At 51.3% G+C, this 52,888-nt stretch carries 46 protein-coding genes, 1 tRNA gene and 1 pseudogene; 35 read left to right on the top strand and 13 right to left on the bottom strand.

What is annotated here, in order from left to right; genetic code table 11:
* On the top strand, positions 1-172 hold a 172-nt coding region (locus ACJHVI_RS08315), incomplete at its 5' end, for a transposase (RefSeq protein WP_483184282.1).
* A gap of 26 nt (positions 173-198) precedes the next feature.
* Here ACJHVI_RS08315 and dusA read toward each other — a convergent pair.
* Genes dusA through argS form a run of 3 tightly spaced genes read right to left on the bottom strand, consistent with a single transcriptional unit; the run spans position 199 to position 3,522 of the window.
* Positions 199-1,182: a tRNA dihydrouridine(20/20a) synthase DusA gene (dusA, locus tag ACJHVI_RS08310; RefSeq protein WP_483184280.1), complete on the bottom strand. Its 984-nt coding sequence runs from the start codon at positions 1,180-1,182 to the stop codon at positions 199-201.
* Positions 1,172-1,747, bottom strand: coding sequence for an SPOR domain-containing protein (locus ACJHVI_RS08305; RefSeq protein ID WP_483184279.1), 576 nt, complete (start codon positions 1,745-1,747; stop codon positions 1,172-1,174). The genes dusA and ACJHVI_RS08305 overlap by 11 nt, the downstream gene beginning before the upstream one ends.
* Positions 1,744-3,522 (bottom strand): arginine--tRNA ligase, encoded by a 1,779-nt coding sequence (gene argS, locus ACJHVI_RS08300; protein WP_483184278.1) that lies wholly within the window; start codon positions 3,520-3,522, stop codon positions 1,744-1,746. The genes ACJHVI_RS08305 and argS overlap by 4 nt, the downstream gene beginning before the upstream one ends.
* Before the next feature lie 196 nt (positions 3,523-3,718).
* Between argS and ACJHVI_RS08295 the strand changes: the two genes are divergently transcribed.
* Positions 3,719-4,477 carry a glycosyltransferase family 2 protein gene (locus ACJHVI_RS08295; protein WP_483184277.1) on the top strand — a complete coding sequence of 253 codons (759 nt, stop codon included), beginning with the start codon at positions 3,719-3,721 and terminating at the stop codon, positions 4,475-4,477.
* A 15-nt stretch (positions 4,478-4,492) separates the two neighbouring features.
* Here ACJHVI_RS08295 and priA read toward each other — a convergent pair whose 3' ends face one another.
* Complete coding sequence (gene priA / locus ACJHVI_RS08290) at positions 4,493-6,676, bottom strand: replication restart helicase PriA (RefSeq protein WP_483184276.1); 2,184 nt, start codon at positions 6,674-6,676, stop codon at positions 4,493-4,495.
* Positions 6,677-6,719: 43 nt separating this feature from the next.
* On the opposite strand from priA, the gene ACJHVI_RS08285 reads away from it, so the two are divergent.
* The 17 genes and pseudogenes from ACJHVI_RS08285 (at position 6,720) to ACJHVI_RS08205 (ending at position 20,481) form a co-directional block, all read left to right on the top strand.
* Entirely contained in the window at positions 6,720-7,427 is a 708-nt protein-coding gene (locus tag ACJHVI_RS08285) for an ATP-binding cassette domain-containing protein (RefSeq protein ID WP_483184275.1), read from the top strand.
* The gene (locus ACJHVI_RS08280) at positions 7,424-8,287 is read left to right on the top strand and encodes a metal ABC transporter permease (protein WP_483184274.1); all 864 of its coding nucleotides are present in this window, start codon (positions 7,424-7,426) and stop codon (positions 8,285-8,287) included. Before ACJHVI_RS08285 ends, ACJHVI_RS08280 begins: the two co-directional genes overlap by 4 nt.
* A 55-nt stretch (positions 8,288-8,342) precedes the next feature.
* Positions 8,343-8,780 carry an RNA polymerase-binding protein DksA gene (gene dksA, locus ACJHVI_RS08275; RefSeq protein WP_483184273.1) on the top strand — a complete coding sequence of 146 codons (438 nt, stop codon included), beginning with the start codon at positions 8,343-8,345 and terminating at the stop codon, positions 8,778-8,780.
* Entirely contained in the window at positions 8,780-9,289 is a 510-nt protein-coding gene (locus tag ACJHVI_RS08270; RefSeq protein WP_483184272.1) for a YqiA/YcfP family alpha/beta fold hydrolase, read from the top strand. Before dksA ends, ACJHVI_RS08270 begins: the two co-directional genes overlap by 1 nt.
* A gap of 66 nt (positions 9,290-9,355) precedes the next feature.
* Complete coding sequence (locus tag ACJHVI_RS08265; protein WP_483184271.1) at positions 9,356-9,784, top strand: DUF2147 domain-containing protein; 429 nt, start codon at positions 9,356-9,358, stop codon at positions 9,782-9,784.
* Positions 9,785-9,868: 84 nt separating this feature from the next.
* Positions 9,869-10,738, top strand: coding sequence for a 5-bromo-4-chloroindolyl phosphate hydrolysis family protein (locus ACJHVI_RS08260; protein ID WP_483184270.1), 870 nt, complete (start codon positions 9,869-9,871; stop codon positions 10,736-10,738).
* A complete protein-coding gene (locus ACJHVI_RS08255; protein ID WP_483184269.1) occupies positions 10,719-11,795 on the top strand; it encodes a toxic anion resistance protein in 1,077 nt (358 codons plus the stop codon). The genes ACJHVI_RS08260 and ACJHVI_RS08255 overlap by 20 nt, the downstream gene beginning before the upstream one ends.
* Before the next feature lie 9 nt (positions 11,796-11,804).
* Positions 11,805-12,680 (top strand): DUF4339 domain-containing protein, encoded by an 876-nt coding sequence (locus ACJHVI_RS08250; protein WP_483184268.1) that lies wholly within the window; start codon positions 11,805-11,807, stop codon positions 12,678-12,680.
* Positions 12,673-14,199, top strand: a complete 1,527-nt coding sequence (locus tag ACJHVI_RS08245) for a lytic transglycosylase domain-containing protein (RefSeq protein ID WP_483184267.1) — start codon at positions 12,673-12,675, stop codon at positions 14,197-14,199. The genes ACJHVI_RS08250 and ACJHVI_RS08245 overlap by 8 nt, the downstream gene beginning before the upstream one ends.
* Positions 14,199-14,891, top strand: coding sequence for a lytic transglycosylase domain-containing protein (locus ACJHVI_RS08240; protein WP_483184266.1), 693 nt, complete (start codon positions 14,199-14,201; stop codon positions 14,889-14,891). The genes ACJHVI_RS08245 and ACJHVI_RS08240 overlap by 1 nt, the downstream gene beginning before the upstream one ends.
* A 15-nt stretch (positions 14,892-14,906) precedes the next feature.
* A complete protein-coding gene (locus tag ACJHVI_RS08235) occupies positions 14,907-16,775 on the top strand; it encodes a transglycosylase SLT domain-containing protein (protein WP_483184265.1) in 1,869 nt (622 codons plus the stop codon).
* A 9-nt stretch (positions 16,776-16,784) separates the two neighbouring features.
* A complete protein-coding gene (locus ACJHVI_RS08230; protein WP_483184264.1) occupies positions 16,785-17,177 on the top strand; it encodes an MliC family protein in 393 nt (130 codons plus the stop codon).
* Positions 17,174-17,764 carry an imidazoleglycerol-phosphate dehydratase HisB gene (hisB, locus tag ACJHVI_RS08225; RefSeq protein ID WP_483184263.1) on the top strand — a complete coding sequence of 197 codons (591 nt, stop codon included), beginning with the start codon at positions 17,174-17,176 and terminating at the stop codon, positions 17,762-17,764. The genes ACJHVI_RS08230 and hisB overlap by 4 nt, the downstream gene beginning before the upstream one ends.
* Positions 17,765-18,391, top strand: coding sequence for an imidazole glycerol phosphate synthase subunit HisH (hisH, locus tag ACJHVI_RS08220; RefSeq protein ID WP_483184262.1), 627 nt, complete (start codon positions 17,765-17,767; stop codon positions 18,389-18,391).
* Between the two features lie 22 nt (positions 18,392-18,413).
* Positions 18,414-19,301 (top strand): acetylglutamate kinase, encoded by an 888-nt coding sequence (argB, locus tag ACJHVI_RS08215; protein WP_483184261.1) that lies wholly within the window; start codon positions 18,414-18,416, stop codon positions 19,299-19,301.
* 10 nt (positions 19,302-19,311) lie between these two features.
* Positions 19,312-20,016 (top strand): annotated as a pseudogene (gene hisA, locus ACJHVI_RS08210) (1-(5-phosphoribosyl)-5-[(5-phosphoribosylamino)methylideneamino]imidazole-4-carboxamide isomerase); the annotation flags it as partial.
* Positions 20,005-20,481: a GNAT family N-acetyltransferase gene (locus tag ACJHVI_RS08205; protein ID WP_483184281.1), complete on the top strand. Its 477-nt coding sequence runs from the start codon at positions 20,005-20,007 to the stop codon at positions 20,479-20,481. The pseudogene hisA and the gene ACJHVI_RS08205, both read left to right, overlap by 12 nt.
* Positions 20,482-20,530: 49 nt before the next feature.
* Here ACJHVI_RS08205 and ACJHVI_RS08200 read toward each other — a convergent pair whose 3' ends face one another.
* Positions 20,531-21,322, bottom strand: coding sequence for a hypothetical protein (locus ACJHVI_RS08200; RefSeq protein ID WP_483184260.1), 792 nt, complete (start codon positions 21,320-21,322; stop codon positions 20,531-20,533).
* 96 nt (positions 21,323-21,418) lie between these two features.
* Here ACJHVI_RS08200 and ACJHVI_RS08195 point away from each other — a divergent pair, with 96 nt between their 5' ends.
* The 4 genes from ACJHVI_RS08195 to ACJHVI_RS08180 all read left to right on the top strand — a co-directional run bounded on the left by ACJHVI_RS08195 (position 21,419) and on the right by ACJHVI_RS08180 (position 28,079).
* Entirely contained in the window at positions 21,419-24,406 is a 2,988-nt protein-coding gene (locus ACJHVI_RS08195; RefSeq protein WP_483184259.1) for a mechanosensitive ion channel domain-containing protein, read from the top strand.
* 71 nt (positions 24,407-24,477) lie between these two features.
* Entirely contained in the window at positions 24,478-24,708 is a 231-nt protein-coding gene (locus tag ACJHVI_RS08190; RefSeq protein ID WP_483184258.1) for an HP1242/YdcH family protein, read from the top strand.
* An 81-nt stretch (positions 24,709-24,789) separates the two neighbouring features.
* Positions 24,790-26,925, top strand: a complete 2,136-nt coding sequence (gene ppk1, locus ACJHVI_RS08185) for a polyphosphate kinase 1 (protein ID WP_483184257.1) — start codon at positions 24,790-24,792, stop codon at positions 26,923-26,925.
* Positions 26,925-28,079 carry an anhydro-N-acetylmuramic acid kinase gene (locus ACJHVI_RS08180; RefSeq protein WP_483184256.1) on the top strand — a complete coding sequence of 385 codons (1,155 nt, stop codon included), beginning with the start codon at positions 26,925-26,927 and terminating at the stop codon, positions 28,077-28,079. Before ppk1 ends, ACJHVI_RS08180 begins: the two co-directional genes overlap by 1 nt.
* 70 nt (positions 28,080-28,149) lie before the next feature.
* Here the strand turns inward: ACJHVI_RS08180 and ACJHVI_RS08175 are convergent, their stop codons facing one another.
* Positions 28,150-30,666 (bottom strand): TonB-dependent receptor, encoded by a 2,517-nt coding sequence (locus ACJHVI_RS08175; RefSeq protein WP_483184255.1) that lies wholly within the window; start codon positions 30,664-30,666, stop codon positions 28,150-28,152.
* Positions 30,667-30,899: 233 nt separating this feature from the next.
* On the opposite strand from ACJHVI_RS08175, the gene ACJHVI_RS08170 reads away from it, so the two are divergent.
* The 5 genes from ACJHVI_RS08170 to ACJHVI_RS08150 are packed head-to-tail and all read left to right on the top strand — an operon-like array spanning position 30,900 to position 34,493.
* A complete protein-coding gene (locus tag ACJHVI_RS08170) occupies positions 30,900-32,228 on the top strand; it encodes a deoxyguanosinetriphosphate triphosphohydrolase (RefSeq protein WP_483184254.1) in 1,329 nt (442 codons plus the stop codon).
* Between the two features lie 2 nt (positions 32,229-32,230).
* Complete coding sequence (gene nadR, locus ACJHVI_RS08165) at positions 32,231-33,238, top strand: multifunctional transcriptional regulator/nicotinamide-nucleotide adenylyltransferase/ribosylnicotinamide kinase NadR (protein WP_483184253.1); 1,008 nt, start codon at positions 32,231-32,233, stop codon at positions 33,236-33,238.
* A 5-nt stretch (positions 33,239-33,243) separates the two neighbouring features.
* A complete protein-coding gene (locus ACJHVI_RS08160; protein ID WP_483184252.1) occupies positions 33,244-33,846 on the top strand; it encodes a nicotinamide riboside transporter PnuC in 603 nt (200 codons plus the stop codon).
* On the top strand, positions 33,843-34,016 hold the full coding sequence (locus tag ACJHVI_RS08155; RefSeq protein ID WP_483184251.1) for a hypothetical protein: 174 nt from the start codon (positions 33,843-33,845) through the stop codon (positions 34,014-34,016). Before ACJHVI_RS08160 ends, ACJHVI_RS08155 begins: the two co-directional genes overlap by 4 nt.
* An 18-nt stretch (positions 34,017-34,034) precedes the next feature.
* Positions 34,035-34,493 carry a DIP1984 family protein gene (locus ACJHVI_RS08150; RefSeq protein ID WP_483184250.1) on the top strand — a complete coding sequence of 153 codons (459 nt, stop codon included), beginning with the start codon at positions 34,035-34,037 and terminating at the stop codon, positions 34,491-34,493.
* A 222-nt stretch (positions 34,494-34,715) separates the two neighbouring features.
* Here the strand turns inward: ACJHVI_RS08150 and ACJHVI_RS08145 are convergent, their stop codons facing one another.
* Positions 34,716-35,738: an asparaginase gene (locus ACJHVI_RS08145; protein ID WP_483184249.1), complete on the bottom strand. Its 1,023-nt coding sequence runs from the start codon at positions 35,736-35,738 to the stop codon at positions 34,716-34,718.
* A 172-nt stretch (positions 35,739-35,910) separates the two neighbouring features.
* Between ACJHVI_RS08145 and ACJHVI_RS08140 the strand changes: the two genes are divergently transcribed.
* The 3 genes from ACJHVI_RS08140 (at position 35,911) to ACJHVI_RS08130 (ending at position 40,270) form a co-directional block, all read left to right on the top strand.
* Positions 35,911-35,987 (top strand) — tRNA-Ile (locus ACJHVI_RS08140).
* Positions 35,988-36,153: 166 nt separating this feature from the next.
* Entirely contained in the window at positions 36,154-39,603 is a 3,450-nt protein-coding gene (mfd, locus tag ACJHVI_RS08135; protein ID WP_483184248.1) for a transcription-repair coupling factor, read from the top strand.
* Complete coding sequence (locus ACJHVI_RS08130) at positions 39,587-40,270, top strand: energy-coupling factor ABC transporter permease (RefSeq protein WP_483184247.1); 684 nt, start codon at positions 39,587-39,589, stop codon at positions 40,268-40,270. Before mfd ends, ACJHVI_RS08130 begins: the two co-directional genes overlap by 17 nt.
* A 54-nt stretch (positions 40,271-40,324) precedes the next feature.
* Here the strand turns inward: ACJHVI_RS08130 and lpdA are convergent, their stop codons facing one another.
* From lpdA to dacB, 6 genes are all read right to left on the bottom strand, one after another.
* Positions 40,325-41,767: a dihydrolipoyl dehydrogenase gene (gene lpdA / locus ACJHVI_RS08125; RefSeq protein WP_483184246.1), complete on the bottom strand. Its 1,443-nt coding sequence runs from the start codon at positions 41,765-41,767 to the stop codon at positions 40,325-40,327.
* Positions 41,768-41,825: 58 nt separating this feature from the next.
* Complete coding sequence (odhB, locus tag ACJHVI_RS08120; protein ID WP_483184245.1) at positions 41,826-42,983, bottom strand: 2-oxoglutarate dehydrogenase complex dihydrolipoyllysine-residue succinyltransferase; 1,158 nt, start codon at positions 42,981-42,983, stop codon at positions 41,826-41,828.
* A 22-nt stretch (positions 42,984-43,005) separates the two neighbouring features.
* The gene (locus tag ACJHVI_RS08115) at positions 43,006-45,831 is read right to left on the bottom strand and encodes a 2-oxoglutarate dehydrogenase E1 component (RefSeq protein WP_483184244.1); all 2,826 of its coding nucleotides are present in this window, start codon (positions 45,829-45,831) and stop codon (positions 43,006-43,008) included.
* A gap of 267 nt (positions 45,832-46,098) precedes the next feature.
* A complete protein-coding gene (locus ACJHVI_RS08110) occupies positions 46,099-47,088 on the bottom strand; it encodes a TAXI family TRAP transporter solute-binding subunit (protein WP_483184243.1) in 990 nt (329 codons plus the stop codon).
* A 30-nt stretch (positions 47,089-47,118) separates the two neighbouring features.
* On the bottom strand, positions 47,119-47,901 hold the full coding sequence (locus ACJHVI_RS08105) for a L,D-transpeptidase family protein (RefSeq protein WP_483184242.1): 783 nt from the start codon (positions 47,899-47,901) through the stop codon (positions 47,119-47,121).
* Positions 47,898-49,313, bottom strand: a complete 1,416-nt coding sequence (dacB, locus tag ACJHVI_RS08100; protein WP_483184241.1) for a D-alanyl-D-alanine carboxypeptidase/D-alanyl-D-alanine endopeptidase — start codon at positions 49,311-49,313, stop codon at positions 47,898-47,900. Before dacB ends, ACJHVI_RS08105 begins: the two co-directional genes overlap by 4 nt.
* Before the next feature lie 69 nt (positions 49,314-49,382).
* Here dacB and yjgA point away from each other — a divergent pair, with 69 nt between their 5' ends.
* The 4 genes from yjgA (at position 49,383) to ACJHVI_RS08080 (ending at position 52,652) form a co-directional block, all read left to right on the top strand.
* On the top strand, positions 49,383-49,973 hold the full coding sequence (yjgA, locus tag ACJHVI_RS08095; RefSeq protein ID WP_483184240.1) for a ribosome biogenesis factor YjgA: 591 nt from the start codon (positions 49,383-49,385) through the stop codon (positions 49,971-49,973).
* Positions 49,973-51,118: a radical SAM family heme chaperone HemW gene (gene hemW, locus ACJHVI_RS08090; RefSeq protein WP_483184239.1), complete on the top strand. Its 1,146-nt coding sequence runs from the start codon at positions 49,973-49,975 to the stop codon at positions 51,116-51,118. Before yjgA ends, hemW begins: the two co-directional genes overlap by 1 nt.
* 89 nt (positions 51,119-51,207) lie before the next feature.
* A complete protein-coding gene (locus tag ACJHVI_RS08085) occupies positions 51,208-52,254 on the top strand; it encodes a bifunctional transcriptional activator/DNA repair enzyme AdaA (RefSeq protein WP_483184238.1) in 1,047 nt (348 codons plus the stop codon).
* A gap of 116 nt (positions 52,255-52,370) precedes the next feature.
* Positions 52,371-52,652 (top strand): serine aminopeptidase domain-containing protein, encoded by a 282-nt coding sequence (locus ACJHVI_RS08080; RefSeq protein ID WP_483184237.1) that lies wholly within the window; start codon positions 52,371-52,373, stop codon positions 52,650-52,652.
* Positions 52,653-52,888 lie beyond the last annotated feature (236 nt).

The following is a 52,888-nucleotide window of genomic DNA, read 5'->3' as shown; positions in this document are numbered from 1 at the left end:
GCATCTTAATGTCAATACAGATTGGTACCTGTATAAAATCAGGCATTTGGTAGAAAATGCCTTTGCACGTTTAAAGCACTTTCGTGCAGTTGCAACGCGATATGATAAATTAAAACGCAATTATGAAAGTACCGTTGCATTGGCTTGTGCTTTGATTTGGTTGAAATTATAGGTGAATTGTCATTAGCCCCTAGCTATTTAACAAAGCTTCTTTGAAAATACCGCCGCAAGGGCTTTGTGCCAAATCTCAATACCTGCCTCGGCGCTTCTGGCTTCTTCGCTTAAAATGCGGCGGAATTGCTTGGCGCCGACTTGTCCGTTAAACAGTCCGAGCAGATGCCGCGTATAATCGCTGAGGCGTTCGCCATTGCCCAAAGCCTTTATCAACAAAGCTTCCAAATCGGCTAAAACGCTCTCAAGGATCGGGATTTCGCACCCGAATAAATCGGCGGCTTCCAATAAGAGACGCGGTTCTTGGTAAGCGGCGCGTCCTAACATCACGCCGTCCACCGCCTGCAAATGCTGTTTGGCTTCGGCAATGCTGTTAATGCCGCCGTTGATGACAATATGCAGTTCGGGAAATCGCTGCTTGAGTTCATAAACCAATTCATAATTCAGCGGCGGAATATCGCGGTTATCCTTAGGACTTAAGCCTTGCAGCCATGCCTTGCGTGCATGCACGATAAACACGCGGCAATCGCTTTCATTCGCCAGACAATCGACAAAATCAATTACTTGCCGCTCGTCCTGCTCATCAATGCCCAAACGGTGCTTAACCGTTACCGGCACATCGCTTTCTTTCTGCATGGCTTTTAGACATTGGGCGACCAAACGCGGCTCTGCCATCAGGCAGGCGCCGATACGATTGTTTTGCACGCGGTCGCTGGGGCAACCGACATTCAGATTGATTTCCGCATAGGCGAATGTTTGAGCTATCGCGCTGGCTTTTGCCAATTCATCGGCTTTGCCGCCGCCCAATTGCAGGGCGCAGGGCATATCGCCGCTATGCTTGAGATAACGCGCGGCATCGCCGAAGATAATCGCCCCGGTAGTAACCATTTCGCTATACAGCAGTGCCTGCGGGCAAAGAATGCGGTGGATGCGCCGACATTGCGGCGTTGTCCAATCCAGCATCGGCGCTACGCTAAAACGCCGCGCAGCGGCTAAAGCATCAATTGACATAGGCTTTTAAAACGTGGTCTTTGATGCCTTCGCGCTGCAGGCGGTTTTGAATATTCACCGCCTCCTCGCGTTCCGCATAAGGCCCGATTTGCACTAAGAATAAAGTGCCGTCTTTGATAATCTGCACCGGATAATCGCGCAAAATCATTTTCGCTCTGAGGCGGTCGGCATGCGCTTCTTCGCTGAATGCTCCGATCTGAATGCGGTAATGCCGCCCTTTGATGCTGCTTTTATCCGCTTGGGCAATTTTGTGCTGCAATTCCTCTTTGACTTGCTCGTCGCGTTTGCGCAAAGATTCATAGAAACTATATTTCGGCGTTTGCGCCGCTTGAGCGGCTTGCCTGTTGTTTTGCTGCTCTGTTTGCGCAGGCGGTTTTTCCGCCACCGGACGCACATAGCCTTCTTTGTGTTCTTTGAAGAAATTCACGCCGATCAGCAATAAAATTCCCAAAATCAGGAACAGCAAAAACATACCCATGATGCGCTGCGCCCAAAAGGCCTTGCTATTGGGACGCGGCGCATTTTTATTACGCTTACGTTTGTTTGCGCTGGCTTTTTTACTCACATTCTCTCCTGCGCCTGCACGCCGACAACCGCCAAAGCATTACGTAATACCTGCCCCACGCAATCGGTCAGCAGCAAACGCGCCGCGCGAATCTCCGCATCTTCGTGCAGAACCTTATGCCCCGCATCATAGAATTGATGCCAAGCGGTCGCCAAATCGCGCAGATAACCGATGACCATATGCGGCGCCAATTGCTCGCCGGCGCTGATCAGCATATCGCGGTAACGTCCCAATTCGCGAATCAGGGCTTTTTCTTCCGCCTCATTCAACTGATTGCGCAATTTCAGGGCATCTTCCACCTGATATTCCACTCCTGCTTCTTTGGCGCGCTCCATCACGCGGCAAGTCCGCGCATGGGCATACTGCACATAGTAGTAAGGATTGTCTTTGCTGCTGGAAACCGCCAAATCCAAGTCGAAATCCAAATGCTGCTCGGGTTTACGCATCACATAGAAAAAGCGCGCCGCATCCGAGCCGACTTGCTCGCGCAATTCCCGCAGGGTAACGAATTCGCCGCTGCGCGTACTCATCTGTACTTTCTGCCCGTTTTGATACAAAACGGCAAACTGCACCAAAGCGATATGCAATTGGCTAGGATTTAAATTCAATGCCGCTAAAGAAGCGCGTACGCGTGCCATATAGCCGTGATGATCGGCGCCGAAAATATCGATCATCACATCATAGCCGCGTTCGTATTTATCCAAATGATAGGCAATATCGGAAGCAAAATAAGTAGTTACGCCGTTTTCCCGCTTAACCACGCGATCTTTCTCATCGCCGAATTCTTCCGCCTTAAACCACAAAGCGCCGTCTTTCTCATAAATAAAGCCGCCTTCCTGCAATTTGGCTAAGGTTTTTTCCACCATGCCGCTGCCAAACAAAGAGCGCTCCGAGAACCAACGCTCGAATTCCACGCCGAATTCCTGCAAATCCTGTTTGATATCTTCTACTTCCGCCTGCAATGCCGTTTGGAACACCGTCTCGTAGTTTTCAGCGCCTAATTTAGCTTTCAATGCCGCAATCGCGCCGTCAATCCATTGATCACGCGCACCTGCCGCCGCTTCCGCCTCGCTCCACTCCTTAGGCTCGGCATGCAACCATTGCTCAGGCTGATGCAATAAGACTTCGCCATGCGCCGCTTTCAGACTGTCGGCAATGCCAATCACATAATCGCCTTGATAAATCCCCTTAGGCAGCACTTTATCCACGCCGCATTGCTGCATATAACGCCAATACACCGACAAAGCCAAAATATCCATCTGGCGTCCGGCATCATTAACGTAATATTCCTTATCGACCTGATGACCGTTGACCTTAAGCAAATTCGCCAAGCTGTCGCCATACGCGGCGCCGCGCCCATGCCCGACATGCAAAGGTCCGGTGGGATTGGCAGAAACAAATTCCAGCAAAATTTTCTGCGTCGGCACCGCTTGCTGCCGACCGAAATGCTCGCGCTCGCGCACAATATCCGCCAACACGGCGGTAGCGCTGCCTTTTGCCAAGCGGATATTGATAAAGCCCGGTCCCGCCACTTCCATACCTGCCACGCTGTCCATCAAAGGCACGCTGACGATAATTTTATCCGCCAAATCGCGCGGCTTCATGGCGAAAATCTTGGCAAATTTCATCGCCACATTGCTGGCGAAATCGCCGTGCGCAGGGTCTTTGCAGCGCTCGATTTCAATCGCTTGATTGAGATTTTCGGTGGGGATATTGTGGGTTTTCGCTAATAATACTAAGGCACTCGCCAACCCATCTTGAATTTCGGCTTTCATCGTCTGCTCCGCAGCAAAAATTAAAACGCGCTATTTTACCGCGCTAAGGGCTTGCCGCCAAATGCTGAATAATAAAGCCGGCAAAGTGTCGATGCTATAGAAACAGGCGTAGAGATAAACGGTAATATTTGCTTGAGGCTGGTATAAATACGCCTATCTCTATTACAATACGCGCCTTTATTTTTCAGAAAGTTCCATGTCAAAACTCAGTGTGCTTATTTTGGCGCGTAATGAAGCGCATAATATCCGCGATTGCATAAACAGCTGTCGCTTCGCCGATGAAATTTTGCTGATTGATGATTACAGTCAGGATGATACCGCTCATATCGCTGCTGAATGCGGAGCGAAAATCATCCAACGCGCAATGAATGGCGATTGGGGAGCGCAGCAAAGCTTTGCCATTGGTCAAGCCGCTCATGAATGGATTTTCTTTATTGATGCCGATGAACGTTGCTCGCCCGAATTAGCTGAAGAAATTCAATCAGTTGTTGCTAAAAATGAAGCGGCTGCTTATTGGATTCAGCGGCATAACCGTTTTCAGCATCATCAAGCCCGACACGGCATTCTGCGTCCTGATTTTGTTTGCCGCCTGATGCCGGCCGAAGGCAGCCGCGTAGAAGGCTATGTACATCCCAAAATTATCCATCCTTACGAAAACCGCCGTTTGCAGCAGCCGATGTATCATTACACCTATGATAATTGGCAGCAATATTTCAATAAATTCAACCACTACACCACGCTGGCAGCGGAAAAATACCGAGCTGAAGGCAAATCCGTCGGTTTTATCAAAGATATTATCCTGCGTCCGTTCTGGGCATTTTTTAAAGTCTATTTCATCAATCGTGGTTTCTTAGACGGCAAATTAGGTTGGATTTTTGCCGTTAATCATTATTTCTACACCATGAATAAATACGTCAAACTCTATTATCTTTATCAATCCAAAGGCAAACTTTAGACGTTTGTCTTATCGCTAATCTATCCACAAAGGATCGACGTCTATCGCTACCCGCACCGCAAAGGCTTTGCCTTGCGCCAACAGCCATTGGTTGAGCGCTGGCAATTGCTGCTGCAAACTGGCACGATTATCCGATTGAATCAGGACTTGGTAGCGCTGCAATCCGTCTTTGCGCAGCATCAAAGCCGGTGCAGGCCCCAGCCATTGCCAGTCTTGTCCGATACCTGCCGCCTGCGCGCCTTCGCAGGTAAATTGCAGGGCTTGGGCGGCGCGTGCGCCGTCGCGATGGCGCGCCGTTAATAAGACTTGCGCACTGTAAGGCGGCAAATGGGCGCGTTTGCGTGCTGCCGCAAGCCTTTGCAAAGTCTCGCGGTAAGGCTGCTGAAAGAGGCGGAATACCGGCTGCGCCGCTTGGCGGGTCTGAATCCAAATATGCCCTGTCGATTCGCGTCCCGCACGTCCGCCGACCTGCATCAGGGTTTGCGCCAAATGTTCTTCGGCGCGAAAATCGCTGCTGTAAAAAGCGGCATCGGCATCCACCACCGCCACCAATTGCAGGGCGGGAAAATGATGCCCTTTGGACAGCCATTGCGTGCCTAAAATAATATCCGCCTCGCCGGCTTGTACCTGCACAATCGCCTGCTGAAATTGCGCCGCGCTGCGATAAGCATCTGAATCAATGCGCAAAATACGCGCTTGCGGAAATTGCAGACGCAGGCTTTGTTCTAATCGCTGCGTGCCATAACCCAATAATTTCAATTCCTTGCTGCCGCAAGCAGGACAATGGGTCGGAATATCGCGGCTGCGTCCGCAATGATGGCATTGCAAATTGCGGCTGCTCAAATGCGCCGTCATCGCGCAATCGCAGGCGCTGCATTGCAGGGCTTCGCCGCAGTCTTCGCAGCGCAGCAAGGGCGCATAGCCGCGCCGATTGAGAAACAGCATCACTTGATGCCCGTCGCGCAATTGGCGGTGAATTTCGCTAATCAGGCGGAAAGACAAGCCATCCACCTGCTCCGGCGTGTTCATGTCGTCAATGGTAATCCGCGCCTGCGCCTGCGCCAAAACCCTTGACTGCAAACGGATATCGCCCCACATGCCGCGCTCGACCTGCGCCCAGACTTCCAAAGGCGGCGTCGCGCTTCCCATTAACACGGGAATATTCAATGCTTTGGCACGCAAAACCGCCATATCGCGCGCATGATAATGAAAGCCTTCCTGCTGCTTATAAGCCTGATCATGACATTCATCAATCACAATGCCGCGCAAATCCGCAAAAGCGCCGAATAAAGCCGAACGCGTACCGATTAAGACCTGTACATCGCCGGCGCGCACATCCTGCCATACTGCCAAACGCGCCGCATCCGTCATCGCGCTGTGATGCTTGGCAAGCGCACAAGACAAACGCGGACGCAAACGCTGATACAGCATTTCCACCAAAGCGATTTCCGGCGCCAATACCAATACCTGTCCGCCACCGCTCAACAATTGCTCAATGCGGCGGATATAGACTTCCGTCTTGCCCGAACCCGTTACCCCGTCTAACACATCCACGACAAAACCGCTGCGCTTCGACAAATATACTAAGGCTGCCGCCTGTTCCGCGCTTAAATCAGGCGCGGAAATTTGCGCCGTCGCCTCATATTGAAACTGCTCTTCTTGCGCCAGCAAACCGCGTTCGCCCATATCGCGCAGCCAAGCGAGGCTTAAGCTGAATTGTTCACGCAAAGCCTGCTCCGACTGCCGCCCCGATTGCAAAGCAGTTAAGACCTCGCGCTGTTTGCTGCCTAATTTACCGCCTAATGCCGCAGCGCCTGCCGCCGTCAAGCGATAAAAACGCGCCAAGCGGCGGCGGTTCTCCGCCCCATGCAGCAAAGCATTGGGTAAGGCGCTGGCAATCACTTCCCCTAAGGGATGTTGATAATAACGTGCCGCCTGCTGCAAAAAGCCCAGCAATTCCGCATCCAAGACAGGTGCTTCGTCTAAAACGGCGGCAATGCTTTTTAATGCGCCCTCTTCCTCTACATAAGGCGCAGACGCCAACACAATCCCGATTTCTTCTTTTCTGCCAAAAGGCACGCGCACCCGCTGTCCCGCCATCAAAGGGCAGTGATGCAAATAGCTAAATGCGCTGAACAAAGGGCGCGGCACCGCTACGCTGATACAAAAGGGCGCGCCCGATTCTATCGGTTTACTCATCAAATCATGTTATCCTATAACGGAACTTTTACTCTGTGATTATATGTCTGATCCACTTATTTCCCTCGAACATATCAGTTACCGCATCGGCGGACGCAGCATTTTACATGACATTTGCCTGCCAATTGAAAGCGGAGAATTATTAACCATCGTCGGACCCAACGGCGCCGGCAAAAGCACATTGATGCGCCTGATTTTAGGACATTACCGCCCCAGCAGCGGCAGCATCACACGCCGCAAAGGACTGCGACTGGCCTATGTGCCGCAAAGTTTTCATACCCCTTCCGATTTACCCATCAGCATGCGCCGCTTTCTCAAAGGCTTGGATTATCAGCAATCGGACTCGCCGCTGGATTCCTTAAACATCCGCCATTTGCTTGACAGCCCCCTGCAAAATCTCTCGGGCGGCGAAACGCAGCGTCTTTTACTGGCACGCGCCATGCTCAATCGTCCCGAATTAATCGTTTTGGACGAACCAGCGGCGGGCATCGACCCTTCCGCCTTGGGCAATTACTACCACCACATCCGCGACTATCAGCTGAAAACCCGATGCGCGATTGTCTTAGTCTCGCATGATCTGCATCTCGTCATGGCGGCAAGCGATAAAGTGCTGTGCTTAAACGGACATATCTGCTGCATGGGCAAACCGCAGGAGATTGCCCGACACCCCGATTTCCTGCGCCTGCTCGGACAAGCCGAAGCCGCCGAACTCGGCATCTACCATCATCATCACAACCATCAACACCTATGAATTTCTTCTTACAATTTGTCTTGATTCCTTGGGCTTGCGCCGTTTTATCCGCCGCTGCCGCCGCGCCCTTGGGCAGCATCATCTCTTGGCGGCGCCTAATCTATTTCGGCGAAGCCCTTGCCCATAGCGCTTGGCTGGGCATTGCCTTGGCATTATATTTCCGCCTGCCCATCTATCTCGGCATTTGGGGCATTACCGCTCTATTAGTCATCCTGCTCTATGTCATCAAACGCCGCACCGGCGCAGACGGCAACAACATCCTCGGCACCCTCTCGCATTTCATGCTGGCATTAGGCGTGATTGCGCTGTCGAAAATGGAGAATATCCGCACCGACCTGTTTGGCTATTTATTCGGCGACATCTTAAACACCGGCGGCAGAGACTTGCTGCTCATTGCCATTGCCACCGTGCTCACGCTCCTACTCATTAAATGGCTGTGGCAACCCCTGATTCTGCTGACCATCAGCGAAGACATCGCCCGTACAGAAATCCCGAATGTGCATCGCTACGAAGGCATTTTCCTGCTCCTGCTCGGACTATTCACCGGCATTATGATTCAGTTTCTAGGGCTGATGCTGGTCATGGCATTTCTGATTATCCCCATTCAAACCACCAACCGCTTCGCACACACGCCGGAGCAATGCGTGCTGTGGGCGGCGATACTCTCGGCGATTGCCGCCACGCTCGGCGTCGGCATGGCATATTTATGGGATTTTCCGGTCGCTCCCGCGATTGTCAGCATCAGCGGCATCTGCTATTTCGCCGCCTTGTGTTACCAAAAATTATACGTTAAGGAAATGCCGCGTCCGACAACAAGCCGACCTTTAGCATCCTCTCAAAAAACAGAAGAAAAACTTTGACTTCCGAGCGGCGGCTGCGTAATATGCTGCGATTTTTCTAACCCCGCCATATTTTATGACGAAACAAAAGACCCAATCGATTGAAAACAATCAAAAATATACTCCAGCTGACGGCGAAGAATACATGTCTGCCAAACAATTGGAATATTTCACGCACCTGCTTCATCAATGGAAGCAGGAAATTATTGACGAAAGCGAACGTACCCGCGAATACCTCAAAGACGAAAACACCCATACGGCGGATTTAAACGACCGCGCCACCCAAGAAGAAGAATTCTCGCTGGAACTGCGCACGCGCGACCGCCAACGCAAACTCATGCACAAAATCGACAAAGCCCTTGAGCGCATTAATAGCGGTGATTTCGGCTACTGCGACCAATGCGGCGAAGAAATCGGCTTCCGCCGTTTGGAAGCCCGCCCGACCGCCGAATTATGCATCGATTGCAAGCAAATTGCGGAACGACGCGAAAAAGGCTTTTTTGAAGACCGCTGATGCACATTATTTGTTCGCACGGACGCGGCGGCAGCCCTGATGATGCGATTATGCAGCAGCTGGCAAAGACCGCAGGTCGCTTCTGCGACGCTGTCAGCAGCATCCACGATACCGACATCCAGCAAGACCCCGAAGCCCGCGCCGCACGCTTAATTCAAAACATTCAAAGCCTGCCTGCCCAAGAAACGGTCATTTTGGCGGGTTTTTCCATGGGCGGCTACACCTCTGTGCTCGCCGCCGAGCAATGCCGGCAAGTACGCGGACTCTTTCTTGTTGCCCCCGCCCTCTATCTGCCGCATTACGCCCAACATCGTTACAGCAACGATCTGATTAATGTTGAAATTGTGCACGGCTGGTCGGACGACGTCGTCATTTTCGAACATTCCCTGCGCTTTGCCCGCGAATGCAATGCGCCCCTGCATCTTCTGCCCGGCGGACACATGATGCTCTCGCAACTCTCTCGCATTGACGACTTATTCAGCCATTATTTGCAGCGTGTTATTAAATAATTCAAAGACGGTGTCTTAGCCCCGTTTTTGCGGTATGATTGCCCAAGTTTCTTCAAGGAGTTTATCGTGATTTCACTCAAAAAATTATGGCTTATCAGCTTGTTGATGCTATCCGGCTTTGCGCTTGCCGCCAACCCCGTCGGCTACTGGCAATTAAAAGACAAAACCGGCCGCCCCACCATGATTATCCGCGTCTTCCAAGACGGACAAGGACTGGCAGCCAAATTGATTGAATACGTACCTAACCGCAATGCGCGCTGCAGCAAATGCGAAGGCGAAAATGCCGACAAACCCATCCGCGGCATGGTGCTTATCACAGGCTTGCAGGCAGACGGCGACAATCAATGGAGCGGCGGCAAAATTCTCAATCCTCTGACCGGCAAAGTCAGCAAAGTACAGATGACGATTAATGCCGCCGGTACCGAGCTGAAAATCAACAGCTACGGATTCCTTTCTTGGTTCGGAAGCGCCGATGTCTGGACCAGAAGAAAATAAATCCGCCTATTCCCTGCGCTTTTTTTCATGGTGTCTGTTGATTTGGGTCAGCAGCATTCCTTCCTGCATGATGCTTCTGCGTTAATGAAAAAAAATTGGCTCACAAAGCTTAAAAGCAAAGCCCTGTTGCTGCGCGGTTCCAGCCTGCTGCTGCCTGTCCTGCCGCTCAGCCTGAGCGCGATTATCGGCTTGTTTCAAGCGCGCGCGCTTAAAGTCGGCATTAGTTTATTGGCCTGCGCCTGCTTTATCTATGCCGCCAAATGTACGCGCCATTACTACCGCCAATTAGCCCAAGCCCTGCAGGAAGACCAAGCGCTGGGCGAAATACGGGACAGCCGCGGACAGGGACTGGCAGCCTTTACCTTAGCCATACTTCTGTTATCCGTCTATCTCCTGCGTCATCCGCTGTGGATTTTGCTCGGCACATTGGCAGGCGCCGGCAGCTATTATTTTCATTACATGCAAGCGCAGCAACTGCCGCAGAGCGCGGATAATCCGCCGCCGCACAACAATACCCAACATTTATCCCCGACCCTGCAGGCGATGATTGCAGATGCGGAAAACCATAACGCCGCATTATGGCAATTAAGCGAAGCATATCGGCAGCATCCTTTAAACGCAGCGCATGTTTTAAGCGAAAAAATACGCATCAGCGCGCAGCGCGCCCAACGCCTAATCAGCCTATGTGCCCAAGAAGCGGACAACATCCGCCGCCTGCGTCCCTTTTTCATCGTGCAATTGCCCGAAATTGTGAGCATTTGCCAAGCCTGCCTGCAAGAAAATCCGGAACAAAGCGAGCATTTGGCACAATTAGACCGCTTATTAGACAGCGTCAACCACACCTTTGCCGAACAAAGCCGCGCCCTGCTTGCGCATGACAATATTCAGTTACACAGCAAAATGGACGTTTTGCGCCAACAATTAGAGAGTAGCCATGACAAACAACAGCACTAATCCTAGTAGCCAAACTTTTCTCGATAACGAGCAGCTTGACGAGCAGCGCGTGCGTAACCTGGCAAGCTCGCTAGACATCCACAGCAGTCACAGCGTGCTGAATTTCGGCTCCAAAGCACAGCAGGAATTAACCAGCGTCGCCGATGCCATGCTGAAAAACGTGCAAATCAAAGACAGCGGACAGGCGGGCGAATTGCTCACGCAAATGGTGCTGACCCTCAAAGGACTGCAAAACGCCCAAGAAGAATTGAAAAAGAAAAACGGCTTTTGGGCAAAACTCTTCGGCAAAACCCAAGAGCCGATTCTCGCCTTCATGCAGAAATTCACCACCGTCAGCGACCAAGTCGATGCCATCAGCAACCGCTTGGAAAGCCAAAAACAAAACCTCTTAATCGACATCAACAGCCTCGACCGCCTTTATGAAGTGACGCTGAACCATTACCGCGAACTGGCGCATTTCATTGCCGCCGGCGAGGCGGCAAAGCGCCATGCCGACGAAGTAACCCTGCCCGTTCTCAAAGAACGCGCGGAAAAAAACAATACGATGGAAAATGCGCAGGCGCTGCGCGATTATCAAAGCCAGCGCGATGAACTCGAACGCCGCCTGCAAGATTTGCTGCTCACGCGCCAAGTGGCGACGCAATCCCTGCCCAGCATCCGCCTGATTCAGGAAAACGACAAAGGATTGGTCAATAAAATCAATACCACGCTTGTCAACACCGTTCCTTTATGGCGGCAGCAATTGGCGCAATCTTTGGCGATTCACCGCAGCAGCGAAGCCGCGCAGGCGCTCAAAGCTAGCAGCGATTTGACCAATGAACTGCTCCTGAAAAATGCCGAGAATCTGCAAATGGCGAACCGCGAAACGCGCGAACAAATCGAGCGCGGCGTTTTCGACATCCAAGCGGTAGAAGAAGCCAACCGCCGCCTTATCGCCACCATTGAAGAAAGCATCGAGCTCAATAGCAATGCGCAAAAAGCGCGCGAAGAAATCAAACAGCGTCTGCAAGAAGCGGAAGCGCAGCTGAAAAGCACTTTAAAAAACGCTGCTAAATAAGGAATTTTTATGCTGAATCATCTATTTGCCCGTTTTATGCAGCAAAACAAGCAAACCAATGTCTTGCAATCCGCATCTGTCGGGGAATGTCTGCATATTCAATATATCGATACATTTTCTGAGCCCTGCTTATTGCGCGTCGCCGCCAAACAGCAAGTCTGCCTCGTGCAAAACGGCTGGCGCAGCCCGATTTATCAAGAAGGCGAGTACGCCCTCTCTTCAAGAGCACTCAGCGCCTTGAATCCCAATATGCCGCTGCAATTAATCTTCCTGCACATCGAGCACAGCCTGCAGCGCGACTGGCAGCATCAAGGCTTGCATCTGCAGGGGCAATACCAATTGCGCATTTTGAACAGCGAAGCCTTTTTAAGTCAGCTCTTAAGCCTGTCGCCGACGCCCGATTTGAGCGCATTCGATCAATGGCTAGTAACACAAATCGAGCATATCGTGCAGGAGCAGCAAATTTCCATGCAGGACCTGCAAGATTACCCGCAGCGCCTTGCCCTCTTTCTTAAAGACGTTCTCAATGCACGCCTATTAAATCCCCAAGACATGACGCTGGAGCGCTTTAGCGCCGATTATGAAATTCCTGCCGCCGCCGATGCCGCCGCGCAAGAAAGCGCCACAGAAAAGTCCTCGGCGCCAATCACAGCCGCCGTCCCGCTTTCTCTCACTGCCGAGCCGCAGGAAAACGAAATCGCGGAATTTTACTGCGCCATGAACGGCGGTCAACAAGGACCTTATCGGTGCCAAGACTTGCAAAAACTCATCAACAGCGGCGAGATTACCCCACACACCCTCGTATGGAAACCGGGTTTACACTCATGGCAAGCCATCAAACACATTCCTGAATTTCAACGGCATGACAATACAATCAATGACTAATTTTTCCCTGCACCTCGCCCTAATCGCCGCCTGCTGCGCCGCTTTACTATTCAGCCCCGAAAGTCAGGCGCAATCCGCCAATCAGCTCTATATCTGCGATAACGGCAGCGGCAGCACCAATATCGTCAGCGCCGCCCAGCGCAGCGGCAAATGCAAACCCTATCAAAAAGGCATGTTCGGCAATTACAATGCCGGCGCCACCGTCATGCCCTTAGACAAAGCCACCGAAAATTTCACCGACAAAGCCGAAAGCAGTAATCTGTTTGCCAACGTTATTGCCGCAGAAGAACAGCAGGCGGCATTAGCTGCAAATCCTGCTTCCGTACCTGCGGAAAACTTCAAAGAAACCGGTGCCATCCACATTTTCTATTGCCCCGATTACCGCACCGGACGCATGATTGAAGCCACCAGTCCGCCCGAACCGACCTGCCGTTCCATCGGTATCAAAGCCGAAGTACAAGACCCGCGCGGCATCGTGCCGACGCCCAAAAGCGCCGCCGAACCGCAGATTGCGCCGACCAAAGACGGCAGCGGTGCCATTGTCGCCACCGATTCGCCGCCGACCGACATTTACAAATGCTTTGATCAGGAAGGACTGCCAACCTTTGTCGCCAGCGACCAAACCGATAAATACCGCCGTTGCAGCTTCTTCCAACGCTCCTATGCCGGCGTGAAAGCCGATTTCACCCAACAGGCCCGACAGCCGCAAGCCCCTTCCTTAACCCAATTGGCGGCACAAGGCGTCGGCGCAGCGCCGACCCCTACCGCTTCAGCCGCCCTGCGCTGCGTCGGTGCGGGCAAAGTGGAATTTAACGGCAGCACCCGCGAATACAACTGCGCCACCCGCTCTTTCGACATGACCCCCGGCTCTTCCGGCGGACAAGTCATTCTCGGCGACCGCAGCGCCAATATCGCCGCACACCGCTTGGACTATTTCGGCTCGGAAGGCAGTTGCAGCGGCGTGGTTACTACGCCCGAAGGCCGCGTTCTGCATCTTGACCCGACTAAAGATTGTCCGGAAGCGCTGAAAATCGAGGCGCGCCGCATCGAAGCCGAATACGTCAAAACCATTTCGGTCAATGTCTCGGGTGCATTCTTAGAGCGTCAGCGCGGCTTATCGGCGCAAATCAATGAAATCGCCGCGCGCATCGGCGTCGATCCTTATTTGGTTCATGCCGTCATTTCCGCCGAATCCGCCTATAAAAGTCGCGCCGTCTCGCATGCCGGCGCCCAAGGTCTGATGCAGCTCATGCCGGCAACCGCCCGACGCTTCGGCGTGTCCGATTCTTTCCACACCGGCGAGAACATCCGCGGCGGTACCACCTACCTCAAATGGCTACTGAAGGAATTCAACGGCAATTACCAACTTGCCATCGCCGGCTACAATGCAGGCGAAGGCAATGTGAAGAAATACGGCTATAAAATACCGCCTTTTATCGAAACCCGCGCCTATGTACCGAAAGTCATGGAATATTACCGCAAATATAAGGCGAACCCCGCTTTGATTGGACTGCAATAATGAACAAAACCCTTCTCGTCCTTGCCTGTCTGTGGACAGGTGCCTTCCTTCCCGCGCAGGCAAAATCCTGCGGCAGTTATCTCAAAGACGGCAAAACCCACCAAATCCCCTGCTCGCTCGGCAAAGACTTGAAAAGCAGCGTCGCGGCAGGGCAGACCTGCAAAGCAGAAATCAAAGTCAACGGTTTAACGGTAAAATTGCGTCATCAATGCGTGATCAAACCCAGCGGCAAAACCGGCGCCCAAAGCGTTGTCGAGCCGCAGGGCAGTATGCGCGAACGCCTCAACCAACTTAAAGCCATCATCAATACTTTGGCGGCAAAACACGGCATCGAGCCGGCTTTGGCGCATGCCGTGATTACCGTGGAATCCGCCTATCGCAGCGACGTGGTTTCCAGCAAAGGCGCCATCGGACTGATGCAGTTGATGCCCAACACCGCCAGCCATCTCAATATTGCCGACCCCTTCGACAGCCGTCAAAACATTGACGGCGGCATCCGCTACTTAAAAGAATTGCTCGGGCGCTTTAACGGCAATACCACCCTTGCCATTGCCGCCTATAATGCCGGTCCGGGCGCGGTGAGCAAATACGGCAACCAAATCCCGCCCTATACCGAAACCCAGAATTACGTCAAACGCGTAACCGCTTACCGCGACAAATACCGCCAAGAATGGAAATTACATATCTACTAATCCACAGGACCTTTCATGCTCGTTAAATACCTCTCTTCCTTCATGCTGTTTCTTTTCAGCCTGCCCTCGCAGGCGGCAGAAAGCCTCCTGCAAGCCGAAACGGCGGTTCAAAACGGTGCACCGCTCAGCCAATACCAACATCTTGCCGCGCATCCGCTCTATCCCTATCTGCAATACCGCCATTACCGCAACCATCTGCAAACCCTGCCCAGCCAAGAAATCAGCGACTTTCTGCGTCTGCATCCGCGCGCACCCTTTTCCGGCTGGCTAGCCGAACATGCCTATCCGCTGTGGCTGGCACGCGGCGATTATGCCGCCATTCTCAATAGTTACTCCCCCGCTTTTGCCGATGAAAGCATCGAATGCGAATGGCGTTTGGCGAATCTGCGCAGCGGCAATCGCGCCCAAGCCCAGCAAGGACTGGAAGCATTATGGCTGTCGCCTAAAAGCATCGAAGCCGCCTGCGATCCGCTCTTTGCCCAATTGCCGCCGAGCGCCGCGCAAATCGAAGCGCGCTTCCGTCTGGCAATGCTGGAAGGCGAACTCAGTCTTGCCAATCATCTGCGTCCGCGTCTGCAAGGCAATGCCGCCTCCGCCGCCGACACATGGCTCGCCATCCGCCGCGGCAGCCTGCCGCTTAATAGCGCTTTAAGCATCAACGAGCCGCAATGGCGCGCCGCCGCGGTCAGCGACATCTTGCACCGCTATGCACGCGAACGCCTGCATGAAGTGGCGGCAATAGCGCAGCAAGGCATTCAAGCCGGCGTATTTTCCTTAGAGAAAGAAGCCGCCGCCAAAGGCTTATCGCGCGTTGCGGCACGACTGGCGCAAGAAGACAATCCGCTGGCAGAAAGCATCTTCGCCGGCATTCCGCAGGGCTTGCACGATAAAAACGCCGTCTTCGACCTCATCGCCTACGAATTGCGCCTGCAACGCTGGCAGCAGCTGATACCGCTGTTAAGCAATATGGGCGGCAAATCCGGCGCACAAGCGGAAGTGCAATATTGGCTCGGCAAAGCCTATGAAAAAACCGGACAGGCGGATAAAGCACGCCAACACTATCAAGCCGCCGCCGCGCAGCGCGATTTCTTCGGCTTCCTTGCCGCCGAAAAACTCGGACAAGCGCCGCAATTTAACGACAAACCGCTTTTGCGCGACAGCCATTACGCCCAAATCAGCACGCAACCGGCCGCCTACCGCTTGAAAACCTTCTTGCGCATGGGCGACATGCGCCGCGCCCAGCAAGAATACAATGGCTTAACCTATAAAATGCCGCCTGCCGAATTGCGCCAAGCCGCCCTGCTCGCCGCCGAGCAAGGCTGGGTCATTCAAAGCGTGGTCAGCTTAGTGAAAACCGAGGACTGGGACGCGCTCAATGTCCGCTTCCCTCTGCAATACGAGCAGAAAGTGCGGTATCTGGCGCAGCAAAACAGCATCAGCCCCGCCACCATTTTCGCCATCATCCGCAAAGAAAGCATTTTCCAACCGCAGATTAAATCCGGTGCCGGCGCTATCGGACTGATGCAAGTCATGCCCGCCACCGCGCGCCACGTCGCCAATCAAAGCGGCATCGCCTACAGCGGCAGCCAGCAGCTCACTGATATCGACACCAATCTGCAACTCGGCAGCCGCTATCTTGCCGACCGCTTAAGAGAATTCGGACACCTTGCCTATGCCGCCGCCGCTTACAATGCCGGACCTTCGCGCGTCAATACATGGCGCGCCAGACATCCCAATCTGCCGCTGGACGAATGGATAGCGCAAATTCCCTTTTATGAAACCCGCGATTACGTCAAACGCGTATTGGAATACGAGCGTATTTACGAATACCGCCTCGGCATCGCGCACAAACCTTATCGCCAACAAAGCCTCAGACCTTGGTAAGGAGAACCGATGAAAACCTTTATCTCTGCCTGTAGCTGCGCCCTATTGCTCAGCGCCTGCGCCAGCCAATCCGGCGACAGCATCGAAGCGCAAAATCCTGCGCAAGGGGCGGGCATTCCCCTGCCGCCGCAAGTCAAACTGCCGATTGGCGCCGACAAATGGACACTTTGGCAATGCGAAGACGGCAACCGCCTCGAAACGCGCTTAAGCGCCGACGGACGGCAATTACAGCTGCGCTATCAAGGACGCGAAGCGCAATTGCAGCAAGCCGCCTCCGCCCGTCCCGCGATTTTTGAAAATACCCACCTTGCTTTTTTTAGCGACGGCAAAACCGCCGCCGTCGGTCATCCGCACAGCCCGACGGTGCTGAGCAGCGGCTGCCGCTTAGGAGAACTGAAATGACACGTCAAGCCCGTATCGAACGCCACACCAATGAAACCAAAATCGACATCAGCCTTAATCTCGACGGCACAGGCAAAGCCCGCCTCAATACAGGACTGGGCTTTTTCGATCACATGCTTGAACAAATCGCGCGCCACGGACTCTTGGATATAGACCTGCGCGTCGAAGGCGATTTGCATGTCGATTGCCACCACAGCATTGAAGATACCGGCATTGCGCTCGGCGACGCCCTGCGTGAAGCCTTGGGCGACAAACGCGGCATTTACCGCTACGGACATGCCTATGTGCCGCTGGATGAAGCCTTATCGCGCGTGGTTATCGATTTTTCAGGCCGCCCCGGTCTGCATTTTCATGCCCAATTCAGCCGCGATAAAATCGGCGATATCGACACCGAAGCCTTTTTTGAATTTTTCCAAGGCTTTGCCAATCATGCCCGCGCTACCGTCCACATCGACAATCTGCGCGGCGTGAACAATCATCACATCATCGAAACCATCTTCAAGGCTTTCGGGCGTGCTCTGCGGATGGCGGCAGCAGAAGATCCGCGCGCCGCCGGCAGCATTCCCTCGACCAAAGGCTGCTTATAAATGCGCATCGCGATTATCGACTACGGCATGGGCAATCTGCACAGCGTACACAAGGCTTTGCAAAGCGTTGCCCCGACTGCCAAGCTCTGCCTTGCCACCGCCGCCGCAGACATCCGCCAAGCCGACCGCATCTTATTGCCTGGACAAGGCGCGATTGCCGCCTGCATGCGCGCTTTGCAAGATTTAGACCTGATTGACGCCCTGCAAACGGCGGCGCGCGAAAAACCCTTTTTAGGCATCTGCATCGGGCCGCAATTGATGATGCGGCGCAGCGAAGAAAACGGCGGTGTAGACGGCTTGGGCTTTTTTGAAGGCGAAGTCCGGCGTTTTCGCCCCGATTACCGCGACGGCGACGCGCCGATTAAAATTCCGCATATGGGCTGGAACCGCGTCCGACAAAGCCAAGCGCATCCGCTGTGGCAGAACATTGAAGATAATAGCTATTTCTACTATGTGCATAGCTACCATCTCTCGCCCAATCCGCATACCATCGGCAGCACGCAATACGGCATCGTCTTTCCTGCCGCCATTGCCCGCGACAACATCGCCGGACTGCAAGCCCATCCTGAAAAATCCGCTCAAGCCGGCTTGCAATTCCTTGCCAATTTCGTGAACTGGCAACCGTAAAACATCTATAAAGAGGAGAAACATGCACGCATCCGCCCCCGCACTTAAAGCCAGCGACAAAGCCGCCATTCTAAGCGAGGCTTTGCCCTATATCCGCCGCTTTGCCGGCTGTATTTTCGTGATTAAATACGGCGGCAATGCCATGACGGAAGAGAAACTCAAAGAAGGCTTTGCCAAAGACGTATCCCTGCTGAAATTGGTCGGTATTCATCCGGTGATTGTGCATGGCGGCGGGCCGCAAATAAACGCCATGCTGGAGAAAATCGGCAAGCAAGGCGAATTTGTGCAAGGCATGCGGGTAACAGACCCCGAAACCATGCAAATCGTAGAAATGGTCTTGGGCGCACAGGTCAATAAAGAAATCGTCTCGCTGATTAACCAGTATGGTGGCAAAGCGGTCGGCTTAACCGGACGCGACGCCCACTTTATCCGCGCGCGCAAACTCCTGCTCAATACGCCCGAACAAGGCTGTATTGATATCGGGCAAGTAGGCGAAATCGAGCGCATCGACTGCAGTCTGCTGCAAGAAATGGTAAAAGACGGCTATATTCCGGTCGTCGCGCCGATTGGCGCCGGTACAAACGGCGAAGCCTTCAATATCAATGCCGACGTGGTCGCAGGACGCCTCGCAGCGGAGCTGAATGCAGAAAAGCTGATTATGATGACCAATATCACGGGCGTGATGGACAAAGCCGGCAATCTGCTGACCAATCTCAGCCCGAAAAAAATCGAAACCCTGATTGCCGACGGCACGCTCTCCGGCGGCATGCTGCCGAAAATCGCCTCCGCCCTTGATGCCGCCGCAGAAGGCGTGAAAGCCGTGCATATTATTGACGGACGCGTGCTTAATGCCATGCTGCTCGAAATTTTCACCGACAGCGGCGTCGGCTCCATGATTTTAGCTGAATAAAAGGATGATGATGTTACCCATTCCTGCGATAGATCTCAAAGACGGACAATGCGTGCGCCTCAAACAAGGCCGCATGGAAGATGCTACCGTTTTTTCGAACGACCCCGTGCAAACCGCCGCCCATTGGATTGAGCAAGGCGCGACCCGCCTGCATTTGGTCGATTTGAACGGCGCCTTTGCCGGCAGCCCGCAAAATGCCGACGTCGTACGCGAAATTATGGCGGCATTTCCGCATATTCCCCTGCAAATCGGCGGCGGCATCCGCGATGAGGCAACCGCTTGTCATTATTGGGATTTAGGCGTGCAATATTGCATTATCGGCTCTAAAGCGGTCAGCCAGCCGCAGGCGGTCGCCGCCTTGGCCGCCAAATATCCGCAGCGCCTGATTCTCGGCATCGATGCCAAAGACGGCTATGTCGCCACCGACGGTTGGGCAAATATCTCCGCCGTCAAAGCCGCCGAACTGGCGACCGAATTCAATCCGGCACATTTTGCCGCGATTATTTATACCGACATCAGCAAAGACGGCATGATGGGCGGCGTGAATATCAAGCAAACCGCCGCCCTTGCCCGCGCCACCCGTATTCCCGTGATTGCCTCGGGCGGTGTATCCAGTCTTGCTGACATTCAGGTGCTTAAAAACAGCAGCACGCCGATTGCCGGTGCGATTATCGGACGCGCTCTGTATGACGGCGCATTCAGCCTGAACGAAGCCTATCAAACGGCAGGCATCTCGCCGCGTCCGATTCGCTTTAGCGACCGTATCGACAATACCGTTTACGCCCAAGCCATTGCCCTGCGCCGTGCAGTTTTTATTGAAGAACAAGGCGTCAGCGAAGCCGAAGAAATCGACAGCCCCGAACTCGAAGCCCGATGCCGTCATTTGGTCTTGCAAGACGCGCAAGGCAATCCGCTGGCGACAGCGCGCTTTTACCTCAAAGACGCCGAGCAAGCGAAAATCCAACGCGTTGCCGTGGCGAAAAGCGCGCGCGGCAGTGGTGCAGGTAAAGCGATTATGCTTGCCGCCGAAGCGCATGCACGCAAAATGGGCGCGAAAACTGCCGTTTTGGGCGCACAGGTACATGCCCTTGATTTCTATCGCAGCCTCGGCTATGAAGTGTGCAGCGAAGAATATCTGGACGCCGACATCCCGCACCGCGATATGCAAAAAACTTTGTAAAGACTTAATCGGCTTGCCGCACAGCACTTGCGGCAAGCCGATGGATGATTTACCAATCCATGAAAATATGGCGCACGGCGCTGAATGTCCAAGTCGTCAAGAGCGGCCAGCCCCACAGCCCTAAAGCCACCAGCAGTAAAAAGCCTAATAAAGAAGAGATTTTCGCCATCAGCAGCACCGTGAAAAATGCCGCACTAGCCGCGGCGCTGCACAATAATCCGAAAAATATTAGCGGTTTGATATTGCTTGCCATACCGTCGAACTGTAAAGCCAGCAATTGCTTGAAGGATTGGCGGGGAAATTCTACCAAGATCGGCAAAATCGCCCATGTGAAGAAAAGAATCACCGTTTGCGCGCAAACCATAAAAGCGGCGGCTTGGTAAATCTTCGCCGCTTCCGCCATATGCAGTTGCTCGTTTTCAATCCAGACCAACGGTTCGGGGAACAAGAGGTTTTGCAATAAGACTAAAACAAGGTCAAGCGTCAGAATAAATAAGCATAATTGTAAGAAAGAACGGCTTTTAATACGCGCTAAGGCGGCAAAAAAATCGTTCATTTCGGCTTTAATGCCGGCGGCGAGTTTGGCGCAAATTATCAACATGCCGGCTTGGATAAAGCATTGCGCCACCACCATCGGCACCAAGCCTAATAAAGGCAGGATAGCGGCGAAAATACCGCCGACAATCAAAGCGGCGAAGCTGATGGCAATGCCGATTACGCTGACCAGCATCCATAGCCAAGGCGCAGCCTGAATCAGACGCAAGCCGTCGGCAAACCAAATTTTCGCCTCATGAAGCGGACGCGCGTCGGCGCGCGCAAGCAAATGCATTTTTTGCATCATTCTTCCTTTTTATCTGAAAATGCGGATTTGTGCGGTAGAATATCGGTAAATCCTTCCAGAATCCAGCCGGGCTTAGACAAGCCCTTAATTATTTCTATGCTATCGAGAATTATTGTTTATTTATTTCCCCTGCTTTTGTGGTTTTCCAATCTCAGCCAAGCGCAAAGTCCTGAAGAATTGCGCACGGAAATTGCGCGGCGCGAAAAACTCATCCACACGCTCGCCCAAGAGTTGGAACAAGTACCACAAGCGGTTTCGCAAGAAGAATTAAGCGCTTTGCGCCTGAATGTCGATCAAGTCAAAATCGCCGCCGATGCCGCCAAAATCGCTATACAGGAAATGGAAACCCGTCTGCTCAATACGCAGAAACAATGCGAAGCGCTCAATGCGGAACTGCAAAAGCAAGCCAATCCGCTGACAAACTCGGTCAGCAAGGGCGAATCCGATACCGCTGCGCAATTCGCCGCCTGCCAAGAAAATGTCATCAATATCGGCACCATCCTGACTTTGCAAAAAAATGTGCAGCAATTGATTATCCGCCAACAAGGACTGCAAGAAAGCCTTTATCAGCGGCATAATGAATTATGGCTGCAAAGCCGCCGCGCCAATGAAAACACGCCCTATGCCGCCGCCACGGCATTGTCGCAGCAATTGCAGAAACTCAAATCCGAGCGCGAACGCCTCAACGCCGCCCTACCCTTTATCGGCGACGACCGCATGCGCCGCTTCAATCAGCAAATTGAAATGGCATTGATTACAAGGCAAATATTGATTGTCGATTTGCAGCTGGAATTTCATAATATCGACAACCGCCTGCAAGAATTGCAATTTGCCGATTTAAGCAGTGTATCTTTAGAACGGATTCATCAAGTTAAAGCGGAATTATCGGCGGGCGAACAACGCCTAAGCGCCATGCAGCAGCAATTAAGCAATAATATGGCGGTTATGGAGCAGCAATACGCCCTCTATCAACGCCAGCAACAGCAGATACCGCAGGGCATCGTCGAGCGTCATCGGCAATTGCAGGAACAATATCAAGCCTTCAGCGAGGCGATTATCAATGCGCAGGCAGCGCAGCAATTGATTGTGCAGGGCGTGGATTCGCAATATGCCGAATTATCTAAAAACTACATCACAAGCCGCTATGATTTTGTCGCCGCTTTCGCCCAGCCCGCCAGTTTGGGCGAAAAATTGGGCAAGGCGCTGACCGCTTTTTTAGGACAATACGCCGTCTCTTTCCAAGCCTTATGGCAATCTTTGCAAGTGCTCAGTGCCGGCGAAAAAGCGCGTCTGGGCATGATTTGCTTAGCTATTATCGGACTGACCGCTTGGCTGACCAGTCTTGCCAATCATCTGGTGCGCAATTATCGCAATGTGAAAAAGATTTCCTTTTCTACGCGGCTGATTTTATTTGTATTTGGGATGAGTAAATACAATCTGCCCTATATCGGCTTATTAGTGATGACTTGGGCGGTATTGCGGGTCGCGAAAGTCCCCGCCCCCGGCTCGCAATTGATTTTATTGCTGCCGATTTGGTTCTTGCTCATCACGATACCCTATTTCTGCGTCCACACGCTCAGCGAAAGCCATTTGCTGACCAGCAATACCGAACGTTACCGCGTGCGCCGTGTAACCACCGCCGCCGCCATCGGCAGCCTCTTGCTGGCATTAGTCTTTATGGCGCAATGGATTCTCTCGGAAAAACTGATTATCGACAGTTTCCGCTGGTTTTTCTGTGTCTTTACCCTCTTAATCAGCTTTCCGCTATGGCGTATTTTGCAAAATATGCTGCATTTTCTTGCCGAAGAACACGGCGCGCTTTACACCTACCGCATCGTGCGCCTGATTATGCAGGTTATCCCGCTGGGCTTTTTCCTCTTCGGCTGCGTAGGCGCGCTCGGCTATCTTAATTTGGCTTGGCTCATGGCGCGCTATCTGCTGATTGCTCTGTGCTATATCATTGTTTGGGTAACGTTTTTAGGCTTGTGTAAAGACATCTCTCTGGCGGCGAAAAAATACGTGCTCAGCCATACCAATAACAGCGTTTTTTGGGCGCAGGACGTCATCAATCCCATTCACAGTATTTTCCGCTACGGCAGCTTCCTGCTGCTGCTCTATCTGCTCGCCGAAACCTATAATTGGAACGCCAATATTCCCGTCTTCCGCGATTTGTTCGCCATTTTGCGCAAACCCCTGTTCAGCGGCGAAGAAGACAGCCAATTCACCCTAATGAACTTGATTTTATTGGCGATCATTTTGTATGTGATTATCCAATTCGGACGCTGGATGAAATCCCTGTGCTACCGCTGGGTCTATGCACGCGTGCATGACACAGGCATGCGCAACTCTCTTGCCGTTTTCACGCAATACGCATTGGTAACTCTAGGCTTCTTACTCGCGCTGCGCATTATCGGCTTGGATTTAACCGCCTTTACCGTCTTTGCCGGTGCGCTGGGTGTGGGTATCGGTTTCGGCTTGCAAACCATCGCCAATAACTTCATCAGCGGCATCTTGCTCTTAATCGAACGACCGCTGCGCGGCGGCGACATCATTACCGCCGGCAATTACACCGGCACCGTGGAACGCATCGGCATGCGTACCCTGACACTTACCACCTTCGACAATGAAAGCGTTATCTTGCCCAATTCGGATTTTGTCACTTCCGCCTTTATCAATTGGTCGCATAGCGATCAAATTGTGCGTGTGGTCGTCAAATTCGATTTGAGCTATCGCCATGATCCGCATGATGTAGAACAAGCCTTAATGCACACACTCATCGAACTGGGCAAAAGCGAACAACTCATTCATCAGCAAGATTTTGAATGTGGCGTATTTGCTTGGGCATATACCGAACGCGGCGTAACCTACCGTGTCCATTTTTATCTGCACATGGACAATCACGGCTATGCGCTCACGCGGCATAAAGTGATCCGCGCCCTATGGCATACCTGCGAACAGCATAACTTTGAATTTGCTTATCCCAAACTTGACATAGCCCAACGCGAACTTGAAGAAGATTTCATGCCAAATATTTCGGCTGACGACTGGCTGAAAAAACAGCAACCCAAAAAGCCAAAAATATAGTGCTGCCGCACTTAACAAGGCAAAGGCTATCAGTTAAGATAGCCATACCAATTAACAAAAAGGAGACGACTATGCTTCCAGAGTATCGTGATTTAATCGCACAATTACGCCAAAACGACAACCACTTCGCGCGTTTGTTTGACGAACATAATGCGCTTGACGAAGAAATCAACCGCTTATTAAAAGATCCCGTTGCCGCGCCGCGCGATTTGGAAATCGATGAAATGAAAAAGAAAAAACTGGCATTAAAAGACCAAATCTATGCCTATCTGCAAAAGAAAGAAAAAGAGCAGCAAGGCTAAGTACAGGCGCCCTTACAGGGCGCTTTTTCATTAATATAGAAGAATTTGCATTTATTGAAATTTTAACCCTTGGAAACGCACATGACCGAAGCGACTTCGCCACTTATCGACATTAGCGCCGCAGACCCGAAAAGCATCTATCTGAATCGGGAACTCACATGGCTAGGTTTTAACGAGCGCGTCTTATTTGAAGCCACGCGCTCCAGCAATCCGCTTTTGGAACGCGTGCGCTTTCTCGCCATCGTCAATAATAATTTGGACGAATTCTTTATGAAACGCATCGGCGGACTCAAACAGCAAGTCGCCGCCAGAATTTACACCCCGTCTGCGGACGGACGCAGCGCACAGGAACAAATCGACGCCTGCTACGAAAAAGTGCGCGAAATCGAACAACGCATCGCCAAAATATGGAAACAGCTGCAAAGCGAGCTGAAAAAAGAAGGCATCGAAGTGCGCCGCTTCTCGCAATTATCCAAAGAAAAACAAACGCAAATGCGCGATTACTTCGCCGAAAACATCTATCCTTTGCTGACCCCGCAGGCAGTCGACCCCGCCCATCCCTTTCCCTTTGTCAGCAATTTATCCTTGAATTTACTGATTAAACTCAATTATCCCGACAGCAACCGCACTTCCATCGCGCGCGTTAAAGTGCCGGTGGAACAAGGCAGCAAACGCTTCATCAATATTCAGGAAGCCGATCGGCATGTCTTTATTACCGTTGAAGACCTCATCATCAATAATCTGGATTTGCTCTTTCCCAATATGCTGGTGCAAAACGTGGATTTATTCCGCGTTACCCGCAATGCGATTACCGAAAAAAACGAAGAAAACGCCGCCGATTTGCTCGAACTGATTGCCGATGAATTGATTGAACGCCGATTCGCACCCATCGTGCGCATGCAATACGAGCAAGACATCGACCCCATTCACAAAGGCATGCTCTCTGCCGAATTGCAACTGCGGGAAGATAAAGACACCTTCGCCGCCACAGGACTGATGCAAATGCGCGATTTATTTGAAATCGTCGCCATTGACCGCAGCGATTTGAAATACCCGCCACACCAACCTGTTGAACATGAAGCCTTTGTCGGCGAAGGCAATATTTTCCATACCATCCGCAAAAACGGTCCCTTCCTGACCCAATACCCCTATGAGTCCTTCAATACCACGATTGAACGCCTCCTTGCCGATGCCAGCCGCGACCCCAAAGTCTTAGGCATTAAAATGACCATTTACCGCACCTCATCGGATTCCAAAATCATCTCGCATCTGGTAGAAGCCAGCCGCAACGGCAAGCAAGTGACCGTTGTGGTAGAAGTCAAAGCCCGCTTTGACGAATCCGCCAATATCCGCTGGGCAAACTATTTGGAAGAAGCCGGCATTCACGTAACTTACGGCATCGTCGGATTAAAAACCCATGCCAAAATCATACACATCATCCGCCAAGACTATGACGGACTGCGCCGCTACACCCACATCGGCACAGGCAATTACCACTCCGGCACCGCCCGCCAATACAGCGATTTCGGCTTCTTTACCGCCGACAAAGCCGTCGGCGAAGACCTTACCGAACTGTTTAATTACTTAACCACCGGCTACAGCCCCAACCGTCATTACCAACGCACCCTGCCTGCTCCGCGCCATATGAAAGCCGGACTATTGGAACGCATCGGGCGCGAAATCGGTTTTGCACAAAAAGGCGAAAAAGCCCTGATTCGATTGAAAACCAATGCCTTAGAAGACGTTGATATCGTCAATGCCCTATATCGCGCCTCGCAAGCGGGCGTCAAAATACAGCTGATTGTGCGCGACAGCTGCCGCCTGATAGCCGGCGTGGCGGGACTATCGGAAAATATCAGCGTGACCAGCATCGTCGGGCGCTTTTTAGAGCATGCCCGCGTCTATCATTTTTATAACGGCGGCGAAGAAGAATACTTCATCGGCTCGGCTGATCTCATGCACCGCAATTTGGAAAGCCGCGTGGAAATCTTAGTCAGCATCGACAAACCCGCTATCCGCAGCAAACTCAATCATTTCTTGGAAACCCAGCTCAATGACAGCAAATACGCTTGGCTTATGCAACCGGACGGCAGCTATGTGCACCGCCACAACGGCAAAAGCAAACTCGGCTGCCAAGAACGCTTTATCAATGATGCCATAAAGCGTTACAAAGAAGCGCACAGCCTGCGCCATCGCAAAACCAAAACCCTGAGCTGATGCACCATGCCCATCACGGGGCGGCAAAACCGCCCCAAGAATCGAGTGAGCACCTCTACATCGGCATCATGTCTGGCACCAGCTTGGATGCCGTGGACGTGGCATTAGTCGATTTTTCCGCCGCCCCCAAGCTCTTGGCAAGCTATCAAGAACCCTTTCCCGCTGCCTTGCGCACAGAAATCTTGGCATTAGCGCAAGGAGACAGCCGCCCCCTGCAAGCCATCGGCGAACTTGACCATCGTCTGGGACTACTCTTTAGCCAAGCCGTACTCGGGCTGCTCGCCCAAGAAACACTCTGCGCTCATCAAATTCGCGCCATCGGCAGTCATGGACAAACCGTATTCCATCAACCGCAAGGCGACAATCCTTTCACCATGCAATTGGGCGATGCCCATCTGATTGCCGCGCGTACCGGTATCGATACCGTCGCCGATTTTCGCCGCAAAGACATGGCAGTAGGCGGACAAGGCGCACCGCTGGTGCCCGCTTTTCATGAATACCTCTTTGCCTGCGAAAACAGCATCCGCATCGTGCTGAACATCGGCGGCATTGCCAATATTAGCGTCCTGCGACCTCATCAGGACACCATTGGCTACGACACCGGCACCGGCAATATGCTCATGGACGCATGGGCGGAACGCCATACAGGACTGGGCTACGATAAAAACGCCACCTTTGCCAGACAAGGACAAGTGCAAAACCGCTTATTGGAACAACTGCTTGCCGACGAATATTTCCGCCGACCGGCACCTAAAAGCACGGGACGGGAAAAATTTCATCTCGCATGGTTAGATGCACAACTCGCCACACTGCCCGACTACGCACCGGCAGACATACAACGCAGCCTCTTGGAATTTAGCACCCGCAGCATTGTCGCAGAAATTGAACGCTATACCGACAAGCACTTCCGCCAAGAAATCATCGTTTGCGGCGGCGGTGCGCATAATCCTCTGCTCATGCAAAGACTGGCACAATTACTACCCGATTGGAGCATACAAAGCAGCGTAGATTACGGCATCGACAGCGACTACTTGGAAGCCTCCGCCTTCGCTTGGCTGGCTTACTGCCATCTGCAAGGCATGTGCGCCAACCTCCCTGCGGTAACAGGTGCAAAACGCCGCTGCATTCTCGGCGCATTGCACCGCGCGGATTAGCTTTCTGATGACAGCAAAGCCGCATATGATAAATGCCGCTCAAAGCGGCATTTATCATCCATGATGTTATCTACCAGCGATATTTCACGCCAAACCAAAATTGTCGTCCGGGTTGATAACTGACATCACGTTTTTTCTCTTCCCATGCAGCAGTAACAATTCTTTTACCTACAATCTTGCGGTTAAAAACGTTCAAAATATCCAAACTCAAGCTAAGGGTAGAATCTTCAGCCAAAGCTTTATCCCAGGAAAAATGCCAGTCGCTTAAAATTGCCGATGAATATTCAACACCATCATAACGAGCCAAATTACCGCCTTGATATCCTGCACAAAGGCGATTAAGCGCAGGTTTACTATTCGGACAACGCAAATTAGTCTGCTGATAAAATTTACGCGCCGCTTCATAGCGTAAACGCGGTTGCCAAGTCAAATGCCATGCGGGAATCTTAATTTGCGCCGCAAGATAACCGCCCCAAGGACGATTAAAGCTGCTTATCGCCGGCATATCTTTAGGATGATAAAACTTACCGTCTACCAGCATTTGCTGCACATTATGCTCTTTCCACCACTCGGTTTGTTTGAAGGTTTGACCATGCAAACTACTTTGGTGCAGATGGTAATCAAGCCCCGCACTCACAGCAATTTCCGCCATGCCTAGCTTCCAAGGACGCAGGCTGTCAAAACTCAAACTGAAGGTATCATGCCTGCCGCGTCCCTCATTGGTCAATTCACGCACAATACGCCCTTCATCATCTTCATAGCGTTTGCTCATAAATTGATCGCGACTAAAACGGCGCACCCATTTTCCCTGCCACAGATAATTATTGGTTTCTTGTCCAATTGCCAGATTGAGTTCATCGCTATAAGGCGTTTTTAATTGACTGTCGGCAAAACCTAAAAACATGTGGGCTTTACCGCTCCATTGATTATTATCCTCACCAAAACGGCGGTTATAATTATCTTGGTCTTTAAATGCTCCTTGTAGTTTATAAGTAAGCATTTCCGTGCCGTAATAACGATTTGCCCCGCCCGAGACATAATAGCCCTTATCGCTAAAATCGTATTTAAAACTCAGGCGCGGCGCAATATCAATATTTTTCAAAAATTGATTATAATCAGCACGCAAGCCTAAATTTAAGCGCAAATTATTGCGGCTTAAACGATTTTCCGCCCAAATTGCCGCGCTGCTATTAGGCACGCGTACATGCACAGGATGAATATGCGTATACCATGTGAAATATTGCTCGCCCGGAATACAATCAGAACAATCCATCTCATCAGTCGGCGCAGCACCTGCATAAATATAGCTGGCTTTATCCCGCTTAATCCCCGCTCTCGCATATTGATACGACCAACCTGCCGACCATTCTTGATCGAAAAACGCTCCTTTTATCGGTTTGAAAAACCAGTCTTGCTTAAGGGTTAATTCATCAGAAAAATTTTTCACCGTTCCTAAGCCGCCGACCGTCGCTTCTTCGGTATCAGGAAAACTAACCCAATCAATAGTCGGTGTATTACCCTGATAACGATATAAATTCTGTTTATCATAAGCTTGCATCTCATGAATTTGCCGATAAGCAATCCGCGTATCAACATCGGCAAAATCATTGCTATGCTCCCAAGTAAAATCAAGGCGCCAACCGCCGCCTTCATCTTCATAGCGTCCGTCTTTAATATTTTCAGGGTAATAGGTCGCTTTATGCGGAGAATAAATTAAACCTGCTAAAAAACGATTTTGATTATTTACATCATAACGTCCTTTAAGATAAAACGTTTCCGCTAAGCGCTGCTGCTTATGCCGCTCATTCAAATGCTGATGAAAAAGCGGAATCCGCGACTCTTCACGGTCATAGGCAAACAACACCGCCGCTTTTTCATTCAGCGGCACATTGACATCAAAATGAAATTGCTGCTTAACAAATTTGGGCTGCGTTTCCGGTGAAATACCTTTGCTAAAATCGGCTTCATAGGCATTATCAATATAAAACTTCGTCCAATCATCGCGGCTTTGCCGATAAGATATGCTGCCTGAAGGTTTATCCGTTTGCGGTTCAATCAATTTCGCATCTACATAGCCGCCGGTGAATTTGCCAAATCTTGCCGGCACATTGCTATCCATCACAGAAACCTTATCGACCAGTTGATTAGAAATCCAAAAAGCCTGCGTATGACCTGCCGGCAACTGATTAGGCGTATGGTTATTAATTGTTAAAGCATCGGGAACAGGACTTGTACCATTATGAGCAGGATTGAAATTAACCGTATTACTCAAGCCGTCAATCGCAAACTGATTGTTATAAAACGCCTCTCCATGAAAAGAAATATTTGCCGGCGCAATTTCCCCTAGCTGTTCGGAATTATCCGCACCGCTGGCAAACTGCACCGCGCTATGCGTACGCAGCAAAGCATCAATGCTATTATTCGATTTTGCTGTATTGGCAATCTGATCCCTATCTAAATGACGATGAAATGCCGAATCCGTAAAATTAGCCTTCACATGGATTGTCGGCAAAGTAATTTCCGCATCCGCTTGAAGATTTGGGCTTAACATCAAAGGTAAAGTATAAATGACTGTGCGTAAGCTCATTAGCTGCATCTAAAATAATTCCTTTTTATTCAATCAATAATATATTTATTCCGGCAGTAATTGCTAAAGAATTACATAAATTTTATGTTATACCGTAACTTCTATAGAATCAAGTCATCACAGATAATCTTATCGGAAATTATTTTCACAATATTTATTTCTGCTTGAAAAGGCAGGGTAAAACTATCGACGCATGCTATAATACCTCCGCTTTCTTTTTTCCAGCAATCAGCATGAATTGGACTTCTCTTTTCTCAACCCTGCGCATCGGCTCGGCGGCGCAGCCCGAGCCTTCGGTGCGTTCGGATTTTCAGCGCGACAGCGACCGCATTTTATTCTCCGCCGCGTTTCGCCGCATGCAGGATAAAACACAGGTATTTCCTCTGGAAAAAAACGATTATGTCCGCACCCGCTTAACGCATTCTTTGGAAGTCTCTTGCGTGGGACGCAGTTTGGGCAGCAGTGCCGGCACGACTTTGCTGATGCGCTATCCCGAGCTTCAGCAGCACATTACGGCGGCAGATGTCGGCGATATTGTCGCGGCGGCATGTTTGGCGCATGATTTGGGCAATCCGCCTTTCGGACATTCGGGCGAGCAGGCAATGCGGGATTTTTTCGTCAGCGATAATGGATGCGATATGTTGCAAGCCTTGCAGCTAAGTCCCGAAGAATGTGCGGATTTAACGCATATTGAAGGCAATGCACAGGGGTTTCGCATTTGCAATCGTCTAGAAAGCCCCGATAATCACGGTGGTTTGCGCTTAACCGCCAGTACGCTTGCCGCTGCCGCCAAATATCCTTGCACGGCATTTGCTGTGCAAGATCAGGCTTATTACAAGAAAAACGGCGTGTATATCGATGATGTGCAGGATTATGCGACGGTTTTTGCCGCGCTGCATCTGCCTGAAATCGCGCCGCATGTCTGGCAGCGTCATCCGCTGTCCTATCTCATGGAAGCTGCCGACGATATTTGCTATTTGATTGCCGATATTGAGGATGCCTACCAAATCGGGCAAATTCCCTTCTCCGATGCCTACGATTTGCTACAGCGCATTGCTCGGCCTTTTGTCGATGATGCGCGTTTGCATAAAATGCAAAGCAAAAGCGACCGATTAGCCTATTTGCGCGCTAAAGCGATCGGCTGCTTGGTGCATGAAACTCTTGAAGTCTTCTGGCAGTCCGAACAAGCGCTGCTCAGCGGCAATTTCAAAGGCGCATTGCTTGATCATATCCGCAGTGCTGCGGCGCTTCAGGCTTTGCGTGATTATGCCGTCGCTCATATTTATCATTGCCGCTCCGTATTGGAAATGCAGATTGCGGGGCATCGCGTGCTCAACGGATTGATTGAGATTTTCTGCACGGCGATTTTGCATCAACACCTCAAGCGCGCCGGCAAACGCGATGCCATGGTGATTAAACTCTTACCCAATCGCTACCGCCGCCATCATCAGAATAACTATCAAAGCCTGCTTGCCGTCTGTGATTACATCACGGGCATGACAGATTCCTATGCCGTGTCTTTATATAAAAAACTCACCGGCATATCTCTACCAGCGGAGTAATTATGACTCAACGTATCGGCTATCTCATCGGACATTTCGAACCCCTGCACCGCGGGCATGTGCGCCTGATTCAACATGCCGTCGGCTTGGTGGACAAATTGCATATCGTCATCTTGCGCCATCCGCAACCCAATCCCGCCTATCCCGTCAGTCTGGAAGACAAAGCCCGCTGGCTGCAACGCGCATTCAACAATTTTGACTTTATCTCTATCCACACCTACGCCATCGACAATATCAATCCCGAACAGGCGGAAGCCAAAGCCCAATTGCAAGCGCTGCGCCGCAGCCTAGGCATACCTGAAGACGCGATTTTCATTTCCGACGAAAGCCACAGCTGGACCTCTTTGCTCGCCGCCGATCAATTTATCGCCCTGCCCCTGCATCAAGAATACGACAGCGAAGCCATTCATCAGCGCCCCGTGCATTACTGGCAACATATCCACCCCACCGCCAGACGCGAATACAGCAAAACCATTGCCGTTGTCGGCGGTGAAAGCTCGGGCAAAACCACGCTCGTCTATAAGCTCGCCAACTACTTCCTTGCCGACTATGTACTTGAGCAGGGACGGCACTATGTGGACTATGCCCTCGGCGGCTCGGAACTCGCCCTCCAATACTCGGACTATGCCCGCATCTCGCAAGACCATGCCAAAGCCATCGACCTTGCCTTGGAAACGCCCAAAGCACCCGTTACCATCATCGACACCGATTTCATTAGCACCCAAGCCTTCTGCCAAAGCTATGAAGGACAGCGCGATGCGATTACCACCGCCTACAGCCTGCATATGCGTTTCGACCATACCCTATTGCTGGCGAACAACACCAAATGGGTCGATGACGGCCTGCGCAGCCTCGGCACGGAGAATGCACGCCGGCAATTTCAAGAACTGCTCAAGCAACTCTATCAAGAACACGAGATTCCCTATTACGAAATTAGCGCCGCAGGCTACCAAGAACGCTACCGCTTGGCAGTGGACTATATTCAAAAACACATTTATGCACAGGACTGAGAGGCATGTTCAAACTACTCGACAAACTCACCGACGAATGGCAAATTTCATGGATTATCACATTGTTTATCTGCGGTATTTTGGCGCTGTTGTGGGGATTTATGGACAGCATAGGCGTATTTAGCGGTCAAAGTTTATCGCGCAATGCCACACTTTTTGAAGCCTTTAAACTATTAGTCGCCATTATCGGTATGGTCTACGTCGTCGTCCTCGCCTTTCGCAAAAACCGCGCCGGCAACGGCTTGGGCGCACTTGCCAATAGCGGCGAAATCATCGCCCAAGGCGGCAACGGCACCACAAGCTTGATGCTAGCACCGATTTATAACCTCTTCACGCATTTTTATGCACTCAATTACTGGTCGAAAAATCAAGACGGCGACGGCAATATGATTCCCAGACGCGCCAGCGGCTATGTATGGCTGATGACGATTGTTTTCATCGCCATCGCGCTGTATCTGTTCCCTATCATCAACAATCATTTGCAACAATACAGCTTTATCGAAAAAAGCGACGACATTGCCCTGCGTCTTTTCGGCGCCTCTTTCACATGGTATCAAATCAACATCGCCGCCCCTTTGTCATTGCCATTAGCGCGCAAACCACCATGATTTTGCGTTATGCCTTCAGCTGGTGGCTATGGTTCGGCGCAAACAACATCTGGTTTGCGGTGAATCTTGCCAATCACAACAGCATCTTTCTTGTGCAAACCATTATTTACCAAATCAACTGCATCATCGGCATCTATGAATGGTGGCACAGCAGTCAAAAAAATTCATAAAATCATAAAGGAAAACCTATGATTCTAGCCGAAGCCCTTATCAAACGCGCCGATTTGCAGCGCTATCTCGCCGAACTCAAGCATCGTATCCAAGCCAATGCCCTTCATCAGGAGGGGGAAACGCCTGCCGAAGATCCGCAGGAATTGCTGGCGCTTTACTGCCAAGGCAATACGGAATTGGAAGGCTTGATTGTGGCGATTAATCTCAGCAACAACCGCATACGGCTTGCCGACGGTACGCTTATGGTTGCCGCGCTTGCCAAACGCGAGGCCTTGAAAAACGCCCATGCCGTATTGATGGCTGCCGCCCAAGCCGCCACGCCCGAGCAGCAGCGCTACAGCCGCAGCGAAATCAAAATGCTGTCCGCCTTATCGGTTAAAGAATTGCGCCAAGAAGCCGATCGCCTCGCGCAGGCGGCAAGGGAATTGGACATTCAAATTCAGGCGGCTAACTGGGCAAATGCATTGGTCGAATAATCGCTTAGGAGTAGTTGTTTCTAAAAGCGGATACAAAATCATAAGGGGCTCCGGGGCAGGCATATTCAGGTATCGCGTAAGCCCGGTATCGAGCATCTTGTACAAATGACTGTGTAATCTGACGACCATGTATCGGTTTAGAAGCAATGAGGGCGGGATTGGGGATAAGCGGATAGAAAAAGCGGCATGTGCCGCTCTTTCTATTGTTCATTAAACAGAGAGTTATTTAAAATAATTGCGGATTGTTGCCAAATCATCCTGCTGCGCTAAAGCCAGCATCAGCATAATCCGCGCTTTCTGCGCATTTAAAAAGCCGCTGCCGATGCCTTCGTCTTCAGGCACGCTGATATAGCCTTCTACCGTGCGGCTGGCACGTACTATCGGAAAACCTTGCGCCGTCAATTTTTTAACGCGCTCCAATAAAGGCGTGGACAGGCTACCTGCACCTGTAGCATCGATCACAATTGCTTTTGCGCCATTTTCAATCGCGGCATCCAATAAAGCCGTGTCGGTGCTTTGATAGCCGTAAATAATATCCACGCGCGGCAATTCTTTGTACCCGCTGACATCAAAATAAGGGCGGTTGATCGGCTGCTGCGGCAGATAATAGAAATGCGGCTCCAAGCCGATCATCAGACCTAAATAGCCTGCTTCCACCGATTTGAAAGCATCGGGAGTATTGGCACGCGTTTTAGTAATATAAAAACCGGAACCGATGCGGTCATTCATCACCATCATCACGCCGCGTTTTGCCGCATCTTTATGCACAGCCACCGATGCCGCCTGCAATAAATTCATCGAACCGTCCGCGCTGATGGCGGTGGCAGGGCGCATCGCACCGACCAAGACAATTGGTTTGTCGGTTTTAGTAGTTAAAGAGAGGAAAAAAGCGGTTTCTTCCAAAGTGTCCGTACCGTGCGTAATCACTGCTGCCGCCGTATCACCCGCCAAATCCTGATGTAATTTCTGCGCCAATTGCAGCAAAATGGCAACGCTGATGTCGTTGCTGTCCACGCTGGCGATTTGCTCGCCTTTCACCTCTGCGATTTCTTTCAATTCCGGCACGGCGGCAATCAATTTATCGATGCCTAAAGTAGCGGCTTCGTATTGGGAAGTATCGGTGGCGCTGGCGGAACTGCCAGCAATCGTGCCGCCGGTGGCGTAAATATTTAATTGGGGAAGCGCAAAACTTGCTTGAGATGCTGTCATAGCCATGAATATCGTAGAAATGAATAATTTTTTCATAGACAAATCCTAATTACAATAGCGAGATATCGGCAGCATTGCCGCTGCCTGAGCGTATTTTAATCTAAAAGTTTAGCTTCGCAAGGGAAATAATATCGGATTTTTTATAAGTGTTTTGCATGCATAAATTGCTTAACAAACGCTGCGGAATCTAGTATGATGCGCGCCTTTCGGGCCTATAGCTCAGTCGGTTAGAGCAGGCGACTCATAATCGCTTGGTCGGGGGTTCAAGTCCCTCTGGGCCTACCATCTTCTCCGCAGTGTTCTGCGGTTTTTTTATGCGCTGAATAAACCTCAGCCGCTTTTATTTTCTCTCATTGTTTTCCATAGGTCTTTAGCGGCGGTCTTAATGGGCTTTGCAGACAAAGTCGTGTAAGATGCGTCTGTTTTTTAAGTCTCTTCGTATTGATACCGCATGATTTCAGCAGATACTTTCAAATTTATTGCCTATGATTTAAGCCGCCAATTGCGCCCGAATACGGTGCATTTGCTAGTAGTACCCGATGCCCTATGGGGGCATTATGTCTATGAAAATTTGAAATTTTGGCTGAAAAAAGCCTCGCCCGAGCAGGAAGCCTTAACTGCCGAGCAAGGCAAAGCCTTTGCCGCAGCGCAAACCTCGCGGGCGGCATTTCAATTAAGCACGGCGGCGGGAGATTATCCGATTTATTGGTTTTCGGATTGGGAGACTTTGCCTTATGACCAATACACGCCGCATCCCGATTTGATTTCCGAACGTTTGCGCGTGTTGGCGGAATTGCCGACCTGTCCGCAGGGAATTGTCGTCGTGAGTGCGGCGGCATTGTCGCAGCGTCTATGTCCGCAAACGCATTTGGATAAATACGGCATTCATGTACGCGTGGGCGATCATTTGCCGCGCCAGCAATTTATTCAGCGTTTATTGCAGGCAGGCTATCAACATAATGCTTTGATTAAAGAAAAAGGCGAGTATGCGGCGCGCGGTTCTTTGCTGGATATTTTTCCGATGGGGGCGCAGGCGCCGATTCGTCTGGAATGGTTTGATGACGAAATTGAGCATATCCGCACTTTTGATTTGCAAACGCAGTTTACCTTAAGCAAATTACGCCAAATCAGCATCTTGCCCAGTCATGAATTGGATTTGTCCGATGCGGGACGGGTCTGTTTTCGTCAAAGCGCGCGCAGATTGTTGGGCGATAAAGTGGAAAAAAGCGGTGTTTATGAGAGTATCAGTGCCGGACGCACACCGCAGGGTTTGGAATATTATCTGCCGCTGTTTTTTGATGAAACGGCGACTTTATTCGATTATTTACCGCCGCATACGATGCGTATCGAGATGCCTTTGCCCGTTGCCGAGCTGAAGCAGCATGCCGATTACTGCCGCAAACGTTATGCACGTTTGCATCCGATGCGCGAGCATGCCTTATTATCCCCCGAACAGTTATGGCAAAGCGAGGAAGAAACCCTTGCCGCCTTGAGCGCTTTACCCGCCCTTGCTTTGAAAACACATGCCAAAGCGATAGCTTTTAGCGGCAAGAGCGATGAACGCCAAGCGCAATGGCAGGAGCAGATTGCCCGACATCAGCCGATGTGCCTGCATTTCTCCGGCAACGGTTTGCGCGAGCAGGAGTTTGAGCGTTTGCAGAAAGCGCATTTGCCGGCCGTCTTAGTCGAGCATTGGCAGGCGGATGACGCCGCGGCAGCACAGCGGCAATTGATGATCTCGCCGCTGCAATACAGTTTTGCCGCTGAAGGCTGTCTGCATTTGGCGGAATCGGATACGCACAGCGGCAGTCATTTGCCGAATTTGCGCGAGAATAAGCAGAAAAATGCGGGCGAGTTGATTCAAAGCCTGCAGGATTTAAGCATCGGTGCGCCGGTGGTGCATATCGATCACGGCGTGGGGCGTTATTTGGGCTTGGAGCGTTTTGGCGATGAAGAGCTGATTGCGATTGAATACGCCAAAAATGCCAAATTATTCGTGGCGGTGGGCGATGTCGATTTAATCAGCAAATATAGCGGCAGTGCGCCGGAAAATGCGCCTTTGCATGAATTGGGCGGCAAAGTTTGGCAGCAGATTAAGCGCAAAATCAAGCAAAATGTGAACGATACCGCCGCAGAATTGCTGGCGGTCTATGCGGCGAGAGAGGCGGCGCAGGGCAGAAGCATTGCTATCGATACGGCGGCGATGCAGCAATTGGCCGATAGTTTTACCTATGAAGAAACGCCCGACCAATTAGCCGCTATTGATGCGGTATTGGAAGATTTGGCGTGCGAACGTCCGATGGACAGAATTATCTGCGGCGACGTGGGCTTCGGCAAAACCGAAGTGGCGATTCGCGCTGCCTATGCGGCGGTGCTGGCAGGACAGCAAGTGGCGCTGATTGCCCCGACCACGCTGCTGGCAGACCAGCATTATCATCATTTTGCCGACCGCTTTGCCGATACCGCCTTGACAATCGACAGCATCAGCCGCTTTAAAAGCACGGCGGAGCAAAAAGCCGCTTTAGCCGCTCTGAAAGAAGGGCGCACCGATATCATCATCGGCACGCACCGCCTTTTGCAAAGCGATGTGGCTTTTGCGCGATTGGGCTTGGTCATTATTGACGAAGAACAGCGCTTTGGCGTGCGGCATAAAGAAAAATTGAAAAGCCTGCGCGCAGATGTGAATCTGCTGACCCTAACCGCCACCCCGATTCCGCGAACCTTAAATCTCGCACTGACGGGATTGCGCGATTTAAGCATTATCGCTACGCCGCCCAGCGGTCGCCAATCAGTGCAGACCATTATCAGCGATTGGGATTTGGCAACGATTGAAGAAGCCTGCGAACGCGAACTGGCGCGCGGCGGACAAATCTTCTTTTTACACAATGATGTGGCAAGCATAGAGCGCATTGCGCGCAGTTTGCAGGAACTGCTGCCAGAGTCGCGTATCGTGATTGCGCACGGACAAATGCGCGAACGCGAGTTGGAAAACGTTATGCAGGCCTTCTATAACCGCCATTACGATATTTTGGTGGCAACTACCATCATCGAAAGCGGCATCGACATTCCCAATGCCAATACCATCATCATCAATCATGCTGACCGTTTGGGCTTGGCGCAATTGCATCAGCTGCGCGGACGGGTAGGACGCAGCCATCATCAAGCCTATGCCTATTTGATTACCCCGCCTTTATCCACGCTGAATAAAGATGCGCAAAGACGTTTGGACGCCTTTACCACCCTAGACAGCCTCGGCGCAGGCTTTCTGCTCGCCAGCCAAGATTTAGAAATCCGCGGTGCCGGCGAAATCTTGGGCGACGAACAATCAGGACAAATTCAGCAAATCGGCATGAGCTATTATTTAGACCTCTTGGATCGCGCCACCGCTGCCCTCAAAGCGGGACAAAGTCTGAGCATTGAAGATGATGAGGACAGCCGCAAAGCCGAGATTGATCTGGACGAGCCCGCACTGCTGCCCGCCGACTATGTGCGCGATCCGCAGGAGCGCTTGAGTATTTATCAGCAATTGGCGCGCGCCAAAGACGATGCCGGCATTGCCGCAGTCGAAATGGCATTGATTGATAAATTCGGACGTCTGCCGCCGGCGGCAAAATATCTGATTCAGCGCAGCCGCTTAAAACACCGCGCCTTAAGTATCGGTATTGAGCGCATCGCATTTGAAGGACAAAAAATTGCCATCGCCTTTAGGCAGGAAGCGGCGATTAATCCCGACCGCCTTTTTGCCAAAATGCAAAGCGCGCCGCATGCCTACCGCATGACGGGGCCGAGCAGCTTGACATTGCAAGACGGCAGCAGCCTTAATCTCGGCGAACGCCTGCAACATATCGAGCAATTTATTGACGACATCAGCCTGAAGCCGAAGCATGTTTCCCCTGCATAACGCCCTTTCGCATCATTTACCCGGCATCGCGCTGCTCTTCAGCTTGGCGGCAAGCCTTGCCGTTTTGTGCTATTGTCTGCGCCGCTTGGACTGGGCGCGCTTGGGACAATACCGCTTTACCCTGCATATTTTCTGCCTGTGGAGTATTTTGCTGTGCCTGTTCAATTTAGGGCGCACGGGACTGGCGGAAGGGCTGCAATTGCATCTTTTCGCCCTGACGGCCGCCACGCTCATGATGGGCTGGAAAATCAGCTTCCTAGCCGCTTTTTTGGCGCAAATCATGATGTCTGCGGCGGGATTCGAGCCGCTTGCCTTGCTGGGTTGGAACAGCTTGCTTTACGGACTATTGCCAATTTTATGCAGCCATTATTTCAGCCGCCTGCTGCAAATCCTGCTGCCGCCGAATCCTTTTGTCTTCACGCTCGGCGGCGGTTTTTTCGGCGGCATCCTCAGTCTGGCGGCAACCATGCTGCTCAGCAGTCTGCTGCTTTACGCATTCGGTATTTATCCGCCCGACATTATCTGGCAGAAATACCTTAAATTTATGTTGGTGATTGTTTATCCTGAAGGTTTTGTCAATGGCGTGATTGTCTCGGGGCTGGTCGCCTTTCATCCGCATATTATCAGCGCTTTCGACCCCGACCGCTATTTTCAAAATAAACCTTAAAGCACAAAAAAAGCCCCGAGGGGCTTTTAACAATATGGCAAAAATAGCAAAAATCTATTTACGCTTAGGATTGACTTTATGCAAAGCAGCGCCGCTAACCGCCAATGCCGCTTCATGCACCGCTTCGGATAAGGTCGGGTGGGCGTGCATAATGCGGGCAAGGTCTTCGCCGGCAGCATAAAACTCCATGGCGATCATCAATTCGTGAATCATTTCGGAAGCGCAAGGCCCGATAATATGCGCGCCTAAAATTTCATCGCTGTCTTTATCGCAGAGAATTTTTACAAAACCACTGGCAGCATTCATTGCCTTAGCGCGTCCATTGGCAGCAAAGGGAAAATCGCCTTTGACATAGTCTGTACCCTCGGCTTTGAGTTGCTCTTCGGTTTTGCCGATCCATGCCATTTCAGGGTGGGTATAAATCACGGAAGGGATGATGTCATAGCGTACATGTCCAGCCTGACCTGCCAGAATTTCCGCCGCCATCACACCTTCTTCTTCCGCCTTATGCGCCAGCATCGGACCGCGTACGCAGTCGCCGATGGCAAAGACGCCGTCTTCGGCGGTGCGGCAATGTTCGTCCACTTCGATAAAACCGCGTGCGTCTATGACGACTTTTGTGCCTTCGATCAAATCGGGCGAAGTATTGGGCTTGCGACCGACGGCAACCAGCAATTTGTCAAATACCAACGTTTGATCGCCCGAGGCATCTTCCACCGATACATGTACTTCCCGATTGTCTTGCACAAGTGCTTGCTTAACCTTGGTGCCTAAGCGGATATCCAAACCTTGCTTTTTAAAAGTACGCGCCGCTTCTTTGGCTAATTGCTGATCGGCACTGGCAAGGAAAGTATCCATCGCTTCAAAAATCACGACTTCCGCGCCCAAAGCCTGCCATACGCTGCCTAATTCCAAGCCGATGACGCCGGCGCCAATCACACCGAGGCGCTTAGGTACTTCGGAAAAATTCAAGGCGCCTGTCGAGCTGACAATATGTTTACCGTCCATTTTCGCCACCGGAATATCCACGGGTACGGAACCGAATGCCAAAATCACGCCTTTTTGCGCTTGATAGCTTTCTACCGCGCCTTCATGCGTCGTAACTTCAACCTTTTTATTGGCGCGTAATTTACCTTTGCCTTGAATCCATTCAATGCCATTGGTTTGAAATAATTGCGCAATGCCGCCGGTCAGTTGCTCGACGATTTCCGCTTTGCGCCCAATCATTGCCGCCACATCCATTTTCAGTCCGTCCGCGCTGATGCCGTGCACGGCAAATTCTTCTTTTGCCTTATGATACAAGGCGCTGGATTCCAATAATGCTTTGGAAGGAATACAGCCGACATTTAAGCAGGTGCCGCCCAAACGTCCTTTGCCGTCCTCATCGCGCCACATTTCCACGCAAGCGGTTTTAAAGCCCAATTGCGCCGCGCGAATCGCCGCCACATAACCGCCGGGACCGCCGCCAATCACAATGACATCAAAACTTTTACTCATCTGTTCATCCTCAAAATGCTAAGCGGCGGTTGCCCGCCGCATCTTTGTGAATTCAATACTATACGCCAAGCAGCAAACGCGCCGGGTCTTCAATCGCATTTTTAATCGACACCAAGAAGCCGACTGCCTCGCGCCCGTCAATAATGCGGTGGTCATAGCTTAATGCCAAATACATCATCGGACGAATCACGATTTCGCCGTTTTCCACCACCGGACGATCGACGATATTATGCATGCCTAAAATCGCGCTTTGCGGCGGATTAAGAATCGGCGTGGACATCATCGAGCCGAAAGTGCCGCCGTTCGTGATAGTAAAGGTGCCGCCGCTCATTTCTTCAATGCTCAAAGTGGTATTTTTGGCTTTGACCGCAAAATCACGAATGCCAGCTTCGATATCGGCGAAGCCTAAGGTTTCCGCATTGCGTAAAATCGGCACGACTAAACCGCGCGGACTGGAAACGGCAATGCCGATATCTTGATAATTGTGATAAATAATATCGTCGCCATCAATCGAAGCATTGACTGCCGGCCATTCTTTCAATGCCGCGACCGCCGCTTTGACGAAGAAACTCATAAAGCCTAATTTGATGTCGTTTTTCGCCACAAATTGATCTTGGTATTTCTTACGCAAATCCATAATCGGCTTCATATTGACTTCGTTAAAAGTCGTCAGCATCGCTGTCGAATGCTGCGCTTCCAACAAACGCTCGGCAATGCGTTTGCGCAGACGCGTCATCGGTACGCGCTCTTCATGGCGCGAGCCGCCACCTACAATATGCTGTTTCATATCCGCTTTGGTAACGCGTCCGCCGCGTCCGCTACCGGCAACATCCGCCACATTGACTTGATTTTCCGCTGCCATTTTGCGCGCCGCAGGCGAAGCATTCTTATCGCCGCTTTCTGCTTTTGCCGCAGTCTGTGCAGCGGCAGGGGGAGCAGCTTCGGTATTTGCTGGCACCGCATCAGCGGCAGGTTTTTCCGCCGCTTCAATAATGGCAACCACATCGCCGCCGGTAACCGTCGAACCGTCTTCCTGTTTGATGGCTTTTAAAATGCCGCCTACCGGCGAGGGTAAGTCCAAAACGACTTTATCGGTTTCCAAATCCACCAAATTTTCGCCCGCTTCGACATAATCGCCTACTTTTTTATGCCAATTGACCAAAGTGGCATCGGCAACGGATTCCGGCAAATCGGGAACTTTTACTTCTGTTGTCATAACTACCTCATTTACTAAAAAATTAATTTGCCAAGCCTAAAGCCTGATTCACTAAGGCTTCTTGCTCTTGCCCATGCACTTTGGCATAGCCGGCGGCAGTGGAAGCCGAAGCGCGGCGACCGCAATAGGTCAAGCCGCGATTGCCCACCGCTGTTTGCAAAGATTCGAAAATTTGATGCCAAGCGCCCTGATTGCGCGGCTCTTCCTGACACCAGACCAATTCGACCTGCGCAGGATATTGCGCCAAGACATCCGCCAATGCCTGCTCGGGGAAAGGATATAATTGCTCAACGCGCACAATCGCAATATCCTGAATATTCTCGTCGCGGCGTTTTTGCAGCAAATCATAATAGACCTTGCCGGAACACATAATCACACGCTTCACATTGGCGGCATCGATAGCGTCAATCTCGCCGATGACTTCTTGGAAGCGGCCTTTCGCCAATTCCTGCAATTCGCTGACCGCCAGTTTGTGGCGCAGTAAAGATTTGGGCGACATCACGACCAAAGGCTTGCGGAATTGACGCAAGACTTGGCGGCGCAGCATATGGAAGACTTGCGCCGGCGTGCTCGGCACGCATACCTGCCAGTTTTCATCGGCTGATAATTGCAGATAACGCTCTAAACGCGCCGAAGAATGCTCAGGCCCTTGTCCTTCATAGCCGTGCGGCAGCAGCATGACCAAGCCGCTATAGCGTCCCCATTTGGTTTCGCCGGAGGCGATGAATTGATCGATAATGACCTGCGCCACATTAGCAAAATCGCCGAATTGCGCTTCCCAAATAATCAAGCCGCGCGGCTCCGCTACCGAGTAGCCGTATTCAAAGCCCAATACGCCGGTTTCCGAGAGCAGGGAATCAATCACGCGAATAGGCGGTTGATTAGGTTTTAAATATTGCAAAGGCATATAACTTTCGCCGGTGTTCTGGTCATGCAAGACCGCATGGCGGTGCGAGAAGGTTCCGCGTCCGCAGTCCTCGCCCGATACCCGCACTTGATAGCCTTGATCCAATAAGGTGGCATAGGCGAGATTTTCCGCCGCACCCCAATCCAAAGGCTGCTTGCCGGTCGCCATTTCCTGACGCGCCGCCAAGGTACGTTTGACAATCGCATGCGGAGTAAAGCTATCCGGTACGCTGAAGGCTTGCACGCCCAAGGCTTTCAAACGCTCAGTATCAAAGCTGGTATCCACCGGCGCAGACCAATCCTGATTCGACAAAGCCTTCCATTCTTGAGCGAGAAAATCGCCGTTACCGTCGATTTCCGAAGCTTCCGCCACGCGCTCGCCGCTTTCCAAACGCGTCAAATAATCCGCCTGATAGGATTCATAAGCATCTGCGGCAATAATGCCGGCTTGCTGCAAGCGGTTGGCATAGACCTTAGCTGGCACGTCATGGGCGCGGATTTTTTCATACATTTTCGGCTGAGTGGCTGAAGGCTCGTCCGCCTCGTTATGTCCCAAACGGCGGTAGCAGACCAAATCGATGAAAATATCTTTTTGGAATTTGTTGAGATAAGCCACTGCCAATTGTCCTGCAAAAACCACCGCTTCCGGATCATCGCCGTTTACATGGATAATCGGTGCCTGCACCGATTTGGCAATGTCGGTGCAATACATGGACGAACGCGCATCCAATAAATTGGAAGTCGTAAAACCGATTTGATTATTCACGACCACATGCAAAGAACCGCCGACTTGATAGCCGCGCAATTGGGATAATTGCAAGACTTCTTGGTTAACGCCTTGTCCCGCCAAAGCGGCATCGCCGTGAATCAGAATCGGCGTGGCTTTATGCGCAACTTCAAAAATACTGGCTTCAGCGCCTAATTCTTGGCGGCGGCGCTCCAAACGCGCGCGGGTTGAGCCCATCGTTACCGCATTCACAAATTCCAAATGCGAAGGGTTATAGGCTAAGGTCAAATCCACTTTCTGACCGTCGATTTCCACAAAAGAAGAGAAGCCCATATGGTATTTCACATCGCCGCTGCGATTGGCCGCCGGCACCAATTTGCCGTCAAACTCGTCAAACAGTAATTGCGGTTTCTTGCCTAAGATATTGATTAAGACATTCAAACGGCCGCGGTGCGCCATGCCGATACCCACTTCTTCTACGCCGTTTGCCGCCAAAGCCTTAATCATGGCATTGAGCAAAGGAATCAGGGCATCGCCGCCTTCCAAAGAGAAACGCTTCTGTCCTACATAGCGTTTATGCAAATATTTTTCCATGCCGTCGGCAGCCACCAATTGGCGCAGAAAATTCTTTTTCTCTTCGGCGGAAAATTGATAATCGCCGGCGCCGGCTTCCATTTGCTCGGTCAGCCAATCCAGCTCTTTTTGCTCCCATACATGGCTGAACTGCAAACCCACATGTCCGCAATAGGTTTTTTGCAATTTTTTCAGCAAATCCGCCAATTTCATCTCTTGCTGCCCGAAAGCGCCGTCCACGGCAAAAGTTTGCTGCAAATCGCTGTCGCTCAAGCCGTGATAGGAGAGGTGCAATTGCTCAACCTCACGCCGCTCGCGGATTTTCGCCGGATCGGTATCGGCATGACGATGCCCGCGCACGCGATAGGCGCGAATCAAATTCAAGACGCCGATTTGCTTTTCGCTGACCGCGCCTTCTGCCGATGCGCTCAGCGGCTGCTGTCCTAATAATTCAAAACGTTCCTGCACGTCCAAACGCGAGACTTCTTGCTCGCTGTCGCCTTTGATTTGCGCAAAATAGCGCTGCCATTGCTCGCTGACCGAAGCCGGATCCGCTAAATAATCTTCATACAATGCCTCGATGAAAGCTGCATTACCGCCTGAAATCCCTGAATTGGCTTTTAATTCTTTATATGTGGACATGTTCACACCCTTTTTATAGAAAAATAACGGCAGATACTTGGCAATACCCACCAAAATCGCCGTTATGATACGCGCATCCGCGCTTTTACTCAAACCAAATCCCACATTCTCTAAGCTTTACAGCACATAAGATTTTTATAAGTAAACACTATTTTATTTTAAGCAGTTTATTTATCTAAGATAAAAACCTATCAAGCAGAACAATACCCTGCTTCTATCTGTGTTTTTTAATGAAACTGCTGTGAAAATCTTACGAATTTATGCTGCTCAAAATCTTTTGCCGATTTCGTTGTAATAGCGTTTTGCCCCTTCATGCAGGGGAATGCTGATGCCTTCTAAAGAAGTTTCCACGGATAATGCATTAGCGATACGCATTTCTTTCAGCCAATCAGGGTAATAGGCGCTATCCCAAAGGTTTTTTGTAAATTGATACGCCCAGTCTTTATCCATTTTATTGGTCGCCACCCATAAAGCGCGGACTTTCACGCTCTCAAAGGCTTCGCTGCCTGCATAAGCCCCCGCTTTTACCGCAACCGTTTGATATGTGCGGCTGCGTTTGACCAGCTCGTCAATCCCCGCACCTTGTAAAGACAAAAAGCGCAGCGACAATTCTTGATTCAGCCCCGTAAAGGTCGGTGCAGGAATGCCGGAAAAGAAAATCATGGCATCAATCTCTTTATTTTTCAGCGCTTGTGCCGCTTCGCCGACGCTTTGCGCCTGAAATTGAATCTCCGCAATGCTCAGCCCCGCAGCGCCGAATAGTTCCTGCACGGCATGATGTGTGCCTGAATGATTGGCGCCGATGCCGACTTTTTTACCCTGCAAATCGCTTAAAGACTGAATGCCGCTGTCTTTAGGCACGGCGATTTGCAGCACTTCCGTGTAAAGGCTTGCCAATGCGCGCAAGTTTTTGCAAGGCGTAGCTTTTTCAAATACACCCTCGCCCTGATACGCCATATAGACCAGATTCGATTGCGCCAAAGCGGAATCGCCTTGACCGCTGCACAAACGCTGCAAGTTTTCAGTTGAACCGTAGCTGCTGCGATTAACCAGTAAGACGCCTTCCACACCGCAACTGCCGCCGGCTTTGCAGGGCAAAGCGCCCTGCGGCTGCGTGTTTAAGGCGGAAATCATCGCCGCCGTCTGATAATACAGACCGTTGTAATAGCCGCTGTCAATCAAAAACACCTGATTGTCTTCGGCAATCGCCTGCGTCCCTGCGCATAAAGCCAGCAAGCTGAGACGGATTATTTTCATCGTTTCCTCTATATCGTTTTCATTTATTGATTAATTATTATCGGCGAGCATTCTGCCGGTAATCAATTCCGAATGCGGCGCAATCTGATAACGTCCTGCCAATACATTGATTTGCGGCGGAATGTGTTCGCGCTCAAAATAATCGTAAGCCGGTTGCAGCATTTGCCAAAAAGACAGCCAGCGATGATGGGCATGGCGCATCAAATTCTGATGCGTGAGATGGAAGGGAAAAATATGCACGGGCACAGCATATTGTCCGCGCTGATGTGCGGCGGAGACCAAAGCATAAATCACTTCAATCTGCTGATCGTCCATGGCATAGCAGCCAATCGACACGCAATCGCCGTGTACCATCAGATAACTGCCAGTGTAGCTGTGCTCGCGGTCGTAGGCATTGGGAAAGCCGAGATTAAAAGACAAATGATATTTGCTGTTAGGATTCATCTGCTGCGCGCTCACGGCATAAAAGCCTTCTGGCGACTGCTTATCGCCTTCGCGCAGTTTCGGACCTAAATCGCCCGAATAGGTGCAAATCGGAAATTTGCGGTACAGATGATAGCGACCGTCGGCGCGCAGCAGCCACGCCTCCAAGACCCTTTCTTCTTTGAAAATGCGCAAAAAGGTTTTTGCTCCTAAGGCAAAACCCTGCGCCTGCAAACGATCGCGCAAACTCAATTGCGACATATCGGAAATAGGCAGTTGAAAATCCACCGCCGCGCCCTGCGTTGAAGCAGTTTTTTCGCCGTTAGGCGCATAGCCCGCGCAGCCGCTTAAAAGCAAAGCCCCTGTTTTTAATACCGTACGCCGTTTCATTGTCGATACACCCACCGCAACACATCATCTTGCAAAGCGCGGCTGTTAACCGCCTCTTTGCCATTGCCAATAATCACTACCACATACACATGCCCGCTTTGCGCCTGCACATAGCCGGCAAAACCGCGCACCGCATCAATGGTGCCGGTCTTGCCGATAACGCGGCCCTGCAAAGCCTCGCCGGCAAAACGCCTATTCAAAGTACCGCTTTCGCCGGCAACCGCCAAAGACTGCATAAACTCCATCGCATAGCCGGAAGCATACAAATTAAGCAATAAGGTTGCCAAAGTCTGACCACTGACCCGTGAATCACGCGACAAACCTGAGCCGTTATCAATCAGCATCCCCTCAACCGGCACGCCGAAAGCCGCCAAAGTTTCTCTAACCGCCTGCCGCCCTTTATCCAAAGAACCCGGCACGCCGTAAACCTCCGCGCCCAAAGTCAGCAGCAATTGCCGGGTCATCACATTATTGCTCAGCTGATTCATCTTCTGAATTTGCTCACGCAAAGGCAAAGACATGCCGCTGTACAAAGGCTGCGCCGTGGTAGGTACAGGACCAATCTGCCCGCCGCCGTCAAAACTGCCGCCCTCGGCATACCATAAATCATGGAATAAATAATAAAATTGCTCGCTTGCCTCGCCCATGACCACCGTCAATTCGCGCGCGCCGCAAGCCGTGCTGTATTTACCCGTCAACTGCACCACGGCATAGCCACGCTCGTCGCGCAGCAAATCCACCGCCGGCGAATAATTGGCATCGCATTTGCCGGCATTGACAGTCATCTGATTGTCAATCTTCCAATTCATAATATTCGGCCACAAAGCCACCGCCGCCTGCTGCTTGCCCTGCGGCGACAAACGCACTTTCACCGTGCGGAAATTCACCATCAAAGGACTCGGTACCGCGTTATACGCCGACCAGCCGTTGCCGTCGAAAGACTGCGTATCCCGCGCCTCCTGCGGCAAATAATACAGAGAATTGTCCAACACGATATTGCCCGTGATATGGCGCACCCCGCGCGCGCGCAAATCCTTCAGCATCTGCTGCAAACGCTCCTCCACCAAAAAAGGATCGCCGCCGCCCTTGACATACAAATTGCCCTGAATCACGCCGTTGGCATCGGGCATCGCATCGGCGTAAAACTTCGTCTGCCATAAATAATCGCCGCCCAAGCGAATCAAAGCCGCTGCCGTCGTCAGCACCTTCTCCAAAGAAGCGGGCGAACGCAGCGTCTGCGCATTCAAACTGACCAAAGGCACTTCCTGCGCCACATCCTGAATAATCAAAGTCAAACCCTCGGCGGAGACCTGATTTTTCTGCATCAGCTGCGCAATATTGGCGGGCACGTTTTGCGCCCCCGCCCAGCCTGAAAACCCTAGAGCAATCAGCAAGCCCCATAAGCATTTCATGCAATTACCTCGAAATTCGTCCAAAAGGGGGCTATTATAGCGTGCCGAAATTTGAAATCACTCCCAAACATGAGCGACAAACCTAAAGAATACGATGAAGAAGGCCGCGTTATCCGCGAAAACCGCAGTGCAATCAAGCGCGAACGCGAAGCCATCCGCCAATTTGCCGAAGAACTCCTCAAACTGCCGGCGCATCAATACCCCCTTCTGCCCATCAGCGAACAGCTGCAAGCAGCGCTGATTGAAGGCAAACGCCTCACAGGCAACGCCCTGCGCCGCCACCTTAACTACCTCACGCGCCTCCTAGACGAACACCCCGACTTCGACAAACTGCGCCACGTACATGAACACATCAATCACCCCTACCGCCATGACAGCAGCAAAATGCGCCGCATCGCACAGGAAATCGATCGCCTGCTCGGTAACGACAAAAACATATACGGCGAACTCCTCGCCCATTACGCCGATTTCGACATGCAATACGTCAGACAACTCGTGCGCGAAGCGCAAAAACACCTCTCAAATACCGACAGCGACAATAGCGACGACAACACCGCAGACAGCAGCACGCCCGCCGCACCCAAAGCGGAAAAATACCGCCGCCGCCTGCAAAAATACCTGCAAGGACTCAGCCTTAACTACGACGACAGCGAAACCTGATGCAGCCCGCCAAAATACCGCTCGCCCTCTACATCCACATCCCTTGGTGCGTGCAAAAATGCCCCTACTGCGACTTCAACTCGCACAGCCTTAAACAGCGTATCGACGAAGACACCTACATCAACCACCTCTTGGCGGACTTCGGTATCGACTACGCCCTAAACCCCCGCCCCATTCACAGCATCTTCATCGGCGGCGGCACCCCCAGCCTCTTTAGCGGTGCAAGTATCGCCCGTCTGCTCGGCGAACTGCGCCAGCGCTCGGACTTTGCCGACGACATCGAAATCACCCTCGAAGCCAACCCCGGCACATTCGAGCAAGCCAAATTCAGCGCCTACCGCCAAGCCGGCGTCAACCGCCTGTCCCTAGGCATACAGAGCTTCTCCCCCCAGCAACTGCGCAATCTCGGGCGCATTCATGACGACGAAGAAGCCCATAAAGCCATCATCGCCGCGCAGCAAGCCGGCTTTAAACGCATCAATACCGACCTCATGTTCGGACTCCCCCATCAAAGCCCCGAACAAGCCCTGCAAGACCTGAAAAACGCCGCCGCATACGGCTGCGAACACCTCAGCTGGTATCAACTCACCCTCGAACCCAACACCGCCTTCTACCATCATCCACCCCCCCTGCCCGACGAAGACCAAAGACAAGACATCTTCGAACAAGGCGCCGCCTTCCTGCGCAGCCAAGGCTTCATGCAATACGAAACCTCCGCTTGGACGCGCGGCGCAAAAAGCGCGCACAACCTCAACTACTGGCAATTCGGCGACTACCTCGGCATTGGCGCCGGCGCACACGGCAAAATCAGTCTTGCCGACGGCAGCATACTGCGGCGCAGCAAATTCCGCGCCCCCAACCGCTACCAAGCCGTGCACAGCCAAGGCGCTACCCCCTATCAAGACCAAGAACAAATTGTCGCCCGCGAAGAACAAGGCTTTGAATTCATGATGAACGCCCTGCGTCTGAAAGACGGCGTCGCGCGTGCGTACCTTCCGCAACGCACCACGCTGCAACACAGCGACCTCGCCCCTGTTCTCGAAACCCTCATCGCCAAAAAACTCATTGCCGACGACCCGCAGACATACCGCTGCACCGCGCAAGGCTATGCCTTCCTCAACGACGTGCTGACCGCCTTTTTATAAACGGCTATTAAAAATACTTGTCCGTTTTTCGGTTGTAGCAACAGCAATCCCTATCTACAATAGCGCGCATCATATATTTGTAATGAAAAATGAAAAACTTAAGCCACGAAAGAATGTACCGAGCCATTTTGGACAAAGACAGCGCATTTGAAGGTATCTTTTTTACTGCCGTCAAAACCACCGGCATTTTTTGCCGTCCCTCCTGCACCGCCCGCAAACCCAAGCGCGAAAACGTAGAATTTTTTGCCACCAGCAAAGAATGTATCTTAAAAGGCTACCGCCCCTGCAAAGTATGCCGCCCCCTAGAACATCTGCACCAAACCCCGCCCGAAATCCAAAACCTTCTTAATGAATTAGCCCACAATCCCGGTTTAAAATTAAAAGACGATGATTTACAGCACAGAGGAATTGAGCCTAAATTCATTCGCCGCTGGTTTTTAAAAAATCACGGCATGACATTTCATGCCTTTTGCCGCCTGCACCGCATCAACTCGGCATTTAAAAAAATCCAATCAGGCGAAGCCATTGCCCACACCGCCTTTGATGCGGGATTTGATTCATTAAGCGGATTTTCAGAATCCTTTAAAAAAATATTCGGCGTATCGCCCAAGCAAGGCAAACAGCAAAACATCATTGATTTAAAACGCATAGAAACACCGCTCGGCACCATGATCGCCTGCGCCAGCAATCAAGGCATTTGCTTATTGGAATTTAGCGACCGCAAAATGCTGGAAACCGAATTAAAAAACATCGCCAAACGCCAAAATGCCCTCATTATTCAAGGCGATAATCCCTTCTTTCAGCCATTAGAAAAACAACTAAACGAATATTTTGCCAAACAACGCAGAGAATTTAGCGTACCCCTGCATTTTATCGGCACGGATTTTCAGCAACAAGTTTGGCATATCTTGCAAAGCATCCCCTATGGCGAAACCCGTTCTTACGGCGAACAAGCCAAATTATTAGGCAAACCCAAAGCCGTTCGAGCGGTTGCCAATGCTAACGGCATGAACAGCATTTCCATATTAGTGCCCTGCCACCGCGTCATTGGCGCCAACGGCGAATTAACCGGCTATGGCGGCGGATTATGGCGAAAACAGTATTTGCTTGATTTGGAAACATCAAATAAATATTGACTACTTAGCACCCTGCCCCAAAAACAGATTTGCTACCGGTTTTGAAGCCGCCATAAAACGCTAAATTTACCGATACCAGATATGGAAGCAGGATTGTCGTTTCCGAATGCCCGTTGATGCTTGAAAAATTCTCGGTCTCTTTCCCCAACAGCTTTAAAGAAGGGCTTGAATACCTAAAAGACCACGGTCGTCAATTTACCGCCCCTGTGATACTCATTAGCGGTAATAAAGACGTGTTTGTCTCGCCACAAGATGCCATTGATTTTTATAATGAAAGCAAATCAGGCGATAAAAGTTTGGTGTTGTATCCCAATTTTGGGCATTTACTCATGCTTGAAAAAGGCGGACAAAAAATCAATGATGACGTGGCTGAATGGATTAACGAGCGTGCCAAATAAATAGCAAAACACCGCTTATCGTGATGATGGGCGGTGGGTTTTATTTAAAGTTCAGGGCAAAGGGACATTTTAGGTGCTGTTTTCGAGTTCTTTAGTCCTAAGGGACAAAATAGGTGCTATCTAGCGTTTTTTAAGCAAAATAATCTTTTATAAACTTAACCTTATTCTCCTTTCCCATGCCGCAATGACAAGCTAAAAGTCTTTTCAGATCACCAAATTTTCCTTCAAGCAAATTG

It is taken from the genome of Suttonella sp., from assembly GCF_056855035.1.
This window is presented reverse-complemented; position numbering and strand designations above follow the sequence as displayed.

Coding starts and splice junctions, on each gene's coding strand:
- dusA (WP_483184280.1), bottom strand. CDS start 1,182: ATGTCAATTGATGCTTTAGCCGCTGCGCGGCGTTTTAGCGTAGCGCCG.
- argS (WP_483184278.1), bottom strand. CDS start 3,522: ATGAAAGCCGAAATTCAAGATGGGTTGGCGAGTGCCTTAGTATTATTA.
- ACJHVI_RS08295 (WP_483184277.1), top strand. CDS start 3,719: ATGTCAAAACTCAGTGTGCTTATTTTGGCGCGTAATGAAGCGCATAAT.
- priA (WP_483184276.1), bottom strand. CDS start 6,676: ATGAGTAAACCGATAGAATCGGGCGCGCCCTTTTGTATCAGCGTAGCG.
- ACJHVI_RS08285 (WP_483184275.1), top strand. CDS start 6,720: ATGTCTGATCCACTTATTTCCCTCGAACATATCAGTTACCGCATCGGC.
- ACJHVI_RS08280 (WP_483184274.1), top strand. CDS start 7,424: ATGAATTTCTTCTTACAATTTGTCTTGATTCCTTGGGCTTGCGCCGTT.
- dksA (WP_483184273.1), top strand. CDS start 8,343: ATGACGAAACAAAAGACCCAATCGATTGAAAACAATCAAAAATATACT.
- ACJHVI_RS08270 (WP_483184272.1), top strand. CDS start 8,780: ATGCACATTATTTGTTCGCACGGACGCGGCGGCAGCCCTGATGATGCG.
- ACJHVI_RS08260 (WP_483184270.1), top strand. CDS start 9,869: ATGAAAAAAAATTGGCTCACAAAGCTTAAAAGCAAAGCCCTGTTGCTG.
- ACJHVI_RS08255 (WP_483184269.1), top strand. CDS start 10,719: ATGACAAACAACAGCACTAATCCTAGTAGCCAAACTTTTCTCGATAAC.
- ACJHVI_RS08250 (WP_483184268.1), top strand. CDS start 11,805: ATGCTGAATCATCTATTTGCCCGTTTTATGCAGCAAAACAAGCAAACC.
- ACJHVI_RS08245 (WP_483184267.1), top strand. CDS start 12,673: ATGACTAATTTTTCCCTGCACCTCGCCCTAATCGCCGCCTGCTGCGCC.
- ACJHVI_RS08240 (WP_483184266.1), top strand. CDS start 14,199: ATGAACAAAACCCTTCTCGTCCTTGCCTGTCTGTGGACAGGTGCCTTC.
- ACJHVI_RS08235 (WP_483184265.1), top strand. CDS start 14,907: ATGCTCGTTAAATACCTCTCTTCCTTCATGCTGTTTCTTTTCAGCCTG.
- ACJHVI_RS08230 (WP_483184264.1), top strand. CDS start 16,785: ATGAAAACCTTTATCTCTGCCTGTAGCTGCGCCCTATTGCTCAGCGCC.
- hisB (WP_483184263.1), top strand. CDS start 17,174: ATGACACGTCAAGCCCGTATCGAACGCCACACCAATGAAACCAAAATC.
- hisH (WP_483184262.1), top strand. CDS start 17,765: ATGCGCATCGCGATTATCGACTACGGCATGGGCAATCTGCACAGCGTA.
- argB (WP_483184261.1), top strand. CDS start 18,414: ATGCACGCATCCGCCCCCGCACTTAAAGCCAGCGACAAAGCCGCCATT.
- ACJHVI_RS08200 (WP_483184260.1), bottom strand. CDS start 21,322: ATGATGCAAAAAATGCATTTGCTTGCGCGCGCCGACGCGCGTCCGCTT.
- ACJHVI_RS08195 (WP_483184259.1), top strand. CDS start 21,419: ATGCTATCGAGAATTATTGTTTATTTATTTCCCCTGCTTTTGTGGTTT.
- ACJHVI_RS08190 (WP_483184258.1), top strand. CDS start 24,478: ATGCTTCCAGAGTATCGTGATTTAATCGCACAATTACGCCAAAACGAC.
- ppk1 (WP_483184257.1), top strand. CDS start 24,790: ATGACCGAAGCGACTTCGCCACTTATCGACATTAGCGCCGCAGACCCG.
- ACJHVI_RS08180 (WP_483184256.1), top strand. CDS start 26,925: ATGCACCATGCCCATCACGGGGCGGCAAAACCGCCCCAAGAATCGAGT.
- ACJHVI_RS08175 (WP_483184255.1), bottom strand. CDS start 30,666: ATGAGCTTACGCACAGTCATTTATACTTTACCTTTGATGTTAAGCCCA.
- ACJHVI_RS08170 (WP_483184254.1), top strand. CDS start 30,900: ATGAATTGGACTTCTCTTTTCTCAACCCTGCGCATCGGCTCGGCGGCG.
- nadR (WP_483184253.1), top strand. CDS start 32,231: ATGACTCAACGTATCGGCTATCTCATCGGACATTTCGAACCCCTGCAC.
- ACJHVI_RS08160 (WP_483184252.1), top strand. CDS start 33,244: ATGTTCAAACTACTCGACAAACTCACCGACGAATGGCAAATTTCATGG.
- ACJHVI_RS08155 (WP_483184251.1), top strand. CDS start 33,843: ATGATTTTGCGTTATGCCTTCAGCTGGTGGCTATGGTTCGGCGCAAAC.
- ACJHVI_RS08150 (WP_483184250.1), top strand. CDS start 34,035: ATGATTCTAGCCGAAGCCCTTATCAAACGCGCCGATTTGCAGCGCTAT.
- ACJHVI_RS08145 (WP_483184249.1), bottom strand. CDS start 35,738: ATGAAAAAATTATTCATTTCTACGATATTCATGGCTATGACAGCATCT.
- mfd (WP_483184248.1), top strand. CDS start 36,154: ATGATTTCAGCAGATACTTTCAAATTTATTGCCTATGATTTAAGCCGC.
- ACJHVI_RS08130 (WP_483184247.1), top strand. CDS start 39,587: ATGTTTCCCCTGCATAACGCCCTTTCGCATCATTTACCCGGCATCGCG.
- lpdA (WP_483184246.1), bottom strand. CDS start 41,767: ATGAGTAAAAGTTTTGATGTCATTGTGATTGGCGGCGGTCCCGGCGGT.
- odhB (WP_483184245.1), bottom strand. CDS start 42,983: ATGACAACAGAAGTAAAAGTTCCCGATTTGCCGGAATCCGTTGCCGAT.
- ACJHVI_RS08115 (WP_483184244.1), bottom strand. CDS start 45,831: ATGTCCACATATAAAGAATTAAAAGCCAATTCAGGGATTTCAGGCGGT.
- ACJHVI_RS08110 (WP_483184243.1), bottom strand. CDS start 47,088: ATGAAAATAATCCGTCTCAGCTTGCTGGCTTTATGCGCAGGGACGCAG.
- ACJHVI_RS08105 (WP_483184242.1), bottom strand. CDS start 47,901: ATGAAACGGCGTACGGTATTAAAAACAGGGGCTTTGCTTTTAAGCGGC.
- dacB (WP_483184241.1), bottom strand. CDS start 49,313: ATGAAATGCTTATGGGGCTTGCTGATTGCTCTAGGGTTTTCAGGCTGG.
- yjgA (WP_483184240.1), top strand. CDS start 49,383: ATGAGCGACAAACCTAAAGAATACGATGAAGAAGGCCGCGTTATCCGC.
- hemW (WP_483184239.1), top strand. CDS start 49,973: ATGCAGCCCGCCAAAATACCGCTCGCCCTCTACATCCACATCCCTTGG.
- ACJHVI_RS08085 (WP_483184238.1), top strand. CDS start 51,208: ATGAAAAACTTAAGCCACGAAAGAATGTACCGAGCCATTTTGGACAAA.
- ACJHVI_RS08080 (WP_483184237.1), top strand. CDS start 52,371: ATGCTTGAAAAATTCTCGGTCTCTTTCCCCAACAGCTTTAAAGAAGGG.